At 71.6% G+C, this 54,653-nt stretch carries 55 protein-coding genes, 2 tRNA genes and 1 riboswitch (1 of these 58 running past the window's edge); of the genes, 24 read left to right on the top strand and 33 right to left on the bottom strand.

Annotated features, from left to right (window positions below):
• Positions 1-202, top strand: partial view of a cytochrome P450 family protein gene (locus tag IG94_RS0120740; protein WP_078892370.1) — the end only. Its footprint begins 1,094 nt before the window's first position; only the last 202 of its 1,296 coding nucleotides appear in the window; its start codon lies off the left edge, out of view; the stop codon is at positions 200-202.
• Here the strand turns inward: IG94_RS0120740 and IG94_RS0120735 are convergent.
• Together IG94_RS0120735 and IG94_RS0120730 are read right to left on the bottom strand one after the other, a co-directional pair.
• The gene (locus tag IG94_RS0120735) at positions 178-651 is read right to left on the bottom strand and encodes a carboxymuconolactone decarboxylase family protein (protein ID WP_031038904.1); all 474 of its coding nucleotides are present in this window, start codon (positions 649-651) and stop codon (positions 178-180) included. The genes IG94_RS0120740 and IG94_RS0120735 overlap by 25 nt on opposite strands.
• A gap of 115 nt (positions 652-766) precedes the next feature.
• Entirely contained in the window at positions 767-1,648 is an 882-nt protein-coding gene (locus tag IG94_RS0120730) for an alpha/beta fold hydrolase (RefSeq protein WP_031038902.1), read from the bottom strand.
• Between the two features lie 228 nt (positions 1,649-1,876).
• Here IG94_RS0120730 and IG94_RS0120725 point away from each other — a divergent pair, with 228 nt between their 5' ends.
• Positions 1,877-2,179, top strand: coding sequence for a hypothetical protein (locus IG94_RS0120725; protein WP_031038899.1), 303 nt, complete (start codon positions 1,877-1,879; stop codon positions 2,177-2,179).
• A gap of 124 nt (positions 2,180-2,303) precedes the next feature.
• Here the strand turns inward: IG94_RS0120725 and IG94_RS0120715 are convergent, their stop codons facing one another.
• From IG94_RS0120715 to IG94_RS0120705, 3 genes are all read right to left on the bottom strand, one after another.
• Positions 2,304-2,663 (bottom strand): VOC family protein, encoded by a 360-nt coding sequence (locus IG94_RS0120715; RefSeq protein WP_031038897.1) that lies wholly within the window; start codon positions 2,661-2,663, stop codon positions 2,304-2,306.
• Positions 2,664-2,705: 42 nt separating this feature from the next.
• The gene (locus tag IG94_RS0120710; RefSeq protein WP_031038894.1) at positions 2,706-4,217 is read right to left on the bottom strand and encodes an MFS transporter; all 1,512 of its coding nucleotides are present in this window, start codon (positions 4,215-4,217) and stop codon (positions 2,706-2,708) included.
• Positions 4,218-4,338: 121 nt separating this feature from the next.
• A complete protein-coding gene (locus IG94_RS0120705) occupies positions 4,339-5,778 on the bottom strand; it encodes a DUF445 domain-containing protein (protein ID WP_031038890.1) in 1,440 nt (479 codons plus the stop codon).
• Positions 5,779-5,974: 196 nt separating this feature from the next.
• On the opposite strand from IG94_RS0120705, the gene IG94_RS0120700 reads away from it, so the two are divergent.
• Positions 5,975-7,345 carry an SGNH/GDSL hydrolase family protein gene (locus IG94_RS0120700; RefSeq protein WP_031038888.1) on the top strand — a complete coding sequence of 457 codons (1,371 nt, stop codon included), beginning with the start codon at positions 5,975-5,977 and terminating at the stop codon, positions 7,343-7,345.
• A 19-nt stretch (positions 7,346-7,364) separates the two neighbouring features.
• Here the strand turns inward: IG94_RS0120700 and IG94_RS0120695 are convergent, their stop codons facing one another.
• Positions 7,365-8,552 carry an ROK family transcriptional regulator gene (locus tag IG94_RS0120695; RefSeq protein ID WP_031038886.1) on the bottom strand — a complete coding sequence of 396 codons (1,188 nt, stop codon included), beginning with the start codon at positions 8,550-8,552 and terminating at the stop codon, positions 7,365-7,367.
• A 201-nt stretch (positions 8,553-8,753) separates the two neighbouring features.
• Here IG94_RS0120695 and IG94_RS0120690 point away from each other — a divergent pair, with 201 nt between their 5' ends.
• Positions 8,754-10,049, top strand: coding sequence for a sulfatase-like hydrolase/transferase (locus tag IG94_RS0120690; protein ID WP_031038882.1), 1,296 nt, complete (start codon positions 8,754-8,756; stop codon positions 10,047-10,049).
• A gap of 112 nt (positions 10,050-10,161) precedes the next feature.
• Here IG94_RS0120690 and IG94_RS0120685 read toward each other — a convergent pair whose 3' ends face one another.
• The 4 genes from IG94_RS0120685 to IG94_RS0120670 form a co-directional block, all read right to left on the bottom strand.
• A complete protein-coding gene (locus IG94_RS0120685; protein ID WP_031038878.1) occupies positions 10,162-10,986 on the bottom strand; it encodes a DUF1707 SHOCT-like domain-containing protein in 825 nt (274 codons plus the stop codon).
• A 33-nt stretch (positions 10,987-11,019) separates the two neighbouring features.
• Complete coding sequence (locus IG94_RS0120680; RefSeq protein WP_031038875.1) at positions 11,020-12,048, bottom strand: ABC transporter ATP-binding protein; 1,029 nt, start codon at positions 12,046-12,048, stop codon at positions 11,020-11,022.
• Between the two features lie 5 nt (positions 12,049-12,053).
• Positions 12,054-12,854, bottom strand: coding sequence for an ABC transporter permease (locus IG94_RS0120675; RefSeq protein WP_224221002.1), 801 nt, complete (start codon positions 12,852-12,854; stop codon positions 12,054-12,056).
• Positions 12,855-12,933: 79 nt separating this feature from the next.
• Entirely contained in the window at positions 12,934-13,740 is an 807-nt protein-coding gene (locus IG94_RS0120670) for an ABC transporter permease (RefSeq protein ID WP_031038866.1), read from the bottom strand.
• 321 nt (positions 13,741-14,061) lie between these two features.
• Here IG94_RS0120670 and IG94_RS0120665 point away from each other — a divergent pair, with 321 nt between their 5' ends.
• Positions 14,062-16,500 carry a transglycosylase domain-containing protein gene (locus IG94_RS0120665; protein WP_078892377.1) on the top strand — a complete coding sequence of 813 codons (2,439 nt, stop codon included), beginning with the start codon at positions 14,062-14,064 and terminating at the stop codon, positions 16,498-16,500.
• On the opposite strand, the gene IG94_RS0120660 is transcribed toward IG94_RS0120665, so the two are convergent.
• The 3 genes from IG94_RS0120660 to IG94_RS0120650 form a co-directional block, all read right to left on the bottom strand.
• Positions 16,494-16,814 carry a DMT family transporter gene (locus tag IG94_RS0120660; protein WP_003975912.1) on the bottom strand — a complete coding sequence of 107 codons (321 nt, stop codon included), beginning with the start codon at positions 16,812-16,814 and terminating at the stop codon, positions 16,494-16,496. The two genes, IG94_RS0120665 and IG94_RS0120660, sit on opposite strands and share 7 nt — an antisense overlap.
• 31 nt (positions 16,815-16,845) lie before the next feature.
• Positions 16,846-16,909, bottom strand: a riboswitch (guanidine-III (ykkC-III) riboswitch).
• A gap of 69 nt (positions 16,910-16,978) precedes the next feature.
• Positions 16,979-17,281: a GroES family chaperonin gene (locus IG94_RS0120655; RefSeq protein ID WP_230092806.1), complete on the bottom strand. Its 303-nt coding sequence runs from the start codon at positions 17,279-17,281 to the stop codon at positions 16,979-16,981.
• 77 nt (positions 17,282-17,358) lie between these two features.
• The gene (locus IG94_RS0120650) at positions 17,359-17,691 is read right to left on the bottom strand and encodes a DUF3618 domain-containing protein (protein ID WP_031038857.1); all 333 of its coding nucleotides are present in this window, start codon (positions 17,689-17,691) and stop codon (positions 17,359-17,361) included.
• A gap of 92 nt (positions 17,692-17,783) precedes the next feature.
• Between IG94_RS0120650 and bcp the strand changes: the two genes are divergently transcribed.
• On the top strand, positions 17,784-18,251 hold the full coding sequence (gene bcp / locus IG94_RS0120645; protein WP_031038855.1) for a thioredoxin-dependent thiol peroxidase: 468 nt from the start codon (positions 17,784-17,786) through the stop codon (positions 18,249-18,251).
• Between the two features lie 42 nt (positions 18,252-18,293).
• Positions 18,294-18,380, top strand: a tRNA-Leu gene (locus tag IG94_RS0120640).
• Positions 18,381-18,396: 16 nt separating this feature from the next.
• Here the strand turns inward: IG94_RS0120640 and rdgB are convergent.
• From rdgB to rph, 3 genes are all read right to left on the bottom strand, one after another.
• Entirely contained in the window at positions 18,397-18,999 is a 603-nt protein-coding gene (gene rdgB, locus IG94_RS0120635) for an RdgB/HAM1 family non-canonical purine NTP pyrophosphatase (RefSeq protein WP_031038853.1), read from the bottom strand.
• 70 nt (positions 19,000-19,069) lie between these two features.
• On the bottom strand, positions 19,070-19,477 hold the full coding sequence (locus IG94_RS0120630; RefSeq protein ID WP_031038851.1) for a hypothetical protein: 408 nt from the start codon (positions 19,475-19,477) through the stop codon (positions 19,070-19,072).
• A 170-nt stretch (positions 19,478-19,647) separates the two neighbouring features.
• Complete coding sequence (rph, locus tag IG94_RS0120625) at positions 19,648-20,385, bottom strand: ribonuclease PH (protein ID WP_031038849.1); 738 nt, start codon at positions 20,383-20,385, stop codon at positions 19,648-19,650.
• Between the two features lie 242 nt (positions 20,386-20,627).
• Here rph and IG94_RS0120620 point away from each other — a divergent pair, with 242 nt between their 5' ends.
• Complete coding sequence (locus tag IG94_RS0120620; protein ID WP_031038847.1) at positions 20,628-21,527, top strand: YceI family protein; 900 nt, start codon at positions 20,628-20,630, stop codon at positions 21,525-21,527.
• A 66-nt stretch (positions 21,528-21,593) separates the two neighbouring features.
• On the opposite strand, the gene IG94_RS0120615 is transcribed toward IG94_RS0120620, so the two are convergent.
• Positions 21,594-21,827 carry a PTS sugar transporter subunit IIB gene (locus IG94_RS0120615; protein WP_030975226.1) on the bottom strand — a complete coding sequence of 78 codons (234 nt, stop codon included), beginning with the start codon at positions 21,825-21,827 and terminating at the stop codon, positions 21,594-21,596.
• Positions 21,828-22,022: 195 nt separating this feature from the next.
• On the opposite strand from IG94_RS0120615, the gene IG94_RS0120610 reads away from it, so the two are divergent.
• Together IG94_RS0120610 and IG94_RS0120605 are read left to right on the top strand one after the other, a co-directional pair.
• Complete coding sequence (locus IG94_RS0120610) at positions 22,023-23,318, top strand: PTS transporter subunit EIIC (RefSeq protein WP_031038845.1); 1,296 nt, start codon at positions 22,023-22,025, stop codon at positions 23,316-23,318.
• Positions 23,319-23,499: 181 nt separating this feature from the next.
• Positions 23,500-24,750 (top strand): PTS transporter subunit EIIC, encoded by a 1,251-nt coding sequence (locus IG94_RS0120605; protein WP_031038843.1) that lies wholly within the window; start codon positions 23,500-23,502, stop codon positions 24,748-24,750.
• Between the two features lie 102 nt (positions 24,751-24,852).
• Here the strand turns inward: IG94_RS0120605 and IG94_RS0120600 are convergent, their stop codons facing one another.
• The gene (locus tag IG94_RS0120600) at positions 24,853-25,605 is read right to left on the bottom strand and encodes an MBL fold metallo-hydrolase (RefSeq protein WP_031038839.1); all 753 of its coding nucleotides are present in this window, start codon (positions 25,603-25,605) and stop codon (positions 24,853-24,855) included.
• 203 nt (positions 25,606-25,808) lie between these two features.
• Here IG94_RS0120600 and IG94_RS0120595 point away from each other — a divergent pair, with 203 nt between their 5' ends.
• Positions 25,809-26,285, top strand: a complete 477-nt coding sequence (locus tag IG94_RS0120595) for a type II toxin-antitoxin system PemK/MazF family toxin (RefSeq protein WP_031038837.1) — start codon at positions 25,809-25,811, stop codon at positions 26,283-26,285.
• A gap of 22 nt (positions 26,286-26,307) precedes the next feature.
• Here the strand turns inward: IG94_RS0120595 and IG94_RS0120590 are convergent, their stop codons facing one another.
• The 7 genes from IG94_RS0120590 to clpS all read right to left on the bottom strand — a co-directional run bounded on the left by IG94_RS0120590 (position 26,308) and on the right by clpS (position 31,246).
• Positions 26,308-27,258 carry a PLP-dependent cysteine synthase family protein gene (locus IG94_RS0120590; protein WP_031038835.1) on the bottom strand — a complete coding sequence of 317 codons (951 nt, stop codon included), beginning with the start codon at positions 27,256-27,258 and terminating at the stop codon, positions 26,308-26,310.
• A gap of 6 nt (positions 27,259-27,264) precedes the next feature.
• On the bottom strand, positions 27,265-27,552 hold the full coding sequence (locus IG94_RS0120585; protein ID WP_031038831.1) for a MoaD/ThiS family protein: 288 nt from the start codon (positions 27,550-27,552) through the stop codon (positions 27,265-27,267).
• Positions 27,553-27,650: 98 nt separating this feature from the next.
• Positions 27,651-27,746 (bottom strand): putative leader peptide, encoded by a 96-nt coding sequence (locus tag IG94_RS44220; RefSeq protein ID WP_322784749.1) that lies wholly within the window; start codon positions 27,744-27,746, stop codon positions 27,651-27,653.
• A 79-nt stretch (positions 27,747-27,825) separates the two neighbouring features.
• Positions 27,826-28,248 (bottom strand): M67 family metallopeptidase, encoded by a 423-nt coding sequence (locus IG94_RS0120575; protein ID WP_031038828.1) that lies wholly within the window; start codon positions 28,246-28,248, stop codon positions 27,826-27,828.
• A gap of 170 nt (positions 28,249-28,418) precedes the next feature.
• Positions 28,419-29,846, bottom strand: a complete 1,428-nt coding sequence (locus tag IG94_RS0120570; protein WP_031038822.1) for an amino acid permease — start codon at positions 29,844-29,846, stop codon at positions 28,419-28,421.
• A 388-nt stretch (positions 29,847-30,234) separates the two neighbouring features.
• Positions 30,235-30,843 (bottom strand): DUF2017 domain-containing protein, encoded by a 609-nt coding sequence (locus IG94_RS0120565; protein ID WP_031038819.1) that lies wholly within the window; start codon positions 30,841-30,843, stop codon positions 30,235-30,237.
• Positions 30,844-30,928: 85 nt separating this feature from the next.
• Positions 30,929-31,246 carry an ATP-dependent Clp protease adapter ClpS gene (clpS, locus tag IG94_RS0120560; protein ID WP_031038816.1) on the bottom strand — a complete coding sequence of 106 codons (318 nt, stop codon included), beginning with the start codon at positions 31,244-31,246 and terminating at the stop codon, positions 30,929-30,931.
• 97 nt (positions 31,247-31,343) lie between these two features.
• On the opposite strand from clpS, the gene IG94_RS0120555 reads away from it, so the two are divergent.
• Together IG94_RS0120555 and IG94_RS0120550 are read left to right on the top strand one after the other, a co-directional pair.
• The gene (locus IG94_RS0120555) at positions 31,344-32,699 is read left to right on the top strand and encodes a nicotinate phosphoribosyltransferase (protein WP_031038813.1); all 1,356 of its coding nucleotides are present in this window, start codon (positions 31,344-31,346) and stop codon (positions 32,697-32,699) included.
• A 94-nt stretch (positions 32,700-32,793) separates the two neighbouring features.
• Positions 32,794-33,381, top strand: a complete 588-nt coding sequence (locus IG94_RS0120550; RefSeq protein WP_031038809.1) for a nicotinamidase — start codon at positions 32,794-32,796, stop codon at positions 33,379-33,381.
• 16 nt (positions 33,382-33,397) lie between these two features.
• Here the strand turns inward: IG94_RS0120550 and IG94_RS0120545 are convergent, their stop codons facing one another.
• Entirely contained in the window at positions 33,398-33,748 is a 351-nt protein-coding gene (locus IG94_RS0120545; protein WP_031038807.1) for a hypothetical protein, read from the bottom strand.
• Between the two features lie 145 nt (positions 33,749-33,893).
• Positions 33,894-36,239 (bottom strand): immune inhibitor A domain-containing protein, encoded by a 2,346-nt coding sequence (locus tag IG94_RS0120540; protein ID WP_031038803.1) that lies wholly within the window; start codon positions 36,237-36,239, stop codon positions 33,894-33,896.
• A 416-nt stretch (positions 36,240-36,655) separates the two neighbouring features.
• Here IG94_RS0120540 and IG94_RS0120535 point away from each other — a divergent pair, with 416 nt between their 5' ends.
• Complete coding sequence (locus IG94_RS0120535) at positions 36,656-36,940, top strand: hypothetical protein (protein WP_037768816.1); 285 nt, start codon at positions 36,656-36,658, stop codon at positions 36,938-36,940.
• A 60-nt stretch (positions 36,941-37,000) separates the two neighbouring features.
• Here IG94_RS0120535 and IG94_RS0120530 read toward each other — a convergent pair whose 3' ends face one another.
• Together IG94_RS0120530 and IG94_RS0120525 are read right to left on the bottom strand one after the other, a co-directional pair.
• Complete coding sequence (locus IG94_RS0120530) at positions 37,001-37,699, bottom strand: RDD family protein (protein ID WP_031038798.1); 699 nt, start codon at positions 37,697-37,699, stop codon at positions 37,001-37,003.
• A gap of 99 nt (positions 37,700-37,798) precedes the next feature.
• Positions 37,799-39,352: an RDD family protein gene (locus IG94_RS0120525; protein WP_078892368.1), complete on the bottom strand. Its 1,554-nt coding sequence runs from the start codon at positions 39,350-39,352 to the stop codon at positions 37,799-37,801.
• 256 nt (positions 39,353-39,608) lie between these two features.
• On the opposite strand from IG94_RS0120525, the gene IG94_RS0120520 reads away from it, so the two are divergent.
• Positions 39,609-40,022, top strand: a complete 414-nt coding sequence (locus tag IG94_RS0120520; RefSeq protein ID WP_031038792.1) for an SsgA family sporulation/cell division regulator — start codon at positions 39,609-39,611, stop codon at positions 40,020-40,022.
• 25 nt (positions 40,023-40,047) lie between these two features.
• Here the strand turns inward: IG94_RS0120520 and IG94_RS0120515 are convergent, their stop codons facing one another.
• Entirely contained in the window at positions 40,048-41,502 is a 1,455-nt protein-coding gene (locus IG94_RS0120515; RefSeq protein ID WP_107060622.1) for an FAD-binding oxidoreductase, read from the bottom strand.
• 92 nt (positions 41,503-41,594) lie between these two features.
• Between IG94_RS0120515 and IG94_RS0120510 the strand changes: the two genes are divergently transcribed.
• Entirely contained in the window at positions 41,595-43,034 is a 1,440-nt protein-coding gene (locus IG94_RS0120510; protein WP_043484167.1) for a tetratricopeptide repeat protein, read from the top strand.
• Between the two features lie 14 nt (positions 43,035-43,048).
• On the opposite strand, the gene hppD is transcribed toward IG94_RS0120510, so the two are convergent.
• Positions 43,049-44,194, bottom strand: coding sequence for a 4-hydroxyphenylpyruvate dioxygenase (gene hppD / locus IG94_RS0120505; protein WP_031038784.1), 1,146 nt, complete (start codon positions 44,192-44,194; stop codon positions 43,049-43,051).
• Between the two features lie 125 nt (positions 44,195-44,319).
• Between hppD and IG94_RS0120500 the strand changes: the two genes are divergently transcribed.
• The 5 genes from IG94_RS0120500 (at position 44,320) to IG94_RS0120480 (ending at position 48,694) form a co-directional block, all read left to right on the top strand.
• A complete protein-coding gene (locus IG94_RS0120500) occupies positions 44,320-44,811 on the top strand; it encodes an Lrp/AsnC family transcriptional regulator (protein ID WP_031038782.1) in 492 nt (163 codons plus the stop codon).
• Between the two features lie 29 nt (positions 44,812-44,840).
• A complete protein-coding gene (locus tag IG94_RS0120495) occupies positions 44,841-45,488 on the top strand; it encodes an ABC transporter permease (RefSeq protein WP_031038778.1) in 648 nt (215 codons plus the stop codon).
• A gap of 139 nt (positions 45,489-45,627) precedes the next feature.
• On the top strand, positions 45,628-46,839 hold the full coding sequence (locus IG94_RS0120490; protein WP_031038774.1) for a betaine/proline/choline family ABC transporter ATP-binding protein: 1,212 nt from the start codon (positions 45,628-45,630) through the stop codon (positions 46,837-46,839).
• Entirely contained in the window at positions 46,836-47,702 is an 867-nt protein-coding gene (locus IG94_RS0120485) for an ABC transporter permease (protein ID WP_031038771.1), read from the top strand. The genes IG94_RS0120490 and IG94_RS0120485 overlap by 4 nt, the downstream gene beginning before the upstream one ends.
• The gene (locus IG94_RS0120480) at positions 47,699-48,694 is read left to right on the top strand and encodes a glycine betaine ABC transporter substrate-binding protein (protein ID WP_052410781.1); all 996 of its coding nucleotides are present in this window, start codon (positions 47,699-47,701) and stop codon (positions 48,692-48,694) included. Before IG94_RS0120485 ends, IG94_RS0120480 begins: the two co-directional genes overlap by 4 nt.
• A 27-nt stretch (positions 48,695-48,721) precedes the next feature.
• On the opposite strand, the gene IG94_RS0120475 is transcribed toward IG94_RS0120480, so the two are convergent.
• Both IG94_RS0120475 and IG94_RS0120470 read right to left on the bottom strand, forming a co-directional pair.
• A complete protein-coding gene (locus tag IG94_RS0120475) occupies positions 48,722-49,501 on the bottom strand; it encodes a S16 family serine protease (RefSeq protein WP_031038763.1) in 780 nt (259 codons plus the stop codon).
• A 212-nt stretch (positions 49,502-49,713) separates the two neighbouring features.
• A tRNA-Cys gene (locus tag IG94_RS0120470) sits at positions 49,714-49,785 on the bottom strand.
• A gap of 206 nt (positions 49,786-49,991) precedes the next feature.
• On the opposite strand from IG94_RS0120470, the gene IG94_RS0120465 reads away from it, so the two are divergent.
• From IG94_RS0120465 to IG94_RS0120455, 3 genes are all read left to right on the top strand, one after another.
• The gene (locus IG94_RS0120465; protein WP_031038760.1) at positions 49,992-51,452 is read left to right on the top strand and encodes an MFS transporter; all 1,461 of its coding nucleotides are present in this window, start codon (positions 49,992-49,994) and stop codon (positions 51,450-51,452) included.
• Between the two features lie 145 nt (positions 51,453-51,597).
• On the top strand, positions 51,598-53,394 hold the full coding sequence (locus IG94_RS0120460; protein WP_031038756.1) for a DEAD/DEAH box helicase: 1,797 nt from the start codon (positions 51,598-51,600) through the stop codon (positions 53,392-53,394).
• 304 nt (positions 53,395-53,698) lie between these two features.
• Positions 53,699-54,364, top strand: coding sequence for an IclR family transcriptional regulator (locus IG94_RS0120455; protein ID WP_031038753.1), 666 nt, complete (start codon positions 53,699-53,701; stop codon positions 54,362-54,364).
• Positions 54,365-54,653: the final 289 nt, after the last annotated feature.

The raw sequence follows: 54,653 nt of genomic DNA, 5'->3' as shown, positions 1-54,653 counted from the left end.
CCTCGCGCTGCGGAGCCTCTTCGACCGCTTCCCGGACATCCGGCTCGCCGACCCGGAGCGGGACCTGCCGCCGGTGCCGTCGCTGATCAGCAACGGCCACCAGCGGCTCCCGGTCCTGCTGCACGCCGCAGGACGGCGCGACCGGCGGGCGGCGGACCCGGTGCCCGGCCAGCGGCGTCAGCCGAACATGCCGGGCTCGTAGTCGCCGGCGGGCTGCCGGGTGACCACGTTCAGGCGGTTGTAGGTGTTGATGACGGCGATCAGCCCCACCAGCGCGGTGAGCTGCTCCTCGTCGTAGTGCTCGGCGGCGTTCGCCCACGCCTCGTCGGTGACGCCGCCGGGCGCGTCGGCGATCCGGGTGCCCTGCTCGGTCAGTTCGAGGGCGGCGCGCTCGGCGTCGGTGAAGACGGTCGCCTCCCGCCAGGCCGCGACCAGGTTCAGGCGCAGCGCCGTCTCCCCGGCCTTCGTGGCGTCCTTGGTGTGCATGTCGAGGCAGAAGCCGCATCCGTTGATCTGGCTGGCGCGGATCTTGACCAGCTCCTGGGTCGCGGCGGGCAGCGTCGAGTCGGACACGGCCTTGCCGGCCGAGTTGATGTGCCGCAGGATCTTGCCCGCGAGCGGGTTGGTGAACAGGCTGAGTCGCGCTTCCATCGTGCTCTCCTCCGTCGGCGTTGTTCTGCGTGCGGTGTTTCCGCGTACACAGCTACGACGGATCACGCGCGGGGGATGTGACAGAGCACGGCGGGGCGTGGATGTGACCCGCGTCTCACCCGTTCGCGGGCGTCCGCTCCAGCAGTCGGAGCAGCGCCGCCGTCACCTCGGCGGGGCGTTCGTCCATGACCCAGTGGCCGGTGTCGTCCAGCATCGTCAGCTCGGCGCCGGGGACGGCGCCGGCCAGCTTGGTCGCGATCGCCGGGCTCAGGTACGGGTCCGCGCGGCCCCAGACGACCGCCGTCGGGCAGGAGACGCCGGGCAGGCCGCGGCGCAGCTCGGGGCGGGGCGGGGTGCGGTAGTCGCCGAAGTAGTGCAGCAGCCAGCGGCGGCCCTCGGGCTCGGCCATCCAGCCGACGTAGCCCTCAAGGACCCGCGCGTCGAGGCGGCCCGCGCGCACGAGCGGCGCGAAGGCCCGGCGGTGCAGGGCGGCGTACGGCAGCCGGGCCGCCGGGCGGCGGAGCAGGGCGCTGCGTCCCGCGGTGCCCATGAGGCTGAACAGGGCGTACCAGCGGGGGGTGAAGGTGCCCTGCGCGCGGCTGTTGAGGACGGCCAGCCGCCGCACCCGCCCGGGGTGCGTCTCGGCGAGGCCGAGGGCGAGGAAGCCGCCGTAGTCGTGACCGGCCAGGTTCACCGAGTCCAGGCCCAGCGCGTCCAGGAGCCGGGCGAGCCGGGCGACCTCGGTGTCGTAGTCGAAGGACAGGTGCAGGGGGCGGTCCGAGGCGCCCCAGCCGAGGAGGTCGGGGGCGACGACGCGGTGGCGGGCCGACAGGGCCGGGACCTGGTGGCGCCAGCACCGGTGGTCGGCCGGGTAGCCGTGCAGGAGGACGACGGGTTCGGCGCCGGGCGGGCCGGACTCCCAGCAGGCCACGCGGGCTCCGTCCACGACGACCTGCCGGGGTCGCGTCCGGTCGGTGCCGGGGCTGTCCGTGCTCATCGGTCTCCCGTTTCCTCGCGTACTGCCCGCCGTTCGGCGCCACTGGCCCCAACGGGACGGGTACCCCGAACTGTCACGGCCGGGACGCGGTGTTGGGCCGAACGGGTGGCGCCGGGCCGCCGGCGGAGCGTCCGGGGCGCTCACCCCGGCGCGTGCGCCGGGCGCGGTGAGGATTAGCCTCGGTACCGGCAATCGGTGCGCACCGGGTGTGCGCGGCAGGAGGCAGAGATGGCCAGGGTTCCCAGTGCGGCGATCGCCGCGGGTGGTCTCGTCGGCGGGTACGGCGTGGCCCGGTGGACGAAGCAGCGGCAGCTCGGCGGGGCCGTGCTCGCCGTGGCCGGGGCGGCCGCCGCGCGGCAGTGGCACCGGCAGGCAGGCGGCCGGGCCGCGGGCGCGCTGACCGCCGCGTACGTCGCCGGGTTCGCCGGGTCCCACCCGCTGGCCAGGAAGGTGGGCGCCTGGCCCGCGGTCCTCGGTGCCGCCGGCGCGGTCGCGCTGGCCTCGTGGGCGGTCGCCGACCGACGGGCCTGAACCGTCCCTCCCCCCGCACGTCACGGTCTCCGGTCACACGACGTCCGGGGGCATGACCACCGGGCCCACGGCGTCCGGGGGCATGGCCTCCGGGCCCACGACGTCCGGGGGCATGACCTCCGGTTCACGCCTTGTGCGTCAGTACGTTGATCACGCGGCCGTTCGGGTCCCGTACGAAGAAGCGCCGTACGCCCCAGTCCTCGTCCCTCGGCTCCCGCACGATCTCGGCGCCCGAGGCGAGAACCGCGGCGTAGACCCCGTCGACGTCCTCGACCTCCACGCTCAGGTCGGGGACGACGGGCGCGGTGCGCTCCTCGGTGAAGAGGCTGATCTGGGCGGTGGGGTTGGACGGGGAGGCCAGGGTCGTCACCCAGCCCATGTCCATGACCTCCTCGAAGCCGAGCAGGCCGTAGAAGTCGCGGCTCGTGTTCCACTGCTCCTCGGCCTCGACGTGGATGTTGGGGACGATCCTGCGGATGCTCACGGAAGGGCTCCTCGACGTCTGTGCCGGTCGGCGTGTGCGACGCTACGCGGTCTTCGCGCCGGAGCCGGCCGCTCCCGGTGCGTCGGGCGCCGCCGCCGACAGCGGCTCGGCGATGTCCTCCAGCGAGCGGCGTTCCGCCTTCACCGCGAGGAACGCCGCCACCAGCCCGGCCGCGCACATCAGCCCGGCGCCGATCCGGAAGGCCAGGACCGTGTCGCCGACCACGCCGGACTCGGTCAGGTCGGCGAAGAGCAGCGGGCCGCTGATACCGCCGGCGGCGGTGCCGAGGGCGTAGAAGAAGGCGATCGCCATGGCGCGGGTCTCCATGGGGAAGATCTCGGAGACGGTGAGGTACGCGCTGGAGGCGCCCGCCGAGGCGAAGAACAGCACCACGCACCAGCAGGCCGTCATGGTCGTCGCCGTGAGCGAGCCGCGGTCGAAGAGCCAGGCCGTGCCGAAGAGCAGGATGCCGGAGAGCAGGTAGGTGCCGGAGATCATGATCCGGCGGCCGACCGTGTCGAAGAGGTGGCCGAGGAGCAGCGGGCCGCAGAAGTTGCCCGCGGCGATGACGGCGAAGTAGTAGCCGGTGCTGCCGGTCGGCACGTCGAAGAACGTGATGAGGATGGTGCCGAAGCCGAAGGTGATGGCGTTGTAGAGGAACGCCTGGCCGATGAAGAGGGACAGGCCCAGGACCGCGCGGCGCGGGTAGCGGCCGAAGACGGTCTTGGCGATCAGGCCGAAGCCGATGCTCTTGCGCTGGTGGATGGTGATCTCACCGGCCGGCGGCGGCAGCTTCTCACCCTTCTCCTGTTCGATCTCCCGTTCGACGGAGGAGACGAGGGTGTCCGCCTTGTCCCCCTGGCCGTGGATGAACTGCCATCGCGGGCTCTCCGGGACATGCCTCCGCACCAGCAGCACCACCAGGCCCAGGAGGACGCCGAGGGCGAAGCTGAGCCGCCAGCCGAGGTCCTTGGCGAAGATGTCGGTGTCCAGCATCACGATGGACAGCAGGGCGCCGCCGATCGCGCCCAGCCAGTAGCTGCCGTTGATGATGAGGTCGACCCGGCCCCGGTAGTGGGACGGGATCAGCTCGTCGATCGCGGAGTTGATCGCCGCGTACTCGCCGCCGATGCCGAAGCCGGTGAGGAAGCGGAAGAGGAAGAACCACCAGGACTCGAAGGAGACCGCGGTCAGCGCCGTCGCCGCCAGATAGACCACCAGGGTGATCATGAAGAGCTTCCGGCGGCCGTGGCGGTCGGTCAGCCAGCCGAAGAACAGGGCACCGGAGCAGGCGCCGGCCACGTAGAGCGCGGCGGCGAGGCCGGTGATCTGGGCCGAACTGATGTCCAGGCCGCTGCCGTCCTCGGCGATCCGTCCGGCGACGTTGCCGACGATCGTGACTTCGAGACCGTCCAGGATCCAGACGGTGCCCAGGCCGATGACGATCATCCAGTGCCACCGCGACCAGGGCAGCCGGTCCAGGCGTGCGGGGACGGCCGTGGTGACGGTTCCGGTGGGGGCGGGCACCGGGGCCGGCGACTCTTCTCCTGGCATGGCTCCCTCTCCGTCGAGCGGACTCCGTCGAGCGAACGCCTCCCGTGTGCCCGGCACCGGAAGCGACACGCCCGCCGCGCCGGCAGGCCGAAGGCCCGCCGGCGAACGGAGCACGAAGGGCCTACGCCCCCAGCATGCGGGAGACCGTGTAGATCAGCAGCCCGGCCAGCGAGCCGACCACCGTGCCGTTGATCCGGATGAACTGGAGGTCGCGGCCGATGTTGGCCTCGATCTTCTTCGTGGTGTGCTCGGCGTCCCAGCCCGCCACCGTGTCGGTGATCAGCGAGGTGATCTCCTTGCGGTAGGTGGTCACCACGTACACCGCGGCGCCCTCCACCCAGCCGTCGACCTTGGCCCGCACCTTGGCGTCGGAGGCCATCCGGGCGCCCAGGGACAGCAGCGAGGCGCGGACCCTCAGCCGCAGCTCGCTGCGCTCGTCCTCAGCCGCGGACACGATCATGGACCGTACGGCCGTCCAGGCGGACGCGATCAGGTCCTGGACCTCGCCCCGGCCCAGCACCTCGGTCTTCAACCGCTCCACCCGCGCCCGGGTGTCCGTGTCGGACTGCAGGTCGGAGGCGAAGTCGGTGAGGAAACGGTCGAGGGCGCCGCGCGCCGGGTGGGCGGGCATGTCGCGCATCTCGGTGACGAAGCGCAGCAGCTCCTTGTAGACCCGCTCGCCGACCCGCTTGTCGACGAACCGGGGCGTCCATCCGGGTGCCCCGCCCTGCACGGCGTCCATCACGGAGTCGCCGTGCAGGATCAGCCAGTCGTGGGCGCGGGAGACGATCAGGTCGACGGCGCGCCGGTGGCCGCCGTCGGCGACGACCCGGTCCAGCATCTTGCCGATACCGGGGGCGATCTCCTGCGCGTCGGCCCGGCGGGTGATCGCCTCGCCGACCACCGCCTGCACGTCGGAGTCGCGCAGCACGGTGAGGGCGCCGCGCAGGGCGGCGGACAGCTCGGCCGTCACCCGGTCGGCGTGCTCGGGCACGGCGAGCCAGGCGCCGAGCCGACTGCCGATGCCGACGGAGCGCAGCCGGCGCCGTACGACGTCCTCGGAGAGGAAGTTCTCGCCGACGAACTCGCCCAGGGAGACGCCGAGCTGGTCCTTCTTCTTGGGGATGATCGCGGTGTGCGGGATGGGCAGGCCCAGCGGGTGCCGGAAGAGGGCGGTGACCGCGAACCAGTCGGCGAGCGCGCCCACCATGCCCGCCTCCGCGGCGGCCGACACATAGCCCGCCCAGGCGCCCGCGCCCCGGTGGGCGGCCCATTCGGCCAGCACGTAGACCAGGGCGACGAACAGCAGCAGGCCGGTCGCGGTGAGCTTCATGCGCCGCACGCCGCGGCGTTTGGCCTCGTCGGCGGGGCTGAAGGCGGTCATCGCGCGGTCGCGGACCGCCCCGCCCGCCGCGGGCCCGCCGGTGCCCGCGCCCGGCTCCGCACCCGTCCCGTCCGGCGCCGCATTCGCCGCACCGGGCTCCGCGCCCGCCCCGTCCGGCTCCGCGCCCGCCCGGGTTCTCCCGGAACCGTCGGGTAGTTCCGCCTTCGCCCGTTCCATCCGCTCCACCGTTCGCTGATACGTACCTCACACAGTGTCCCTTCCTGACCGACTCCCGGAACGGAACACAAGTTCCCGGCGTCTGTCCCGGAGGGGGGAACGCGCGGGGCTCCTGCGGCCTTTCCCCCGCCCATGCCTCATCATGGGTTCATCGGACCGGAGCCTCGGCTCCCCTCGCCCGAGGAGAACGACAAGCATGACCCCGGGTCGTGACAGGGGTGCGGGGGCACCTCACACCAAGCACCGTGCCCTGCTCGCGGCGATCGTCACCCTGATAGTGGCGATCTCCGCGGCCATCTACGCCGGCGTCTCCTCGGACGACGGCGCCAAGAACCGCGCCCCGCTCGCCGACGGCGGCGGCCGCGCCTCGCGGGGCGACGCCGCCCCCGCCTCCACGGGCGCCTGGGTGGGCTCCTGGTCCGCCTCGCCGGCCGCGGCCGAGCCGGGCACCGAGACCACCGGCATGGCGGGGCGCTCGGTGCGCAACGTCGTACACACCAGCGTCGGCGGCACCAGCGTGCGGATCACCCTGTCCAACCTGTACGGGCAGACGCCGCTGGCCGTGACGCACGCTTCCGTCGCGCGGGCCGCGGGACCGGAGACGGCCGCCGCGGTCGCCGGCACCATGCGCCGGCTCACCTTCCGCGGCAGCCCCCGGGTGATCATCCCGGCGGGCGGCCAGGTGATGAGCGACGCCGCCCGCCTCGCCGTCCCGTTCGGCTCGGACGTCCTGGTCACCACGTACTCCCCGACGCCGTCGGGACCGGTCACCTACCACCCGTACGCCCAGCAGACCAGCTACCTCGCCGACGGCGACCGCACGGCCGACGCCACGGCCGTCGCGTACACCGCCGAGACGCCGTACTGGCGGTACCTGACCGCCCTCGACGTGCTGAGCAACGAGGCGAAGGGCACCGTCGTCGCGTTCGGCGACTCGATCACCGACGGCTTCGGCTCCGAGCCGAACGCCAACCACCGCTGGCCCGACGTCCTCGCCCGGCGGCTGCACGAGGCGGCCGAGGCCGGACGCGGCACACCCCGCTACGGCGTCGTCAACCAGGGCATCAGCGGCAACCGCATCCTGACCGGCCGGACGGGTCGGCCCGCCGACAACCCGAGCGGGCTCAGCCGGTTCGAACGGGACGTCCTGGAGCGCACCAACGCCAAGGCCGTCGTCATCGTCCTCGGCGTCAACGACATCCTGCACAGCCCCGAGCTGGCGGACCGCGAGGCGATCCTCACCGGCCTGCGCACCCTGGTCGACCGGGCGCACGCCCGCGGTCTGAAGGCCGTCGGCGCGACGATCATGCCGTTCGGCGGCTACCGCGGGTACACGGACGCCCGCGAGGCGATGCGGCAGCAGGTCAACGAGGAGATCCGCGCGGGCCGGGTCTTCGACGCGGTCGTCGACTTCGACAAGGCCCTGCGCGACGCCTACGACCCGCGCCGGCTGCGCGCCGACTACGACAGCGGCGACCACCTGCACCCCAGCGACAAGGGGTACGCGCGGATGGGCGAGGTCCTCGACCTGGACCTGCTGAAGGGCGGGGCGCCCGTCGAGGCGTGAGCCGTGCGCCGGGGCCCGTTCAGCGCGGCAGCAGCAGGTGGTCGGAGCGGGCCGAGGCCACGGAGGACATGACGAGGCACGCCGCTCCGATGGCGCCGCCGTCCTCGCCGAGCGTGGTGCCGCGTACGCCGACGCCGTGCACCTCGCCGACGGTCAGCAGGGACGCGGTGATCGGCGGCACGATCCGCAGGTAGGTGGGGGCGAGGGCGGGCCAGTTGGGGCCGCCGAGCACGACGGTGTCGAGGTCCAGGATGTTGGCGAGGTTGCCCGCGACGCGGGCGATGGCACGGGCCGACCTGCCCACGATCTCCTCGGCGCGCTCGTCGCCCGCGTCGGCCAGGGCGCAGAGCCGGCCGAGCGCCCGCTCCACGCCCAGGAAGTCGTCGAGGTCGACGGGCGGCAGGGTCCCCGCGTCGACGGCGGCGGCGACGAGGTGGACGGGGGCCGAGGTGATCGCGACGCATCCCCGGCCCCCGCACGTGCACCGGGGGCCGTCGGCGTCGCCGCTGAGGTGCCCGATCTCGCCGAGGTTGTCGGAGGAGCCGCGCTTGACCTCGCCGTCCAGGACGATGCCCGCGCCGATGCCGGTCCCGAGGTAGATGAACGCGAAGTCGGAGAGAGCGCCGCCGCCCGCCCAGAGTTCACCGGTGGCGGCGGCGATCGTGTCCTTCTCCAGGACCACGGGCAGCCCCAGGCGCCGCTCCAGCTCCTCCCGCAGCCGCACGACCCCCCAGCCACGCAGGTTGGGCGGCCCCACGACCGCGTCGGCCTTCACCGGGCCGGGCGCCGACACACCGACCCCGGAGACCCGGGGCAGCGGGACGCCGACCCGGCGCACCAGGGCGCCGACCGCGTCGACGATCGCCTCCAGCGCGTCCTCGGGTCCGTCGGTGGTGGGGGTGGGGATCGAGGTGCGGTCCTCCACCTCGCCCGCGAGGTTCATCAGCACCAGGGTCGTGCGGGCGGGGTCGATGTGCAGGCCGACCGAGTACTGTCCGCCGGCCACCACCTGGAACACCGTCCGGCGGGCCCCCGTGTCGGCCTCCTTGCGGCCGGCCTCCTCGATCAGGCCCGCGTCGACCAGGCGGCGGCAGATGTTGGAGACGGTCTGCGCGGTCAGGCCGGTGCGCTGCGAGAGCTCCACGCGGCTGATGCCGGGGTCGCGCCGGACCAGGTCGAGCACGAGCAGCTGGTTGTAGTCGCCCACGCGCGGAAGGTTCGACCCCCGTCGCTCCATGCCGCTCCCCTGTCCCGTCCCCGTCGCAGGAGCCGATCCTAATGGACTTCTCGCGCCGTAAATCAATTTGATTGTGTTAGCGTGCGCGCCAGTTGCCCACCTTCGGGGAGCGGCGACATGACGGAGCGGACACAGCACCAGCACCGGCGAGGAGCAGAGGGTGAGCCAGGCATGACCGCGGACACCGGCCGACCGAACGTCGTCATCATCTACGCCGACGACCTGGGCTGGGGCGACCTGGGCTGCTTCGGCGCCGAGGACTTCGACACCCCGGCCCTCGACGGACTCGCCGCCTCCGGCGTCCGCCTGCCGCAGTGGTACTCCAACTCCCCGGTCTGCTCGCCCTCGCGGGCGTCGCTGCTCACCGGCCGGCACCCCGCGCACGCCGGTGTGGAGTCGATCCTCGGCGGCTCCCGGCACACCGCGGGGCTGCCCCTGCAGCCGACGCTCGCCGGCGCCCTGGGCGAACGGGGCTACGCCACCGGCATCTTCGGCAAGTGGCACCTCGGCGTCGACCCGGCCTACGGTCCGCTGAAGCGCGGGTTCGACGAGCACTTCGGCTTCCTCGCCGGCTGCGTCGACTACTACTCGCACATCTACTACTGGGGCGAGCAGCACAACCCGCTGCACGACCTGTGGGAGGGCGAGGACGAGGTCTGGCTCAACGGCGAGTACCTCACCACCGTCATCGCGCGCCGCGCCGCCGACTTCATCGAGCGCAACGCCGAGCGCCCGTTCTTCTGCTACGTGCCGTTCAACGCGCCGCACTACCCGATGCACGCCCCCGAGGAGTACGTCGCGCAGTTCGCGCACCTGCCCGAGGGGCGGCAGATGATGGCGGCGATGGTCAAGGCCATGGACGACGGCATCGCCCATGTCCTGGGCACGCTCGACTCGCTCGGCCTGCGGGAGAACACGATCGTCTTCTTCTCCTCCGACAACGGCCCCTCCGTCGAGGAGCGCAACTGGCTGAACGGCGAGGAGGTCTCCTACAACGGCGGCTCGGCCGGCGGCCTGCGCGGCCACAAGGGGTCACTGCTCGAAGGCGGCATCCGGGTCCCGACGATGATCTCGTGGCCGGCCCGGCTGCCCGCGGGGCGCTCCAGCGACCTCGTCGGCTTCATGGCGGACGTCGTGCCCACGGTCCTGGAGGCGGTCGACGGGGCGGCGCCGGCCGACGGGACGCTCGACGGCTCCTCCGTCCTGCCGCTGCTGGCCGCCGGCGAGGCGGGGGACGACCGGTGGCTGTTCTGGAAGCACGACGACCAACTGGCCGCACGGCACGGCCGCTGGAAGATCGTGCTGGACGCCTGCGACAGCCTGGAGCCCGAAGTCGTCGTGCCCGAGGGCCTCTACGACCTCCACGAGGACCCCGGCGAACGGCACAACCTGGCGGCGGCCCGGCCGGAGCGCTTCGGCCGGATGCGCGCGGAGCTGACCGGCTGGGCGGCCCGCCGGCCCGGCTGACCAGCCCGGCGGCCGGCGTCCGCAACAGGCGGTCACGTACCGCGCGTTCGGAACCCTGCTGCCGCGTGAGCGGCCGGCCGGTCACGCGGCTGCCGCGGGTACGGCGGGCCGGTCAGCGGCTGTCGTCGCGGCGCCTGCGCTCCCGCTCCAACTCGCGGTCACGGGCCCGGTCCTCGCCGAGCAGGTCGTGGAGGCCGGGACGGGCGGCCGGGGCGTCCAGCTCCTTGCGGACCGAGCCCTGCTCCGGCCGGTCCCGGTCCCGCCCCTTGCGGCGCTCCAGCTTCTCCTGCCGCCGCTCCTCCTTGATCCGGAGCTTCTCCGCCCGGGTCAGCTTGCGCTCCACGCCGACGCCGCCCCAGAAGGCGAAGCCGGTCACGACCACGCGCGGGGCGCCCGGGTCGCCGGGGACGCCCTCCTCGCGGTGGTCGAAGCCGCCCATGATGCCGATGCCGCGCACGACCACCTCGACGCCGGGTGGCACGACCACCTGCATCCCGCCCATGATCGCGACGCAGTTGATCACGACTTCGCCGGCCGCGAAGTCCGCCTCGCGCAGGTCGAACTCGCCGCCGCCCCAGAACGCGAAGGAATTGAACCGCTTCGGCACCGTCCAGCGCCCCTTGCGCTGGAAGCCGGACATCACGGCGACCGCCCAGGTCGACGACGGCTCGCCGCCGGTGATCCGGCCCGCCCAGTCCCCGGCCGCCGCCGGCCGCTTGGTCATCGACACCTCGGGCGCCGCGCCCGCCCCGCCGACCGGCAGGTCCCGGGTGATCGGCGCCAGTTCCCCGTAGGTCCGCGCGCTGTACGTGGCGTCCAGGCGCTCCTCGAACTCGGCCATGTCCAGGCGGCCCTCGGCGAGGGCGTCGCGCAGCACCTCGGCGACTCGTTCACGGTCGGCGTCGGAGGCGCGGAGTTCCGGGGCGTCGTCGGTCATGGACAGCAGCCTACGTAGTCACCGCGCCGGGCACTACGCACCGGCACGTTCCGCGTACATCTTGGCGATCACCGCTTCGATGTCCGGTTCCCGCACCGACAGGTCCACCAGCGGATACCGCTCCGCGACCCGCGCCACCAGCCCCGCGGCCGACGCCGAGGCCGGGAACGCCAGCCACTGCCGCGGCCCCTCCACCCGCACCACGCGCGCCGGCTCCGGAGCGTCGATCGGCGGCAACTCCCGCTCCAGGTCGACCACCAGCGTCCGCTCGCTCTCCCCCGCCTCGTGCAGCCCGTCCAGCGGACCGTCGTACATCAGCCGCCCGTGGTCGATGACCATCACGCGCGAGCACAGCTGCTCGATGTCCTGGAGGTCGTGCGTGGTCAGCAGCACCGTCGTCCCCCGCTCCGCGTTCAAGTCCCGCAGGAATCCCCGCACCTTGGCCTTGGAGACGACGTCGAGTCCGATCGTCGGCTCGTCCAGGTACAGCACGTCCGGGTCGTGCAGCAGCGCCGCAGCGATGTCGCCGCGCATCCGCTGGCCCAGCGACAGCTGCCGCACCGGGACGTCCAGCAGCTCGCCCAGCTGGAGGAGTTCGACGCAGCGGTCCAGGTTCTCGCGGTACCGGGCGTCCGGGATGCGGTACATGCGGTGCATCAGCCGGTAGGAGTCGATCAGCGGCAGGTCCCACCAGAGCGTCGTGCGCTGTCCGAAGACGACGCCTATGCGGTGTGCGAGGCGGGTCCGCTCCCGGGACGGGTCGATCCCGGCCACCCTCAGCCGGCCGCCGCTGGGCGTCAGGATGCCGGTGAGCATCTTGATCGTCGTCGACTTCCCGGCGCCGTTCGGGCCGATGTAGCCGACCATCTCGCCGCGCGACACGGTGAACGACAGGCCGTCCACGGCCCGCACCTGCCGCCGCTCCCGCTTCAGGAACCCGGTCTTCTTGCGCACGTCGAAGACCTTCTCGACGCCGTCCAGCTCGATGAAGGCCCCGGCGCCCGCCCCGGCCCCGGCCTCCGCCGCCGTCTCCGTCTCCGTCTCCGTCTCCAACTCAGCCATCTCCCTCAGCTCCCCGTACTCCGGTACGAACGAAGGCCCGCCCGCCAGGCGAGGCCCGCCAGCGCGCAGCAGGCCGCGGCCGCCAGCGGCGGGGTGAACGCCACCCATCCCGGCAGGTCCAGCGGATAGGGCCGGTCCAGCACGTAGCCCGCCGGCAGCCAGTTCACGAAGGCCAGCGGCACCACGAACGTCGCGCCGCGCACCAGGTCGAGTGCGAACACCGTCGGCGGGTACTGGAGCATCGTCGTACCGCCGTAGGTGAAGGCGTTCGCCACCTCGGAGGCGTCCTGCGCCGCGAACTGGAAGGCCCCCGCCGCCACGAACACCGCGCAGAAGATCCCCGCCCCGCTGAGCAGCGCCACCGGCAGCAGCAGCACCTTCGCCGGCGTCCAGTCGATGTCGACGACCACCAGCGCGTACCCGAGCACCATCAGCCCCTGCACCACCCGGCCGAGGCGGCGAAGCCCGAACCGGTCCCCCGCCACCTGCGCGAGCACCGGCGCCGGACGCACCAGCAGCGTGTCCAGCGTGCCGTCCCGCACCCGCTGCCCCAGCCGCTCCATCGAGCCGATCGCCAGGTCCGCGAGCCCGAAGGACACCCCGGACAGCCCGTACAGGAACGCCACCTCCGGCAGCGACCAGCCGCCCAGCGCGTCGACCCGGGAGAACATCAGCAGGATCGCCACGAAGTCCAGCGCGGTCATCGCGAAGTTCCCGAACGCCGTCAGCACGAAGGACGTCCGGTACGCCATCGTCGACCTGATCCACATTCCGGCGACCAGCCCGTACGTCCGCAGCCCTGCCATGACGCGCCCGCGCCGCGGCTCCCACACCACCGGGTCGAACGTCCCGGCCCTCCCGGCCGCCTCCGTCACGTCAGTCCCCTCAGCCACCCTGGACCACCACCCGTCGCGTCGCCACCGACTGCACCAGCCGCCCCACCGCGAGCAGCGCCACCGCCCACGCCGCCTGGAAGGCGAAGACGCCCAGCGGGTCCGCCTCCCCCAGCAGCACGTCGGCCGGCCCCTGCAGCAGCGACGACCACGGCAGCACCCGTACGACCTCGCCGAACGCACCCGGGAACACGTTCAGCGGCAGCAGCATCCCCGAACAGAACAGCCCCGCGATCCACGCCATCTGCGACACCCCCGTGCCGTCGAGCAGCCAGAACGCCGACAGCGCCACCAGATAGCGCAGCGCGAAGCCCACCAGCATCGCCAGCGCCACGGCCAGCAGGAACGCCGCCCACACGGACACCTCCCGCGGCAGCGCCACCGGGAAGAACAGCGACCCGAAGACGAACGGCAGCAGGCCGCGCCCCAGCAGCTGGAAGAGCGCCCGCCCCACGTCCTCCGCCAGCCACCGCAGCTGGAGGTCGGCCGGCCGGTACAGATCGACGGCGATGTCACCCGTCCGGATGCGCTCCATCAGCTCGTTCTCCATACCGCCGCCGCCGATCGCCAGCGCGGCGAGCAGCGCCTGCCCCAGCCACACGTACGTCGTGGCCTGCGCCTGGTCGTACCCTCCGAGCTGCGGCTTCTCGTCCCACAGGGCCAGATAGGTGTAGACGAGGATCAGTCCGAAGACGGTGTTCGTGAACACCCCGGCGGCGGTGGCCACCCGATACGTCGCGTACCGTCGGAAACCGCCCGCCGCGACGGCGACGTACAACCGCCACGAACCCGCTCCCACAGCCTCCACCCTCCGACCGGCACCAAAGCGCAGGAGCCTACTGCGGGCCGGGCCACCCGTGCCACGGAATTTCCCTGGTGTGCCGTCGAGCGGGAACGGAACAGCCGGTGCGAGAGTCTTCTCAAGAGGCCGGAGAAGCTACAGAGGCCCCGGAAGCGTGAGAAGCCCTCAGAGGGCTACCAAGACGCACAAGGCCGTACGAGACCAGAAGGCCGTACGAGACCGCACCGTACGCCGCGAAAACCGTACGATGCGAAAAGCGTACGCAGTGCCCATACGCAGTGAAAACCATACGCAGTGAAACAGGAGCCCGTGCACGAGATGAGTGACGAGCCGCAGCCGCAGCAGCCGCACCAGGGCTGGGCGCCGAGACAGCCCCCGGCGGCCGGCGCGGGGCAGCCCGGAGAACCCGGGAAGCAGGGGAAGCCGAAGCGGCCCAGGCGCACCGGATGGCGCCGGCTGATCCCCACCTGGCGCATCGCGCTCGGCACCTGCGTCATCGGCCTCCTGCTGCTGGTCGGCGGCTTCTTCCTCGGCTACCACCTGGTGCAGATCCCGGCCGCCAACGCGCTCGCCACCAAGCAGAGCAACGTCTACCTCTACGCCGACGGCAGCGTCCTCGCCCGCGACGGCGAGGTCAACCGCGAGAGCGTCGCCCTCGCCCGCATCTCCAAGGACGCCCAGCACGCCGTCCTCGCCGCCGAGGACCGCGACTTCTACACCGAGTCCGCCATCGACCCCGCGGCCATGGTCCGGGCCGGCTGGAAGACCGCCACCGGCAAGGGCAAGCAGTCCGGCTCCACCATCACCCAGCAGTACGTCAAGAACTACTACCTGGCCCAGGAGCAGACGGTCACCCGCAAGGTGAAGGAGTTCTTCATCTCGATCAAGCTCGACCGCGAGAAGAGCAAGAGCGAGATCCTGGAGGGCTACCTCAACACCAGCTTCTTCGGCCGCGGCGCCTACGGCATCCAGGCCGCCGCCCAGGCCTACTTCGGCGTCGACGCCAAGGACCTCACCGCCGCCCAGGGCGCCTACCTCGCCTCCCTGCTCAACGCCCCCAGCCAGTACGACGTCGTCGCCCACCCCGAGAACCGGGCCGCCGCCGAGTCCCGCTGGGGCTACGTCATGGACGGCATGGCCGACAAGGGCTGGATCAGCCGCGCCGACCGGGCCGCCGCCGAATTCCCCAAGCCGAAGCAGTCCACCGTCTCCACCGGCATGTCCGGCCAGCGCGGCTACCTCGTCGACATCGTCAAGAGGTACCTGACCGACCACGAGATCGTCGACGAGGAGGAGCTCGACCGCGGCGGCTACCGCATCACCACCACCCTCCAGAAGGACAAGCAGGACGCCTTCGTCAAGGCCGTCGACGACAAGCTGATGTCCCAGCTGGACCAGAAGGAACGCAAGGTCGACACCTACGTCCGCGCCGGCGGCGCCTCCGTCGACCCGAAGACCGGCAAGATCGTCGCGATGTACAACGGCATCGACTACGTCAAGCAGTACACGCCCGGCGCCACCCGCCGCGACTACCAGGTCGGCTCCACCTTCAAGCCCTTCGTCTTCACCTCGGCCGTCGAGAACCACTCCGAGACGCAGGACGGCCGCACGATCAACCCCAACACCCGCTACGACGGCACCAGCGAACGCCCCGTCCAGGGCTGGACCGGCGACCGCTACGCCCCCGAGAACGAGGACCACCGCGACTACGGCGACGTCACCGTCCGCGAGGCCACCGACAAGTCCATCAACGCCGTCTACGCCCAGATGGCCGTCGACGTCGGCTCGGACAAGGTCAAACAGACCGCGATCGACCTCGGCCTCTCCTCCGACACCCCCGAGCTGACCCCCACCCCCTCCATCGCCCTCGGCGTCGCCACCGCCAGCCCCCTCGACATGGCGGAGGCCTACGCGACCATCGCCAACCACGGCCGGCACGGCACGTACACCCCGGTCGAGAAGGTCCTGAAGGACGGCAAGCACGAGGTCGACCTCCCCGAGCGCCGCGAGCGCCAGGCCGTCAGCCGCGAGTCCGCCGACACCACCACCTCCATCCTGCGCAGCGTCGTCGAGCAGGGCACCGCAACCGCCGCCCAGACCGCCGGCCGCCCCGCCGCCGGCAAGACCGGCACCGCCGAGGAGGACACCGCCGCCTGGTTCGCCGGCTACACCCCCGAGCTGTCCACCGTCGTCGCCGTCATGGGCCAGGACCCCAAGACCGCCGCCCACAAGTCCCTGTACGGCGTGATGGGCCTCGACCGCATCAACGGCGGCGGCGCACCCGCCGAGATCTGGGGCCAGTACACCCGCAAGGCCCTGGAGGGCGAACCCGTCTCCGACTTCGACCTCAACCTCCAGTCCGGCGCCGACGTCACCGCACCCCCGTCCGGCGACTCCTCCGACACACCGGGCGACGGCGACGAGAGCGGCAGCGGCGACCCGGACGGCGACTCCACCGGCTCCACCGGCGACGAGGACGGCACCGGCTCCGAGACCCCGGGCGACACCGGCGACAGCAGCAGCCCGCCCGGCGACGGCTCCACCGAGACCGGCCCCCCGTCGACCGGCGGCGGCACCCCCACCAACGGCGGCCCCAGCACCGACCCCGGCGGCGACGGAGGCGCGGGCGGAGGCGAGGACGACTCGTCCAACGGCGGCGGCACCGAGGGCGGCGACGGGGACCCGGGCGGCGGCGACACCGACACCACCGCGGGCACCGCCGCCGGCCTGCCCGGCGTACCGCCCCGGCGTCAGTGACCCGAGGTCGCCTTCAGCCCCACGACGGCGACCAGCAGCAGACAGATGAAGAAGATCCGGGCGGCGGTCGCCGGCTCACCCAGCACCACCATGCCGAGCACCGCCGCCCCCGCCGCGCCGATCCCCACCCACACGCCGTAGGCGGTGCCGATGGGCAGCGTCCGCGCCGCGTACGACAGCAGCATCATGCTCGCGACGATCCCGGCACCGGTGAACACGCTCGGCCACAGCCGCGTGAAACCGTCGGTGTACTTCATCCCGATCGACCAGCCCACCTCGAGCAGACCGGCGACGAACAGCAGAACCCACGCCATGACAGGCACCTCCGTGAACGAACTGAACGGTGGTGCGTCGTCTTTTCTTCACCCGGTACGGCGCGTCTCGTCGGGGTCCCCAAGCTAGCAAAACAAGGCCGTCCGACGGGCGGAGGGGCTGGTGACAACGGTCACCAGCCCCTCCCAGCTCAATCGCTGCCCGCCTACAGATACAACCCGGTGGAGTCCTCCGACCCCTCGAACCGGTCCGCGGCCACCGCGTGCAGATCACGCTCGCGCATGAGCACGTAGCCCACGCCCCGCACCTCGACCTCCGCGCGGTCCTCCGGGTCGTACAGCACCCGGTCGCCCGGCTCCACGGACCGCACGTTCTGCCCGACGGCGACGACCTCCGCCCAGTCCAGCCGCTTGCCGACCGCCGCCGTGGCGGGGATCAGGATGCCGCCCCCGGAACGCCGCTCGCCCTCACCGGTGTCCTGCCGCACGAGTACGCGGTCGTGCAGCATCCGGATGGGCAGCTTGTCGTCCGCCGCGCCGTGCTCGTTCTTCCTGTCGCTCACGCCCCGAACCTACCTGGCCCCGGTCAGCGCCTGCGCCGCCGGGTCCCGCCGAGCGCGATCAGCCCCACGACGCCGACGACGACGAGCGCGACGGGCACGACCCGCTCGAGGCGGGGCGCGCCCTCCTCGTCCACGAACTGCGACTTCACATCGCTGACCACCCGATTGGCCTGGACGTACGCCCGCCCGAGGGTGTGGTCGACGCTGGAGGCGACCTTGGCCTTCGCGTCGCCCACGATCGTCTTCGGGTGCACCCGCACCCCGATCTCGTCGAGCGTCTCGGCCAGCACCTCGCGACGGCGCTTGATGTCCGCCTCGATCTGCGCCGGGGTTCTGATGTCCGACGTGTCCGCCACCGTACGCCTCCGAAGTCTTCGGTCACTGTCCTGGACAGTCTGTCAGCTACTGGCTTCTCCGCACTGTCAGGACCCCCCGTTACGCTGTCCCGATGAGCGAGCGACTCCAGCCCGGGAACCCGGCCCCCGCCTTCACCCTCCCGGACGCCGACGGCAACGAGGTGTCCTTGTCCGACCACAAGGGCCGCAAGGTCATCGTCTACTTCTACCCTGCCGCCCTTACCCCCGGCTGCACGAAGCAGGCCTGCGACTTCACGGACAACCTCGACCTGCTCGCGGGCGCGGGGTACGACGTGATCGGCATCTCCCCCGACCAGCCGGAGAAGCTCGCCAAGTTCCGCGAGACCGAGTCCCTCCGGGTCACCCTCCTCGCCGACCCGGACAAGAAGGCCCTCGACGCGTACGGCGCCTACGGCGAGAAGAAGAACTACGGCCGCACCTACATGGGCGTCATCCGCTCCACGATCGTGGTCGACGAGCAGGGCAAGGTAGAACGAGCCCTCTACAACGTCCGCGCCACGGGCCACGTGGCCAAGATCATCAAGGATTTGGGGATCTGACGGCGCTGCCCTGCCAGTAGCATGGCCGGGCAGCAGCGCCGGGCGGCCGTGGTGGAATTGGCAGTCACGCTGGGTTTAGGTCCCAGTGGGGTAACTCCCGTGAGGGTTCGAGTCCCTCCGGCCGCACCAGTACGTTCTCCGGCCCTCAGCCCAGCAGCTCCCGTACCGCCGGTACCAGTGCGCGGAACGCCTTGCCGCGGTGGCTGATGGCGTTCTTCTCGTCCGCTGTCAGTTCCGCGCACGTGCGGGTGTCGTTCTCCGGCTGGAGGATCGGGTCGTAGCCGAAGCCGTTCGTGCCGGCGGGGGCGTGGCGGAGGGTGCCCCTCAGTTGTCCCTCGACCACGCGCTGCGTGCCGTCGGGGAGGGCCAGGGCCGCGGCGCAGGCGAAGTGGGCGGCCCGGTGTTCGGCGGCGATGTCGGAGAGCTGGGCGAGGAGGAGGTCGAGGTTGGCCCGGTCGTCGCCGTGGCGGCCGGACCAGCGGGCCGAGAAGATGCCCGGCGCGCCGTTCAGGACGTCGACGCAGAGGCCGGAGTCGTCGGCGACGGCGGGCAGGCCGGTGGCCCGGGCGAGGGCGTGGGCCTTGAGGAGGGCGTTCTCGGCGAAGGTGACGCCGGTCTCCTTGACGTCGGGGATCTCCGGGTAGGCCTCCGCGCCGACGAGGTCGTGGGGCAGGCCCGCGTCGGCGAGGATGGCCTTCAGTTCGGTGATCTTGCCGGCGTTGCGGGTGGCGAGGATGAGGCGGGTCATGGGGGCAAGTATTCCGGACCCCCCGGACCCTTCCCTTCTGCGGTCCTACTGCCGTCCTTCTGCCGTCCTACTACGGTGTGCAGACCTTGGTCAGTTCGCCCGCCGCGTCGGTGACCGGGCTCAGGTCGGGGGTGTTGTCGCCGTCCTGCACGGAGGTGCGGACGTTGTCGACGGCCTTGCCGAGGGCGTCGACCGCATCGTTGACGTCGGTGTTGTCGGTCTTGTCGCCGATCTCGCCGAGGTTCTTGTCTATGGAGTCGAGGGACTTCTCCAGCTGGGTCGGGTCGTCGGAGGCGCTCTCGACGGCCTGCTGGAGTTCGGTGACGCTGTCGGCGATGGCGTCGGCCGTGCGGACGCAGTCGAGTGCCTTGTCGACGGCGTCGCAGCCGGTGGTGAGGCCGACCGTCAGGACGACGGCCGCCAGTGTGGCGACTGCGGTGGCGGTGCGGCGATGGCTGCGGTGGCGGCTCACGGCCATGGGTCTCGGTCCTCCCCTGGGACAGGGCCGGGCGGCCCGTGTGCGGTGCGGCGTCGGGCGTACGGCGGGTGCCGTACGCCCGTGGTGTCGCTGTACTGCTAGGGACGCGGTCCCGGGCCCGCGAGTTGCGCCGGTGGGGCCCTTTCCTTGAAGCGCCCTTGGCGTGCCCTTTACCTTTCGAGGGCCGTGTCGAGCGCCGCGCGCTGGAGGCCGGCCAGTTCGGTGCAGCCGGCGGCGGCGAGGTCGAGGAGGGTGTTGAGCTCGTCGCGGGCGAAGGGCTCGGCCTCGGCGGTGCCCTGGACCTCGACGAAGCGGCCGTCTCCGGTGCAGACGACGTTCATGTCGGTGTCGGCGCGCACGTCTTCCTCGTAGCGGAGGTCGAGGAGCGGGTCGCCGCCGACGATGCCGACGGAGACGGCGGAGACGGTGCCGGTCAGCGGCTTGCGGCTGGCCCTGATGAGCTTCTTGGTCTGGGCCCAGGCGATCGCGTCGGCGAGGGCGACGTAGGCGCCGGTGATGGCGGCGGTGCGGGTGCCGCCGTCGGCCTGGAGGACGTCGCAGTCGAGGACGACGGTGTTCTCGCCGAGTTCCTTGTAGTCGATGACGGCGCGCAGGGAGCGGCCGATGAGGCGGCTGATCTCGTGGGTCCGGCCGCCGATGCGGCCCTTGACGGACTCGCGGTCGCCCCGGGTGTTGGTGGCGCGGGGCAGCATGGCGTATTCGGCGGTGACCCAGCCTTCGCCGCTGCCCTTGCGCCAGCGGGGGACGCCTTCGGTGACGGAGGCGTTGCAGAGGACCTTGGTGTCGCCGAAGGAGACGAGGACGGAGCCTTCGGCGTGCTTGCTCCAGCCGCGTTCGATGGTGACGGGGCGGAGCTGTTGGGGGGTGCGGCCGTCGATTCGTGACATACGGGTGAGCCTATCGGCGGGCCCCGAGATGACCGTCATCGGTCGGCTGAGACCGTAAGTTCCAATTTCACAGAAGGAGTTGACACCCTTCACACGACACCTGGTTCACAGTTGAACCAGGCCCCGGATCTGCCTGTACGGTTACTTCATACGGAGCAGGAATCGAAAGTTCGTCCGTTTCGGGCCGGCGGTCGACTCCGTACCGCGGCTCGCGGAGCGCCACCGTATAGGGGTAACGCACCATGATCAGCCGCCTCATCGACCGGCGTAAGCCCTCTCGTCGAAGAGGGAGTTCCGCCGGGTTCGCCGTGCCGTCCGGCGCGGGTCTGCTCACGTGCCGGGTCGTCGACCCGGTGGGCGAGCCACTGGGCCAGGCCGACTTCACGGTGACCGACAGCCGCGGCCAGAAGGTGGTGAGCGGTCAGGCCGACCCGTACGGACGGGTCGTGGCGACAGTCCCGCTCGGCGACTACCGGCTGCACGTGTCAGCCGACGGGTTCGACCCGTACCGGGGCACCGTCCCGGTCACCGCCGACCGGGGTGTGGCCGGTCCGGGCGACATCACACTCCAGACGTCGCAGTCGTTCTCCCTGCCCGAGTCCGGCGACTGGGAGATCGAACAGGCCCACACCCGGATCGGGTTCTCCGCCCGCCACATCGGTCTCGCCAAGGTGTACGGCCGCTTCAACCGGTTCGCCGGCGCGATCCGGATCGGCCGCACCATCGAGGAGTCGGCGATGCACGTCGTCATCGACGCCGCCTCGATCGACACCAACGTGAAGATGCGCGACGACCACCTGCGGTCGGGCGACTTCCTCGACGTGGAGCGCTATCCGACCCTGGAGTTCTACAGCGAGCGCTTCGTGCACCGCGGCGGCAACGCCTGGACGATCACGGGCGGACTCACGCTGCACGGGGTCACCCGCACGGTGTCCCTCGACGCGAACTACGGCGGTATCCGCGTCGGCATGGAGGACGAGACCCGCCTGGCCGTGAAGGCCACCACCGAGCTGCACCGCGAGGACTACACCATCGACTGGCAGACGATGCTGGCCCGCGGCATCGCGGTGGTCGGCTCCACCGTCCAGATCGATCTGGACATCCAGGTCGTACCCAAGGGCACCGAGCTGAAGTTCAAGTAGCCGCACCGGCACGAGGGCCCCGGACACCGGCGACGCCGGCGTCCGGGGCCCTCGTGCGCGCACGGCTCACATCATGTCTTCGATCTCCGCGGCGATCGGGTCGGCGTCGGTGCCGATGACGACCTGGATGGCGGTGCCCATCTTGACGACGCCGTGGGCGCCGGCGGCCTTGAGGGCGGCTTCGTTGACCAGCTCGGGGTCGTTGACCTCGGTGCGGAGGCGGGTGATGCAGCCTTCGATCTCGTCGATGTTGTCGATGCCGCCGAGGCCGGCGACGATCTTCTCAGCCTTGCTGGCCATGTCGTCTCTCCCTGATCCGAACCGCTTTGTCGCAGTAACCCACAGTTGGCCCAGCTTCGCGAGCGGTCACGCGGCGGGTACCGAATGATGGCGTCACGACGGCGGAGCCGTGCGTCGACTGGTGGTCTACACCAGTGTACCGGCGCCCGGATGACGCCCGGTGGACGACCGGAGGGAGACCGGGGTGGAGCGCGGATGAGCGCGGACAGTGCGGCCGGGGCCGCCCGGGTCCGCTGGAACAAGGCGTTCCAGGGGCTGCAGAAGATGGGCCGGAGTCTTCAGCTGCCCATCGCGGTCCTGCCCGCCGCCGGCATCCTCAACCGGCTGGGGCAGCCGGACGTGTTCGGGGACGACGGTCTGGGCTGGTCGAACGTCTCGAAGGTGATGACCGGTGCGGGCGGCGCGCTGCTGGACGGTTCGCTGGGGCTGCCGCTGCTGTTCTGCGTGGGTGTGGCCATCGGGATGGCGCGGAAGGCGGACGGTTCGACGGCGCTGGCGGCGGTGGCGGGGTTCCTCGTCTACTACAACGTGCTGCGGCAGTTCCCGGAGGACTGCCCGGAGGGGTCGACGGCGGTGCCCCAGGTCGGGTGCCAACCGTCCGGCGGCGACGGCGAGGTCACGGCGTTCGTCTTCCAGAACCCGGGGGTCTTCGGCGGCATCGTGATGGGGCTGCTGACGGCGTACTTCTGGCAGCGGTTCCACCGGACGAGGCTGGTGGACTGGCTGGGCTTCTTCAACGGGCGCCGCCTGGTGCCGATCATCATGGCGTTCACGGCGATCGTGTTCGCGGCGCTGTGCCTGTGGGTGTGGCCGCCGGTCGGTGACGCGCTGGAGAGTTTCAGCGACTGGCTGACGGGGATCGGCGCGTGGGGCGCGGGGGTGTACGGGCTGGCGAACCGGGCCCTGCTGGTGATCGGCCTGCATCAGTTCCTGAACGTGCCGATGTGGTTCCAGTTCGGTTCGTACACGAAGCCGGACGGCACGGTGGTGCACGGCGACATCAACATGTTCCTGGCGGGCGATCCGGACGCGGGCCAGTTCACGACGGGCTTCTTCCCGATCATGATGTTCGCGCTGCCGGCGGCGGCGCTGGCGATCACGCACTGCGCGAAGCCGCACCGCCGCAAGGAGGTCGGCGGTCTGATGCTGTCGGTGGCGCTGACGTCGTTCGTGACGGGGATCACGGAGCCGCTGGAGTACTCGTTCCTTTTCGTCGCGCCGCTGCTGTACGCGGTGCACGTGGTGCTGACGGGCGTGTCGATGGCGGTGACGTGGGCGCTGGGGGTGAAGGACGGGTTCAGCTTCTCGGCGGGGCTGATCGACTACGTCATCAACTGGAACCTGGCGACGAAACCGTGGCTGATCGTTCCGATCGGGCTGTGCTTCGCGGCGCTGTACTACGCGGTCTTCCGGTTCGCGATCACGAGGTTCGACCTGAAGACTCCGGGGCGGGAGCCCGAGGACGAGGTGGAGGACGTCACCAAGGGATAGACCTCACGTACTCTTGGAGGCGTGGTCTCGCGAAGGCCCTCGGACACCGGTCCGGGGGCCTTCGACGCGCGCACGGCGCGTAGCCCGGCGGTAGCGGAATCACGGGTTCCTTACGCCGCCTTCATCGTGCTAAAACAGGTCTACACCACTGAGTGGTGTAGACCACCACGATGGAGGAAGTATGAGCACCGCCACCGACAAGGCGGCCCCCGCAAAGAAGCGGGGATCCGGTCTTTTCCAGGGGCTGCAGAAGGTCGGCCGCAGCCTGCAGCTCCCGATCGCCGTGCTGCCGGCGGCGGGCATCATGGTCCGGCTCGGCCAGGACGACATCTTCGGCAAGGACGGCCTGGGCTGGGACAAGGTCGCAGCCGTCTTCAACAACGCGGGTGGTGCGCTCACCGGTTCGCTGCCGATCCTGTTCTGCATAGGCGTGGCGATCGGCTTCGCCAAGAAGGCCGACGGCTCGACCGCCCTGGCCGCGGTGGTCGGCTTCCTCGTCTACAGCAAGGTCCTGGAGGCCTTCCCGGTCACCGAGGCGGTGGTCAAGCAGGGCGAGGACGTCGCCGCGACGTACAACGACCCGGGTGTGCTCGGCGGCATCATCATGGGTCTGCTCTCCGCCGTGCTGTGGCAGCGGTTCCACCGCACCAAGCTGGTGGACTGGCTCGGCTTCTTCAACGGCCGCCGCCTGGTGCCGATCATCATGGCGTTCGTCGGCATCGTGGTGGGTGTCTTCTTCGGTCTGGTCTGGGAGCCCATCGGCGACGGCATCTCCAACTTCGGTGAGTGGATGACCGGCCTCGGCTCCGGCGGCGCCGCCCTCTTCGGCGGTGTGAACCGCGCGCTGATCCCGGTCGGCATGCACCAGTTCGTGAACACGGTGGCCTGGTTCCAGCTCGGCGACTTCACCAACTCCGCCGGTGAGGTCGTGCACGGTGACATCACCCGCTTCCTGGCCGGTGACCCGTCGGCCGGCATCTTCCAGTCGGGCTTCTTCCCGATCATGATGTTCGGCCTGCCGGCCGCCGCGCTGGCGATGGCGCACACCGCCCGCCCGGAACGCCGCAAGGCCGTCCTCGGCATGATGGTCTCGCTCGCCCTCACCTCGTTCGTCACCGGTGTGACCGAGCCGATCGAGTTCTCGTTCATGTTCATCGCGCCCGTCCTGTACGTGCTGCACGCGGTGCTGACCGCCGTCTCGATGGCCGTCACGTGGGGCCTGGGTGTGCACGCCGGCTTCAACTTCTCGGCCGGTGCCATCGACTACGCCCTCAACTGGCACCTGGCGACCAAGCCCTGGCTGATCATCCCGATCGGTCTCGTCTTCGCGGCGATCTACTACGTGACGTTCCGTTTCGCGATCGTCAAGTTCAACCTCAAGACCCCGGGCCGCGAGCCCGAGGAGGAGGTCGAGGACCTCACGAAGGCGTGAGCGTCCGCCGTACGGCATGACGAGGGCCCCGGAACCGGTGAAGGTTCCGGGGCCCTCGCGCATGTCCTGCCGCCGGCCGCGTCCGTGTGCGGCCGCCTCGCCTCAGATCTCGTACACCGCACCCGCCGTCGCTGCCTCCACCGCGCCGGCGTAGGCCTCGCGCGCGTCGGTCAGGTTGGTCTCGGGGTCGGTCCACGGGGGGATGTGGGTGAGGACCAGGCGGCGGGCGGCGGCGCGGGCGGCGGTCTCGCCCGCCTCGCGGCCGTTGAGGTGGAGGTCGGGGATGCTCTCCTTGCCGTGCGTGAAGGCGGCCTCGCACAGGAACAGGTCGGTGTCGCGGGCGAGTTCGTCCAGCACGGGGGTGACTCCCGTGTCGCCGGAGTACGTCAGCGAGCGGCCGCCGTGCTCGACGCGGATGGCGTAGGCCTCCACGGGGTGGGCGACGCGCTCGGTGTGCACGGTGAACGGGCCGACCTCGAACGTGGACGGCTTGACCGTGTGGAAGTCGAACACCTCGCTCATCGAGGAGGCGGAGGGGGTGTCGGCGTAGGCGGTGGTCAGCCGGTGCTCGGTGCCCTCGGGTCCGTAGACCGGGAGCGGGGGGCAGCGGCCGCCGTCGTGCCGGTAGTAGCGCGCCACGAAATAGGCGCACATGTCGATGCAGTGGTCGGCGTGCAGGTGGCTGAGGAAGATCGCGTCGAGGTCGTAGAGACCGCAGTGGCGCTGCAGCTCGCCCAGGGCGCCGTTGCCCATGTCGAGAAGCAGCCGGAAGCCGTCGGCCTCGACGAGGTAGCTCGAGCAGGCCGATTCCGCGGACGGGAACGACCCCGAGCAGCCGACGACGGTGAGCTTCATGAAGCAGAAACCTCCGCTGGCGCGTGTGGAGAGACGGGGGTCGTGCGGTTCGTCGAGCGTAAGGCGCAAAACCTTCGGTCGCTCCTCCGCCGTGGGCCGTTGTGGGCGAACTCACCTGCGGTGTCACCGGTTCGGCTGGATGTGGGGCGCGCGGGGCCGTGGAAGGGGCTCGCGGGGAGAGTGCGCGCCGGTACCGTCTGGGTATGGACGCGTCCTGGTGGCTCGCCTTCGCGGCGGTGGTTCTGCTCGCGCTCGTCGCCACGGTCGTCGACGGCTGGGGGCGGGGGCGGCGGCCGCCGTCCCGGCCGGGTGGCAGCCGGCGCCCGCCGGGACGTCCGGCCGGGCCCGCGGGGCAGCGGGGACGGGCGCCGCGGCCGCGGCCCGCGGAGATCTGGTGGGCGAACGTGCCGTACGAGGACTCCGACGGCGCGAAGGACCGGCCGTGCCTGGTGATCTCGGTGCGCGGGCGGCGGGCGCTGGTCGCGAAGATCACCAGCCGGCGGCGGGAGGGGCGGGCCGGGGTGATCGCGCTGCCGCCGGGCGCGGTCGGGGACGCGCGGGGGCGGACGAGCTATCTGGAGACCGACGAGCTGCGGCGGGTGCCGGTGGGCGACTTCCGGCGCCGGGTGGGGGTGGTGGACCCGGTCCTGTGGGACCAGGTCCGTCACCTCGCGCGGTAGCCGCCCGCCGGTCCGGTCCCGGTCAGGCCCAGAGCTGGCCGTGCAGGGTCTCGATGGCCGCCTCGGTGGTGGCCGCCGTGTAGACCCCGGTGGAAAGGTACTTCCAGCCGCCGTCGGCGACGACGAACACGATGTCGGCGCTCTCCCCGGCCTTCACCGCCTTCTTCCCGACGCCGATCGCGGCGTGCAGGGCGGCGCCGGTGGAGACGCCCGCGAAGATGCCCTCCTGCTGGAGCAGCTCCCGGGTGCGGGTGACCGCGTCGGCCGAGCCCACCGAGAAGCGGGTGGTGAGCACGGAGGCGTCGTACAGCTCGGGCACGAAGCCCTCGTCGAGGTTGCGCAGGCCGTACACCAGGTCGTCGTAGCGCGGCTCGGCGGCGACGATCTTCACGTCGGGCTTGTGCTCGCGCAGGAAGCGGCCGACGCCCATCAGGGTGCCGGTGGTGCCGAGTCCGGCCACGAAGTGGGTGACGGAGGGCAGGTCTGCGAGGATCTCGGGGCCGGTGCCGGCGTAGTGGGCGCCCGCGTTGTCCGGGTTGCCGTACTGGTAGAGCATCACCCAGTCCGGGTGCTCGGCGGAGAGTTCCTTGGCGACCCGTACGGCGGTGTTGGAGCCGCCCGCGGCCGGGGAGGAGATGATCTCCGCGCCCCACATGGCGAGCAGGTCCCGGCGTTCCCGGGAGGTGTTCTCGGGCATCACGCAGACGATCCGGTAGCCCTTGAGCCTGGCGGCCATGGCCAGTGAGATGCCGGTGTTGCCGCTGGTCGGCTCCAGGATCGTGCAGCCCTGGGTGAGGCGGCCGTCCTTCTCCGCCTGCTCGATCATGTGGAGCGCGGGGCGGTCCTTGATGGAGCCGGTCGGATTGCGGTCCTCCAGCTTGGCCCAGATCCGGACGTCGTCGGACGGCGACAGCCGCGGCAGGCACACCAGAGGGGTGTTGCCCACCGCGGCCAGCGGAGAGTCGTAACGCATCGGCGATCAGGCCGCGCCGCCGGCGACCGCCGGCAGGATCGTGATGCTGTCGCCGTCGCTCAGCTTGGTCTCGACGCCGTCCAGGAAGCGGACGTCCTCGTCGTTCAGGTAGACGTTGACGAAGCGGCGCAGCTGGTCGCCGTTGTCCGCGTCGACGAGTCGGGCCCGGATGCCCGTGTGCCGGGTCTCCAGGTCGGCGAAGAGGTTGGCGAGGGTGTCCCCGGAGCCCTCCACCGCCTTCTGACCGTCGGTGTACTGGCGGAGGATGGTCGGGATGCGGACCTCGATGGCCATGGCTGAGGGCTCCTGTCGGGAGTTCGGAGTGGGTTCTGTGGCGCGCGGCGGCACACGGCGGCCCGCCGCGGCTCACGGCCGACGGCGGCGGCGGATGATCAACAGATGGCGCTTTTCAGCCTGCACAGGTCGACGTGCAGCCGCGCCACGAGCAGCGTGCCCGGCGCTTTCTCGCTCACGTCGTGAAGAACCATGGGTTCATCGTATCGATTCCCGGTCCGGCTCCCGGAGTGTGATCTCACCTGATGGACCCATTTCGTCCGCTGTTCGAGATCAGTACGCCTCGACGACCTTGACCTCCTCCTCCGTGACCTCTCCCTCCACGATCCGGTACGAGCGGAACTGGAAGTCGCCGGCGCCGTCGGCGTCCGCGGTGGAGACCAGGACGTAGTGGGCGCCGGGCTCGTTGGCGTAGGTGATGTCGGTGCGGGAGGGGTAGGCCTCGGTCGCGGTGTGCGAGTGGTAGACGACCGCCGGCTCCTCGTCGCGGTCGTCCATCTCGCGGTAGAGCTTGAGCAGGTCCTGCGAGTCGAACTCGTAGAACGTGGGCGAGCGGGCGGCGTTCAGCATCGGGATGAACCGCTCGGGGCGCCCCTCGCCCACGGGACCGGCCACCACGCCGCACGCCTCGTCGGGGTGGTCCTCGCGCGCGTGGGCGACGATCTGGTCGTACAGGGCCTGGGTGATGGTCAGCATGCGGCCAGGATAAGCAGACGGGCCGGCCCGTACCGAGGGATGGTACGGACCGGCCCGTATGCCGGACGTCCTGAGCGGCGGCCGCCGGGGACGCCACGAACGCCCCCGGCGACCGGACGTCCTGGGCGCGCGATGAACGCGCTGGTCAGGCGATCCTGTCAGTCGGTCTGTCAGCCGATCTGCTCGAACTCCGCGTCGCCGCGCCGCTCGGTGACCGCCGGGTTGCGGCTCTTGAGCACCGCCCAGCCGATGCCGAGGGCGACGGCCCAGCCCGCCATCACGTACAGGCAGACGCGGGCCTCGGAGTCGTAGGCGACGAGGCAGGTGACGAAGAGCAGGAAGGCGATGGCGATGTAGGAGCACACCGATCCGCCGGGCGCCGGGAAGGACGAGGCGGGCAGGCGGCCCGCGACGACCTTGCGCCGGTAGCGCACGTGGCTGATGAGGATCATCAGCCACGTCCAGATGCCGGCCGCGGTGGCCAGCGAGGTGACGTAGCCGAAGGCCTTCTCCGGGACGACGTAGTTCAGTACCACGCCGATGCCCATGAAGACGGCGGAGACGGCGATGCCGAAGGCGGGGGTCCGGGTCGAGGAGAGGCGGTTGAAGATCCTCGGGGCCTCGCCGTTGTCCGCGAGGGTGCGCAGCATGCGGCCCGTGGAGTACATGCCGGAGTTGCAGGACGACAGGGCGGCGGTGAGCACCACGAAGTTGACGATGCCGGCGCCCGCCGGGATGCCGATGACCGCGAAGGCCTCCACGAAGGGGCTGACGCCCTCGCCGAACTCGGTCCACTTGACCACGGCGAGGATCACGGTGAGCGCGCCGACGTAGAAGAGGGCGATGCGCCAGGGCAGCGTGTTGATCGCCTTGGGGAGGGTCTTCTCCGGGTTCTCGGACTCGCCTGCGGTGACGCCGACCAGCTCGACGGCGAGGTAGGCGAACATGACGCCCTGGAGGGTCATCAGGGACGAGCCGATGCCCTTGGGGAAGAAGCCGTCGAACTCCCACAGGTTGGAGACGGCGGCGGTGTCGCCGGCCTGGCTGAAGCCGAGGGTGAGCACGCCGATGCCGATCACGATCATGCCGATGATGGCGGTGACCTTGACCATCGAGAACCAGAACTCGATCTCGCCGAAGAGCTTCACCGAGATCAGGTTGGCCACGAACAGCAGGACGAGGAAGACCAGGGCCGACACCCACTGCGGGATGTCCGGGAACCAGTAGTGGATGTAGATGGCGGCGGCGGTCAGCTCCGCCATGCCGGTGACCACCCACATCAGCCAGTACGTCCAGCCGGTGAAGTAGCCGAAGAAGGGGCCGAGGAACTCGCGCGAGTACTCGGCGAACGAGCCGGAGACGGGACGGTAGAGGAGCAGCTCGCCGAGGGCCCGCATGATGAAGAAGATGATCACGCCCGCGAGGGCGTACATGAGGATGATGCTGGGACCGGCCTTGGCGATGTTGGCCCCGGCGCCGAGGAAGAGGCCGACGCCGATGGCGCCGCCGATCGCGATCATCTGGACCTGGCGGCTGTTGAGACCGCGCTCGTAGCCCTCTTCGGGGGCTTTGTCCGTGTCGACCTGCGCAGAGGTCATGTGTGGTGCGCCTTTCTCCATGCCGATCCGGACCTTCTCTCGGCCGCGGATCGGGTCTCGATCCCCCCGGATGATGGAGCTGAGCGGGCCTCACATCCCGCTCGTTGCCTGGCCGGCGGTCCGCCGGCTCGGTGGCGCACCCGGCCGAACATTCGGGTGGTGTTCGCCGGGCGGTCGTGAAGATTTACCACGCCGGCGACGACGATCACAGGGGCCGACTGTGACGTGCCCCACAGGGAGAAGGGGACAAACGGCGCCCCCGGGGTGCAAAAAAGGGCACGGGTTTGACGGGATCGTTATCCGGATTTGAGGCTCCGCTGAGCGGACACGGAGGGTGACCGGGTGGGGCGGTGGAGGGGCGCACCCGGAGACGGCCGGAGCGGCGCGCTCAGGGCAGCAGGGTCGCCACGAGCGACTCCTGGAGGCCGCCCAGCCACAGGTACGCCATCACCATCGGCTTGCGCGGGTCGTCGTCCGGGAGCCGGTAGAGCAGGTCGGTGTCGTCCTCGTCGGCGATGTCGAGGCGGGAGCCGATGGCGAGGCGCAGGTCGTTCAGGGTGCCCAGCCACTGCCGGGATTCGTCCGCCGACAGCTTCAGCACCGCCCCGCCCCCGCCGGCGGAGGCGGACGCGACGCCGTCCAGCGCGCGGATCACGGCGAGGGCGCCCTCGCGCTTGCCGGCCCGCAGGTCGTTCTCGGTGTAGCGGCGGAACTCCGCGGAGTACTCCCGCTGCTCCTCGGCCTCCCGGGCCTGCGGGGTGCCCTGCGGATCGCCGTAGGCGTCCGGGAACAGGCGGCGCAGCACCGGGTCGGAGGGCGGCTCGCTCGGGCCCTCGGCGAACAGCTCGGCGAGCGGGTCGTCGGAGGCGTCCTCGGCGGGGCCCGGGCCGATCAGCTCCAGGAGCTGCACGGCCAGCGAGCGGATGATCGAGATCTCGACGTCGTCGAGAGCGACGGCCGCGCCGCCGCCGGGGAGCGGTTCGAACTGTCCTGACATGGGGGCGATTCAGCTACTTCCGTCTACTTCCGTCCCGCGGACGGGCGTGGGCGGGTGCGGGCGGGCGGGCACGGGCGGGCGCGGGTCATTTCCGGTCGTGCTGGAGGGTGGCCCACAGGCCGTAGCCGTGCATGGCCTGGACGTCCCGCTCCATCTCCTCGCGCGAGCCGCTGGAGACGACGGCCCGGCCCTTGTGGTGGACGTCCATCATCAGCTTGGTGGCCTTGTCCTTGGAGTAGCCGAAGTACGACTGGAAGACGTATGTCACGTAGCTCATGAGGTTGACCGGGTCGTTGTGCACGATCGTCACCCAGGGCACGTCGGGCTCGGGTACGGAGAAGACCTCCTCCGCCGGCTCGGTCTTCTCGATCTCCATGGGTGCGGCTGCCGTCACATGGCCCATGCTGCCACCACAGAGGGGCACCCGCACAAACGGGCCTGTGGGCCATGCCACGCACCTACAAATCGTCAGAGTGACGAAATGGGGGTACGATCCAGCCATGCACACAGCGGACCTAGGGCTGCCGGTCGACGTTCCCTCCACGGCGCTCTTCACGGATCAGTACGAGCTGACCATGCTCCAGGCGGCGCTCAGGGCGGGCACGGCCGGGCGGCGCAGCGTCTTCGAGGTCTTCACGCGCCGGCTGCCCGACGGGCGCCGCTACGGCGTCCTGGCGGGCACCGGGCGGGTCCTGGACGCGGTGGAGAACTTCCGCTTCGACCCCGACGTCCTGCGCTTCCTGCGCGAGCGGCACATCGTGGACGCCGAGACCCTGGACTGGCTGGCGCAGTACCGTTTCAGCGGCGACATCTGGGGCTACCCCGAGGGGGAGGTGTACTTCCCGGGCTCGCCGGTCCTGCGGGTCGAGGGGACCTTCGGGGAGTGCGTGCTCCTCGAGACGGTGATCCTCTCCATCCTCAACCACGACTCGGCGATCGCCGCCGCGGCCTCCCGGATGTCCTCGGCCGCCGGGGACCGCCCGCTGATCGAGATGGGGGCCCGCCGCACCCACGAGCTGGCCGCCGTCGCCGCCGCCCGCTCCGCCTACGTCGGCGGCTTCGCCACCACCTCCGACCTGGCCGCCGGCTTCCGCTACAACATCCCCACCGTCGGCACCTCCGCCCACGCCTTCACCCTGCTGCACGACAACGAGCGCGAGGCATTCCGGGCCCAGGTCGACTCCCTCGGCGCGGACACCACGCTGCTGGTGGACACCTACGACGTCGCCGAGGCCGTCCGCACGGCAGTGGAGGTCGCCGGGCCCGGTCTCGGCGCCGTGCGCATCGACTCCGGCGACCTGCTGCTGGTCGCCCACCGGGTGCGCCAGCAGCTCGACGAGCTGGGCGCCAACGGCACGCGGATCGTCGTGACGTCGGACCTGGACGAGTACGCCATCGCCTCGCTGGCGGCGGCGCCCGTGGACGCGTACGGCGTCGGCACGCAGCTGGTGACCGGGTCCGGGCATCCGACGGCCTCGATGGTCTACAAGCTGGTAGCCCGCGCGGAGTCGGGTGCGGCCGGCGACGACGCCGCGCCGCTGGTGCCGGTGGCCAAGAAGTCCAGCGGCGGCAAGACGTCCGTCGGCGGGCGCAAGTGGGCCGCCCGTCGCCTGGACTCCGAGGGGCACGCCGAGGCGGAGGTGCTCGGCACCGGACCGGTGCCCGCCTCCCTCGCCGACCGGCAGCTCCTGGTCCAGCTGGTCAAGGGCGGCGAGGTGGTCGCCCGCGAGCCGCTGGACGCCGCCCGCGACCGGCACACGGCCGCCCGCGCCAACCTCCCGCTCTCCGCCACCCAGCTCTCCCGAGGGGAACCCGTCATTCCGACGGAGTACTGGCACGAGGGGTCGGGTAGCTAAAGCAGGTGCGGCCCCGCAAGGCCCGATTCAGCCCCGTCCGTCCAGCCACTGCCCGCTCCCGCCCCACAGCCGCCCCAGCCGAAGGACACCGACCATGCGCCGCGCCCTGATCGTCGTAGACGTGCAGAACGACTTCTGCGAGGGAGGCAGCCTCGCGGTGTCCGGCGGCGCCGACGTGGCCGCCGCCATCACCGAGCTGATCGGGCAGGCGCCCGCCGGCTACCGCCACGTCGTGGCCACCCGCGACCACCACGTGGCGCCGGGCGGCCACTTCGCCGACAACCCGGACTACGTCCACTCCTGGCCGGCGCACTGCGTCGCCGGTACCGAGGGCGTCGGCTTCCACCCGAACTTCGCCCCCGCCGTCGCTTCCGGCGCCATAGACGCCGTCTTCGACAAGGGGGCGTACTCGGCGGCCTACAGCGGCTTCGAGGGCGCCGACGAGAACGGCACACCGCTCGCCGAGTGGCTGCGGTCCCGGGAGATCGACGAGGTCGACGTCGTCGGCATCGCCACGGACCACTGCGTGCGGGCCACCGCCCTGGACGCCGCCCGCGAGGGCTTCCGCACCCAGGTGCTGCTGGACCTGACCGCCGGGGTCGCCCCCGAGACCACCGAGCGGGCCCTGGAGCAGCTGCGGGAGGCGGGGGTGGAGCTGTCCGGGAAGCCGGTCGTGCAGTAGCGGGCTCCTGGCGCCCTCACCCGCTGGGTCTGGGGGCCGGGCGTCTGAGCAGCGCCCGGATCGGATGCCACAGCTCCTGGACCCGCTCCGGGCCGGCCACCGCTCCGGAGACCGGCGCCGTGCGCCATATCAGGCCGTCCGGATGGTGCAGGACCGCGGTGATCTCGTCCGGGGTCGGCGGGGCCGCGTTGCCCCGCAGGTAGACCGGGCGCAACCCCAGGTTGCGCAGCCTGGTCAGGGCGCGCGACCGGTTGCGGGCGTGGACGAGGAAGCGCACGCCTCCGGTGTCCGGGCCGATGGGGCTGGGCAGGTTCAGTGCCACCACCACCGTGCCGTTCGGCAGCTTGCAGAAGCCTCCTGCGGCCATGCGTCATACCCCCGAGTCAGCCTGGGTCGGTCCGGGTGTCGGGCCCGGTGTCAATAAGAGAACCACAGGACGCACCTAAACACGGATCGGCGGTGACCCGCCAGGGGGTCACCGCCGATCATGCTCTGAACTGGGGAAATGCTATTTACCTGCCCGCGGGGCCGACTTCCAGCTCGATCGTCGAGCCGTTCTTGGCCTCCTTGAGGATCTTGATCTTCGTGTTGGTGTCAGTGATCTTGACGCCGCCGGTCGGGTTCGCCGGGTCGTAGTAGTCGTTCTTGCGGTCGTTGAAGACCGAGACGCCCTTCGAGCCCGGGACGTACTTCGCGACGTCCGCCTTGTGCAGCGTCATGCCGTCCGTGCGGTAGAGGCTGAACGGCGAGTCGTAGGCCTGGAAGCGGTTGCGCATCAGCGTGCCGTCCTTCCACTTCAGCGCGGTCGGGTGCGAGTCGACCGGCAGGACCAGACCGGTGCCGGGGTGCTGGCTGGTGTTGTTGTCCGCCTGGGAGGTGTCCCACTTCCAGATCAACAGGCCGTTCTGGTACGCGTAGTGCTCGACCCAGTTCGGCCGCTCGGAGAAACCGAAGTTGTACGGGCCGGTCTTCAGCGTCTTGTCGTACGACGCGTACTGCCGGTTCTCGGCGATGTAGTACTGCGCGTAGTCCTTGGTGAAGGACGCGCCCTTGCGGGTGAAGCCGTCCGCCGTCCACGCGGCGTCCTCGGTCTCCGCGTTGTCGGAGAAGAGCGTCTCGCCGTCGGCGGTCACCGCGATCCGGTCGGCGGCGAAGCCCTTCATCGCGAGGCCGCCGTCGGTCTGGTAGCGGAAGCGCAGGTCGATCTTCTGGCCGGCGTAGGCGTCCAGCGGGTAGACCAGCTTGCCGTAGGCGTCGACGGTGGCGCTCAGGGCGGGCTTGTCGCTGCCGTCGCGCTGGATGGGCTGTCCGTCGAACGTGCCGTCCACGGCGGTCCAGTTGGCGCCGCCGTCGGTGGAGACCTCGGTGTAGAGGAAGTCGTAGTCGGCCTCGATGTCGTACCAGCCGTCCAGGGTGAGGGAGGCGGAGGACTTGCCGGTGAGGTCGACGCTGCGGGTCAGCGTGTTCTTGAGGTCGTTGCCGCTGCCGCTCCACCACTGGCTCTCGCCCTCGGCGGGGGCGACGATCTCGGTGGTGACCGCCTTCTTCGGCAGTTCGACGACCAGGCCCTGCTTGTGCTTGGTGTTGTACTCGGCCAGGCCCAGCTTGTGCCAGGAGTCGACGCCCGCCTTGGCGGTGTCGTAGTTCAGCCAGCCCAGCTGCAGCTTGTCCCAGGCGTTCATGTCGCCGGGCAGGTCGCCGATCTCGTTGCGACCGGTGCCGAGCCAGGAACCGGACGACATCAGCGTCCAGAAGCCGGTGGAGTTGTCGCCGCCCGCGGTGTCGTAGTGGTCCGGCAGGCCGAGGTCGTGGCCGTACTCGTGGGCGTAGACGCCGAGTCCGCCGTTCTCCGGCTGGATGGTGTAGTCGCCGACCCAGATGCCGGTGTCGCCGATCTGGGTGCCGCCGAGCTTGTTGTCGCCGGGGCCGGTGTTGCCCGCGTCGGTGCCGAAGGCGTACCAGCGGTGGGCCCAGATGGCGTCCTCGCCCTGCGCGCCGCCGCCGGCGGACTCGTCCTCGCCGGCGTGCACGATCTGGAAGTGGTCGATGTAGCCGTCCGGCTCGTTGAAGTCGCCGTCGCCGTCGTAGTCGTAGCGGTCCCACTGGTCGTACTGGGCGAGCTGGGACTTGATCTGGGCGTCGGTCCGGCCGGCCGCCTTCTGGTCCTCGACCCAGGCGGTGACGCCGTCCTGCACCGCGTACCAGGCGCAGTTGTCCGGGTCGCACTTGTTGGAGCCGTAGCGGGCCTCGTTGTAGGGGACCTTGACCCAGTCGGAGACCTCGCCGTCGACGGAGTAGCGGCCGGAGGACTGCTTCTCGTAGTACGTCTTGACCGAGTTGACGCCCTCGCCGGAACCGAAGTACAGGTCCTGGAAGTGCTCCTGGTCGTAGTCCTCCTTCCAGGCCGTCGAGTTGTCGGACTTGCGGTCCGGCTCGGCTATCTCGTTGTGCAGCGGGCCGGCGTCGCCGCCGTAGCGGCTGTCGGTCTTGTCGCCGAACTCGACCAGGATGGTGAAGATCTTGTCGGTCTTCTCCCGGCCCAGTTCTACGTACTTGGCGTCGCCCTTCTTGCTCTTGAGCTGGACGACGTTGGAGCCGTCCTTCTTCTTCACCGAGGCGTCGCCGGATATGACCTGCTTCAGCGCCTCCTCGCGCTGGGCGGCCTGCGTGTCGCTCAGCGGGCCCTTGAGGTCGTGGGAGCGCGTGGTGCCGTCCGGGCTCGGGTCGTGGCGGTTCACGGCCTCCGGCCGGGACGGCGAGTCCGCCTGCGCCACTCCGGCCGCGGAGAGCGTGGCGGTGGCCGCGGCGAGTGCGACGGTGGTCGCCGCCGTTCTGAACGTCCAGGATCTACTGGTCACTTGAGTTCCTCCCCCGCGTTCACGCGCGCGGATGGGGGGACAGGGACAGTGCGAAGTCCGCGCACACGTGCTCAACGCGTGTAGTCAAGTGACGACATTTGACTACTGGTTCACCGGAAAAGACAGACCTTGACTTGAGCAGAACAATTGCACTATGCGGAGCCCCCGTCCGATTTGCGGACACCGGACCACGGCCTCCGGGCGGGCCGACGGCGCGCGGTACCGTCCACCGGCCGGACGCCATGAATCCGTGCGCCCCCCGTGCATCGGCCATGTCGGTTAGGTGGTGCTTACTACTGGTTCCACTCGGGCACACAGCGGGTTAGAGTCGCTTGGCGGAACGCCCGGAAGCCGGCGGAAAGCCAGGCCGACAGCCCGTCTACCCCCAAGATTTGTCTTCCGAGGACACGATGGACATGCCCCGTCCGACTGCCGCACAGTTCGCCTACGGTTCGTGCACCGTGATCTTCTCGACACTCGCCATGTTGCTGCTGTCACAGACGAGTTCGGGTCCCGGAATCGCCCTCGTCGCCGTCGCGGCGCTCGCCCTCGGGCTGCTGGTCGCCATGACCGTCCCACAGCCCGGAAGGCGGACGCTGACCGCCGTGCCGTCCCACCGGCCCGCCGCGGACCGGGAGCCGGTGCAGGCTTCCCGGGTCGCCGCGGGAGCGGGCGAGACGGCCCGCGGCCGGGCGGCGTAGACCCCGGCCAGGTCCGGGGGCCGCGCGGTTCCCGGACCGGCCCGCCACCGTCGGTCGTCGTCAGCGGGTGTTGACGACGACCGTCTTGGCCGCCTTGTCGTGCAGGCCCTGCTTGTAGGGCCGGTCGAAGAAGCTCCAGCCGCCCGCGATGATCGTCCACACGCAGGCGCAGCAGAACGCGAACGGGATCCACAGCACCAGGGCCCTGATGAGCGACGTCTGCACCGAGGGCGTCGCCCCGTTGTCCAGGTTTGCCACACGCATCCCGAGCCACTTCTTGCCGAGGGTCTGGCCCGTCCTCGTGGTCATGTAGGTGTCGTAGCCGATGTAGAGCAGGGCGGCGATCACGGACTGCCCGAAGGACTTGCCGACGGAGATGTCGTCGCCGTTCACCTGGTACTCCTGGACGTTGAACGCCCAGCTGAGCAGCCAGACCACGATGCCTACGAGGATCATGTCGATGATCCTCGCGAGCGTGCGCCGGCCGCTGTCGGCGAGCGGGGGCATCCCGGCCAGCGGATCGGTGGGATACGAGCCGCCGCCGTAGGGGTCACCCCCGTACGGGCCCGAGCCGCCGGGGGGCGGGGCACCGTAGGGACCTCCGCCGCCGGGGGGCGGGGCACCGCCGTGGGGCCCTCCTGCACCGGGGGACCCTCCTCCGCCGGGGGGCGGGGACGGGTCGTCGTAGGGGTTCTTCCTCAGCGGGTCGTCGTCCGGCGGCTGCTGCCCGCCGGCACCGGGGGGCGGTTCGCTGCTCATGTCCCGAGTCGACCCCGGACTCCGCCCACCCGCATCCGGCGAGCGGCCGTCCGGAGTAGCCGCACTCCGGTACGGCTCCCCTTCCCCCGCCCCGCCCAGCTAGCCCGCGACGAACGTGCCGGCCGCCTTGTCGTGCCAGCACTGGCGCCACGGCCGGTCGAACACGCACCACACGACACCGACCACGCCGACGACCAGCAGGCCGGGAACGCTGTAGACCAGCCACCGGCGCAGCGCAGCGGCGAAGGCCGGGGCGTCGTGGGCCTCGATGTCCCGGACCTCCAGACCGAGCAGCCGCTTGCCCAGGGTCCGGCCCCACTTGGCGGTGGGCAGCGCCTCGTAGACGACGCCGAAGAGCAGCAGGACGGCGAGGACGATGCCGAGGTACACCGAGGTCGTGCCGTCGAGGAGCCAGACCGTGACCGTCTCGCCGGAGAGCTTCGCCTCGTCGATCTTGTCGTTGACGTGGTCGAGGGCCTTGGTGCCGAGCGGCACGGCGGCCGCGGCGGTGACGCCGGCGAGGACGACGGTGTCGATCAGCCGCGCCGCCAGCCGCTTGCCGAGCCCGGCGGGACGGGCCTCCGCCTGGCGCCGGGCGGCGGCCTGGAACACGTCTTCGACCGGCGGCTTCCAGGGCGCGACGGGCTGCTGCTCGGCCGCGCCCGCCCCGGCCAGCCGGTGCACCTGCTGCGCCCAGGAGGACTGCCCGCCACCGGGACCGGCCGCGAGCGGCGCGGCCCCCTGCTGGGGCACGGGCGGGGCGGTCGGAACGCCGGACTGCTGCGCAGGGGCGGGGGCCGCGGGTGACGCGGGGGCGCCGGGGGCGGAGGAGGCCGCGGGCGGCGGCGCGGCTGCGGCCCGGGCGGCGGCCGCCTTCCCGGCGCCGAAGCCGGGGCCGGATCCCGGACCGCCCCGGGACCCGGCGCCGCCGGGCTGCCCGCCGGTGCGCGGGGTGACCGCGCGGAAGGTCATGGTGCCCTCGTCGTCGGCCGGCGGTGCGGAGGCGCCGGCGCCCCGCGGAGGCTCCCCCACGGGCCGGCGGAAGACGAAGGTGTTGCCGGCCTGCCCTTCGGCACCGGCCTCGTCGGGCGCCGCGCCCCCCGGCGCTTCCGCCCGCGCGGCACCGGCGGAAGCGCCCGGCCCCGCACCGCCACCCGCACGGCCGCCCGCTCCTGCTCCGGCTCCGGCGGAACCGGCAGAAGCCGCGCCCGAACCCGTACCCGCCCCGGACGCCCCGCCCGCGCGAGGGTCGCCCGCCTCGGCCGGTCCCGTCGGCCGGGCGTGCGGAATCCTCGGGTCCGTGTGCTGCGCCGGGCCCGGCCAGGCGACGCGCTGCTCCGGAGCCTCGGCGCGGCCGGGCCGGTCGGCGCCCCAGGCCGTCGCGGGCTCCGGGCGGCTGCCGTGCTGGGCCGCCGACGCGGGCGGCGCCCCGTCGACCGGGTCCTCGTCGAAGAAGTGCGGGCCGGTCTCCTCGACCAGGCCCGGCGCGCCGGGCGGCGGCGCGAGCGACTCGCCGTCCTTGGGCGCGGGCCTGCTGGTGCCCGACACCCAGGAGGCGCCGTTCCAGTACCGGACATATCCAGGAATGGACGGGTCCGGGTAAAACCCTTCGCGGGGCCTGTCGTCGCCGGGGGCCGGGGTTGGGGCACTCATGTCCGTCGTCCCGTATCTGCTCGGGGGTTGATAAGGGGGGCTCAACATCTATCAGACGGGCGCAATGCGCACCGCCGGTCCCGCAGGACCCGACCCTTTCCGGGCAACCTCGTGCATGGACCTTCACGCCTGGGACAGAGGTGGTGGGAAAAAAGTTTCGCGAACCCGCGTAACGCTCGCGGCTCCGGCCGCTCTCACTCGTGCGGGCCCGTTACGGGCGGCCCGTGCGGATCCGTACGAGAGAGGAAACCCCGCCATGCACCCGACCGTCGTGGAACGCGAGCTGGAACTGAGGCTCGTCCTGTCCCCCGAGACCAGCATCCCGGTGCCCGCCCTGCTCGGCTACCACAGCGACGACCCCTATGCCGTCCACATCACCTTCCACATCGACTCCGGGCAGCCGGTGCACTGGACCTTCGCCCGCGACCTGCTGGTGGAGGGCGTCTTCCGGCCGTCCGGGCACGGTGACGTACGGGTGTGGCCGTCGAAGACGGAGGGCCGCAGCGTGGTCCTGATGGCGCTGAGCAGCCCCGACGGCGACGCCCTGCTCGAGGCCCCCACCCCGCAGGTGTCGGCCTGGCTGGAGCGGACCCTGCGGGCGGTGCCGCCGGGGAGCGAGGGCGGCCGGCTCGGCCTCGACGACGGGCTGGCCGAGCTGCTCGCCCGGTGAGCGACGGGCAGCTCGGCTTACCGGATCAGAACAGCTTGCCGGGATTGAGGATGCCCAGCGGGTCGAAGACCTGTTTGACGGCCCGCTGCATCTCCAGGCCCACCGGCCCCAGTTCCCGCGCCAGCCACTCCTTCTTCAGCACGCCCACGCCGTGCTCACCGGTGATGGTGCCGCCGAGTTCCAGGCCGAGCGCCATGATCTCGTCGAAGGACTCGCGGGCCCGCCGGGACTCGTCGGGGTCCTGCGCGTCGAAGCACACCGTGGGGTGGGTGTTGCCGTCGCCCGCGTGGGCGCAGACCCCGATGGTGAGGTCGTACTTCGCGGCGACGCGCTCGATGCCCGCCAGCATGTCCCCGAGCCGGGAGCGCGGCACGCACACGTCGTCGATCATCGTGGTGCCCTTGACCGCCTCCAGCGCCGTGAGGGACAGGCGCCGCGCCTGGAGGAGCAGCTCCGACTCGGCCGCGTCCTCGGCGGGGACCACCTGCGTGGCACCGGCGGCCTCGCACAGCGCGCCGACGGCGGCGAGGTCGGCGGCCGGGTCGGTGGTGTCGAAGGCGGCGAGCAGGAGGGCCTCGGTGCTCTCCGGCAGCCCCATCCGGGCGAAGTCGTTGACCGCCTTGACCGTCGTACGGTCCATCAGTTCGAGGAGGGACGGCACGTGCCCGCCCTCCGTGATCCGGCAGACCGCGTCGCACGCGGCGGCCGCGGAGGCGAACTCGGCGGCCAGCACCAGCTGCTCGGGCGGCTTGGGGCGCAGCCCGAGGACGGCCCGTACGACGATGCCGAGGGACCCCTCGGAGCCGACGAAGAGGCGGGTCAGGTCGTACCCGGCGACGCCCTTGGCGGTGCGGCGGCCGGTGGACATCAGGCGGCCGTCGGCGAGGACGACGTCCAGGCCGAGGACGTACTCGGCCGTCACCCCGTACTTGACGCAGCACAGGCCGCCGGAGGCGGTGCCGATGTTGCCGCCGATGGTGCACATCTCCCAGCTGGAGGGGTCCGGCGGGTAGTAGAGGCCGTGCTCGTTCACCGCGCGGGAGAGCGCGGCGTTGACGACGCCCGGTTCGACGACGGCGACCCGGTCGACCGGGTTGATCTCCAGGATGCGGTCCATCTTCGTCAGGGAGAGGACCACGCAGCCGTCGGTGGCGTTGGCCGCGCCGGACAGGCCGGTGCGGGCGCCCTGGGGGACGACCGGGACGCGCAGTCCGGTGGCGGTGCGCATGACGTGCTGGACGTCCTCCACCGTGCGCGGCAGGACGACGACCGCGGGCGCGCCGGCCGGGCAGAAGCTCGCCATGTCGTTGGCGTAGGAGGCCGTGACGTCCGGGTCGGTGAGAACGGACTCGGCGGGCAGTCCGGCGAGCAGCCGGTCGACGAGAGTACTGACGAGGGTGCTGCTGACCGCCGCGGCCGCGCCGGACCCGCGGGCTGCGTCGTCCTCGTCGCGAGGCGCTTCGATACGGCTCATGATCACAGGTTGGCATCCGAGGGCCATCGGTGTGAACCCCGTCGACGGCACCCGCTGCCTGCCCGGTGCTCTCATCGTATTGACGCACAGTGAGCGCCATGGTGGTCATGGAGAGGCAGACCGAGCGGGAACGGGGACGGCTGCCGGAACCCGGGCGGCGGCGGTCGCGGCGCGGGCGCCGGGTGCTGATCGGTGCAGTCGCCGGGTGCGCCGTACTCGGCGGAGTCCTGGTGCTGCTGCCCTGGGACGGGGGCGACGCTCCCCCGCCCGCGCCGGGGCCCGCGGCGGTGGCGCGCGGCGCGGTCACCACGGGCGTGCCCGCCGCGCTGCCGGACCTGGCCGCGCTGATCGGCGACCGGGTCTCGCACCTGCGGGCGCATCCGCTGGACGGCGCGTCGTGGGCGGTCCTCGGCGCGGCCTACGTCGAGCAGGGCAGCCGGACGGCCGACGCCGCCAACTGGCCGAAGGCCGAGAAGGCGCTGCGGACCTCGTTGAAAACCGGCGCGAAGCGCAATCCGCAGGCCCTGGAGGGGCTCGCGGCGCTGGCGGTGGCGCGCCGGGACTTCCCGGCGGCGAAGAAGTGGGGCGAGAGCGCGGTGAAGACGGCGCCGAAGCGGTGGACGGCGCACGCGGTGCTGGTCGACGCGTACACCGGGCTCGGCGACCAGGAGGCGGTGGGCCGGGCCCTGGACAAGGTGCTTGAGCTGCACCCCGGCACGCCGGCCACGGGCGCGCTGGCCGCGGCCGTCTACCGCGACCGGGGCTGGCGGGAGGACGCGGCGGCCCGGATCTCGGACGCGGCGGCGGGGGCGGAGGCGCCGGCCGAGCGGGCGGCGTACCTGGAACAGGCCGGGCGGCTGGCGTTCGAGCGGGGGGACCGGGAGGAGGCGCTGCGGTTCTTCCAGGAGGCGCTGCGCACCGACCCCGACCAGCGGGCCGCGCAGGCCGGGCAGGGCCGGGCGCTGGCGGCACTGGGCCGCACGACGGACGCGCTGTCGGCGTACCAGGCGGCGTCGGCCAAGCGGCCGGGACCCGAGTACCCGCTCGAACTGGGCGAGCTGTACGAGTCGCTGGGCCTCGGGCAGGCGGCGCGGGTCGAGTACGACCTGCTGCGGGACCGGGTGCGCGGTGCCGAGGCTGCCGGGGCCGACGGGCAACTGCTGCTGGGGCGCCTGGAGGCGGACCACGGGGACCCGGCCGAGGCGGTGCGCGTGCTGCGCGCGGAGTGGGGGCGGCAGCCCGGGACCGCGGTCGCCGACGCCCTGGGCTGGGCGCTGCACCGCACCGGCGCGGACGAGGAGGCGCTGGAGTTCGCGGCGATCGCGACCGACGGCGACAAGGGCGGCGGAGTGCGCAGCGCGCTGCACGTCTTCCACCGGGGCATGATCGAGCGGAGCCTCGATCGGTACGGGCCCGCGCGGCGGCATCTGCGGGAGGCGCTGACGATCAACCCGTACTTCTCACCGCTGCGGGTGCCGGAGGCGAAGCGGGCCCTGACGGAGCTGGGCGAGCCCCCGGTGGAGGGCCCGCCCACATAGCCTGCGGCGCGGGCTCAGAGGTTGCCGCGCCTCTCCTGCTCGCGCTCGATCGCCTCGAACAGGGCCTTGAAGTTGCCCTTGCCGAAGCCCATCGAGCCGTGGCGCTCGATCATCTCGAAGAAGACGGTCGGCCGGTCCTGGACCGGCTTGGTGAAGATCTGCAGCAGGTAGCCGTCCTCGTCCCGGTCGACGAGGATCTTCAGCTCGCGCAGGATGTCGACGGGCACCCGGGTCTCGCCCGCCCACTCGCCGAGCGTGTCGTAGTACGAGTCGGGGGTGTTCAGGAACTCGACGCCGGCGGCCTTCATCGCGCGGACGGTCTGCACGATGTCGTTGGTGTTCAGCGCGATGTGCTGGACGCCCGCGCCGCCGTAGAACTCCAGGTACTCGTCGATCTGGGACTTCTTCTTGGCGACGGCGGGCTCGTTGATCGGGAACTTGACCTTGAGGGTGCCGTCGGCCACCACCTTGGACATCAGCGCGCTGTACTCGGTGGCGATGTCGTCGCCCACGAACTCCTTCATGTTCGTGAAGCCCATGACCTTGTTGTAGAAGCCGACCCACTCGTTCATCCGGCCGAGTTCGACGTTGCCGACGCAGTGGTCCACGGCCTGGAAGACGCGCTGCCCGGGCGGCGCGACCATCGGCTCGGCGGCGGCGTAGCCCGGCAGGTAGGGGCCGTCGTAGCCGGTGCGCTCGACGAGGGTGTGCCGGGTCTCGCCGTACGTGGCGATCGCGGCGAGGACGACGGTGCCGTGCTCGTCCTCGACCTCGTGCGGCTCGGCGAGCGAGCGGGCGCCGTGCTCGACGGCGTAGGCGTGGGCGGCGCGCGCGTCCGGGACCTCGATGGCGAGGTCGACGACGCCGTCGCCGTGCTCGGCGACGTGCTGGGCGAGGAAGGTCCCCCAGTCGGTCGAGGGCTTGATCACCGAGGTGAACACGAAGCGGGCGGAGCCGCTCTCCAGGACGTAGCTCGCGGTCTCCCGGCTGCCGTTCTCCGGTCCGGAGTAGGCGACCAGCTTCATGCCGAAGGCGGTGGAGTAGTAGTGCGCGGCCTGCTTGGCGTTGCCCACGGCGAAGACGACCGCGTCCATTCCCTTGACCGGGAAGGGATCGGCCTGCCGGGCGGTGTCGGGAGTGTGGTGTGTGGTCTGCGTCATAGCGGCAGGTTCTCCCCTGGCTGCAAGGTGCGCAATAGTTCGGGTTTTCAGTGGGCAGCCTGACCAGTGAAAGGGCGGTGGAGGCAGGCGATCTGTACAGGATGACCAGCCGGGAGGGTGGAGATATGGCGGGCAGGGGGATCGACCGGCTGGACGGGCGGATCATCGGTCTGCTGGCGCGGGAGCCGCGGATCGGGGTCCTGGAGATGTCCCGGCGGCTGGGGGTGGCGCGCGGCACCGCGCAGGCGCGGCTCGACCGGCTTCAGTCGAACGGAGTCATCCGCGGTTTCGGCCCGGAGGTGGACCCGGCGGCCCTCGGCTACCCGGTCACCGCGTTCGCCACGCTGGAGATCCGGCAGGGTCAAGGGGCCGACGTACGGGCGCACTTGGCGACCGTTCCGGAGGTCCTGGAGCTGCACACCACGACCGGCACCGGGGACATGCTGTGCCGCCTCGTGGCCCGCTCGAACGCCGATCTCCAACGGGTGATCGACCGGGTTGTCGGTTTTGATGGCATCGTCCGGGCCGCCACGGCGATCGTGATGGAGAACCCCGTTCCGCTGCGGATCATCCCGCTGGTGGAGCAGGCGGCCGAGGACAGCACCGGACACGACTGAGACCGGACCGATCCCGGAGGTGAGCGGACGTGAACTTCTGGGACTTCCTGGGCAGCCGCCACCAGCAGCTGCTCGCCGACGCCTTCCAGCACGCCAGCGCCGTCTTCCAGTGCATGGTCGTCGCGACGCTGCTCGGCGTGCTGATCGGCGTCGTCACCTACCGCAGCGAGTGGGCGGGCAACCTGGCGACGCTGTCGACGTCGACCATCCTCACCATCCCGGCGCTGGCCATGATCGGTCTGCTCATCCCGATCGTGGGCCTGGGCGTACCGCCGACGGTGACCGCGCTGACCCTGTACGGGCTGCTGCCGATCGTGCGCAACGCCATCGTCGGCCTGCGCGGGGTCGACCCGGCGCTGGTGGACGCCGCCAAGGGCATCGGCATGTCGCGTCCGGCGCGGCTGCTGCGGGTGGAGCTGCCGCTGGCCTGGCCGCCGATCCTGACCGGCATCCGGGTCTCGACGCAGATGCTGATGGGCATCGCGGCCATCGCCGCCTACGCCTCCGGGCCGGGCCTCGGCAACGAGATCTTCCGCGGGATCGCCTCGCTGGGCAGCAAGAACGCGCTCAACCAGGTGCTCGCGGGCACGCTCGGCATCATCGTCCTGGCCCTGCTGTTCGACGCGGCGTACGTGCTGCTCGGGCGGCTGACCATTCCTAGGGGGATCCGTGCCTGAAGCCGGTCACGACAGCACTGCCGGGGCCACCGGGGCCACCGAAGCGAGGGGGGCCACCGAAGCAAGGGGGACCACCGGGCCCACCGGGACCACCGGGACCACCGGGACCACCGGGACCACCGGGACCACCGGAGCCACGATCGAGCTGGAGTCCCTCACCAAGCTCTACCCGGGCACCCCGCAGCCCGCCGTCGAGAACGTGTCGATGGAGATCAAGGCGGGCGAGACGGTCATCTTCGTCGGCCCCTCGGGCTGCGGGAAGTCCACCACCCTCAAGATGATCAACCGGCTGATCGAGCCGAGCGGCGGCCGCATCCGCATCAACGGCGAGGACGTCACCGACATCGACCCGGTGAAGCTGCGCCGCCAGGTCGGCTACGCGATCCAGTCCTCCGGCCTCTTCCCGCACATGACCGTCGCCCAGAACATCGCCCTCGTACCGAAGATGATCGGCTGGTCAAAGGCCCGCATCCGCTCGCGGGTGGAGGAGATGCTGGACCTCGTCGGACTCGACGCCGGGGAGTTCCACGGCCGCTATCCGCGCCAGCTCTCCGGCGGCCAGCAGCAGCGGGTGGGCGTGGCGCGGGCCCTGGCCGCCGATCCGCCCGTGCTGCTGATGGACGAGCCGTTCGGCGCGGTCGACCCGATCACACGCGACCACCTCCAGGACGAGCTGATCCGCCTCCAGCACGAGCTGCACAAGACGATCGTCTTCGTCACCCACGACTTCGACGAGGCGATCAAGCTGGGCGACCGGATCGCCGTCCTGCGCGAGCGCTCCCACATCGCGCAGTTCGACACCCCCGAGGCCATCCTCACCAACCCGGCGGACGACTTCGTCTCCGGCTTCGTGGGCGCGGGCGCGGCGCTGAAGCGGCTCAACCTGACGCGGGTCCGGGACGTGGCGATCACCGACTACCCGACGGTGACCGTGGAGGACCCGCTCCAGCACATCTTCGACCGGCTGCGGGAATCGGGCACCAACGAGATCCTGCTCCTCGACCGGCGCGGCCGGCCCTACAAGTGGCTGCGGCGCGGCGACCTGATGCGGGCCAGGGGCTCGCTGGCCCGGGCGGGCACGCTCGTCCACGACACGGTGACCCGGGACGCGACGCTGCGGGACGCGCTGGAGGCGGTGCTGACCGACAACGCGGGGCGGGTCGCGGTCACCGGGCGGCGCGGCGCGTACGAGGGCGTCGTCGACATGGAGACGCTGATGAACTCCGTGCAGGAACTGCTGGAGGCCGACCGCCTCGACGCGCTGGAGCACCAGCACGACCTGGAGGAGTCCCAGGCCCCGCGGACGCACACCGAGCAGGAGGGCTTCGGCGAGGTCGGAGGCCGCGCGTGAGCGGCACCGCCCGGCCCTCCCCCGGCCGCCGCCCCGAGGGGGAGCACGACGTCAAAGGGCTGGCCTTCCGGGACGAGGGCGAGAGCGCGGAGCAGGCGCCCCCGCGTCCCCGGACGGCGGGCGCCTCCCGGGTCGGCTGGCGGAAGCTGACCTTCCTGCCCGTGGTCCTGATCGCCGTACTGCTGGCGACGTGGCTGTGGTTCCGGCAGGCCGACCTGGACGCGCTCAGCCGCAACGCCCTCGGCAACGGCCAGGTCACCAAGGCCCTGTGGCAGCACGTCGAGCTGACGGTGATCTCCACCTTCTTCGTGCTGATCATCGCGATCCCGCTGGGCATCCTGCTCACGCGCGGGGCGTTCCGGAAGGCCACGCCGTTCGCGATGGCCTTCGCCAACATGGGCCAGGCGACCCCGGCGATCGGCCTTCTCGCCCTGCTGGTGATCTGGCTGGGCATCGGCCGCCGGGCCGCCCTGATCGGCATCATCATCTACGCCGTCCTGCCCGTGCTGTCCAACACCATCGCGGGCCTGAAGGCGAACGACCCGACGCTCCTGGAGGCGGCCCGCGGCATCGGCATGTCCCCGCTCGGCGTCCTCACCCGGGTGGAGCTCCCCCTGGCCGTCCCCCTCATCCTGGCCGGCGTGCGCACCGCGCTCGTCCTGAACGTCGGTACGGCGACGCTGGCGACCTTCGGCGGGGGCGGCGGTCTGGGCGTACTGATCACCACGGGCATCACCAGCCAGCGGATGCCGGTCCTGGTGCTGGGCTCGATCCTCACCGTGGCGCTCGCGCTGCTGGTGGACTGGCTGGCGTCGCTGGCGGAACTGCTGCTGCGCCCGCGGGGCCTGGAGGTGGGCACATGAGACGACAGGGACCCCTGGGCCGGACGAACCGGCGTACGTACTCGCTGCTGGCCGCCTCGCTCCTGACGGCCTCCGCCGCGTGCGGCCTGACCAGCGGCTCCCCGATGGTCGACGACGTGGAGCCCGGCACGATCGGCAAGGGGCGGCCCCTGGAGGGCGCGGACCTCACCGTCACGTCCAAGGAGTTCACCGAGCAGCTGGTCCTCGGCGCGATCATGGGCATCGCCTTCGAGGCGGCCGGCGCGGAGGTGCTCGACCGCACGGGCATCCAGGGCTCCGTCGGCACCCGCGCGGCGGTGGAGAACGGCGACGCCGACGCCACGTACGAGTACACGGGCACGGCCTGGATCACGTACCTGGGCAACAGCAGGCCGATCCCCGACCCGGAGCAGCAGTGGCAGGCGGTGAAGGAGGCGGACGCGAAGAAGGGGATGACGTGGCTGCCGCCGGCCCGCCTGAACAACACGTACGCGCTGGCGATGAACCAGTCGAACTACAAGAAGTACCGGACGAAGACCCTCTCGGAGGTCACCGAGCTGTCGAAGTCGGACCCGGGTGCGGTGACGCTGTGCGTGGAGGGCGAGTTCGCCAACCGGGCGGACGGCCTGCCGGGACTGGAGAAGGCGTACGGCATGTCGCTGCCCGCCGGGAACATCACGCAGATGGACACCGGCATCATCTACACCCAGACCGCGAAGGGCGCCTGCACCTACGGCGAGGTGTACACCACCGACGGGCGGATCAAGTCCATGAACCTGGCGGTGATGGAGGACGACAAGAAGTTCTTCCCGAACTACAACGCCGCGCCCATGGTCCGCACGGCCACCCTGAAGAAGTGGCCGGCGATCGCGTCGGTCCTCGACCCGGTCACCAAGGCGCTGGACAACGACGTCGCCCAGACCCTCAACGCCAAGGTCGACGTGGACGGCGAGGACCCGCACCAGGTGGCCCTGGACTGGATGAAGGAGAAGGGCTTCGTGAAGGAGGGCTAAGGAGGGGTAGGAGCGTCGCGCTGCCGCTCAGCAGGCGGGCACGTTCCCCTTCCCGCTCCCCAGCGCCTTCAACGAGTCGACCGCGCCCTTGAGCGTCGTCACCGGGACCAGCCGCAGCCCCTTCGGCAGCTCGGCCTGCGCGTCCGAGCACTCCGCCTCCGGCACCAGGAACACGGTCGCCCCGTCCCGCCGCGCGGCCTGCGTCTTGAGCGGCACGCCGCCCACGGGCCCGACCTCGCCGCCGCCGGTGATGGTGCCGGTCCCGGCGACGACCCTGCCGCCGGTGAGGTCGTCGGCGCCGAGCTTGTCGACGATGCCCAGCGAGAACAGCAGCCCGGCGCTGGGCCCGCCGACGTCCTCCAGCCGCAGCTCGACGTCGACGTCGTCCTTGTCCAGCCGCAGATACCGGAGCGCGGCCGTGGTGGCGGTGTCCTGCGACTCCTTCATCTGCTCCTGGTTGTACTCCTCGATCTCGCCGACGTCGTCGCCGTTCGGGTAGACGGCGTCCCGGGGCATGACGGCCCGGTCGGTGTCGAACCAGCTGCTGAGCACGTCCCCGAGGCGGATACTCGCGTCCGGCCCGGTCGCCTCGATCGTCGTCATCCGCAGCTGCCCGCTGGTGTCGTGCGCCGGCGCACCGCTGACGGTGATCACCTCTTTCCCCTGGTTCTCACCCAGCACGTCGGCCGTCAGCCCCGGCTGCGCCACGGAGAACGGCAGCGGCGCGAACACGACGGTGGCGAGCAGCGCCACGACGGGCAGCCCGCATACGGCGAGGACCTGGGGACGCGTGAGACGAGAGAGCACGGAGTCAATCTAACGCGGGCCCGCCCCCGCGCCGGCTGCGGGCAGCGGACCGCCGGGGCGCCTGAGCACATGGGCACCTGGGCGCCGCATCTGTCGCATCACCGGTCTCACCGGCGGAGGACGGCACGGCGGATTCGGTCAGGGGCAGAAGAGAGGGCGCGTCCGGCGCAGGTACGCGCAGGCACCCGGAAACACCGCTGTCAGGCGGGTAGAGGCCGTGGCGGGATTCGAACCCACGTAACTCGCTTTGCAGGCGAGCCCCTGAACCACTCGGGCACACGGCCGTGTCGAACTCGGTGATCACGACGGTAGGCCGGGGCATGGGCGGTACTCAAGGATTCCGGGCAGGCCGCAACACGACTGCCACACGGCGTTCATGAACGGGCGCGGGCAAGCCGTCCGCGGATACGTGGTCGTACGACCAAGGTCCCGGTCCGGTACCGCCTCCCGACAGGGGTGAAGGCGTGCTGCGGCCCTTACTCTGGCGACCATGACCGTCCCTGAGCCCCGCGACACCGAGGTCGCCGTATCCGCCGAGGCCTCTCTCCGTACCGCCGCTCCCGCCGAGACCGTGCTGAGCCGCGCCTACCGGGCGCTGAGCGTCGGCATCGTCTCCGTCGTCGTGCTGATCGCCTTCGAGGCGACGGCGGTCGGCACGGCGATGCCGGTGGCGGCGCGGGAGCTGGACGGGGTGTCGCTGTACGCGTTCGCGTTCTCGGGGTACTTCACGACCAGCCTCTTCGGGATGGTGCTCTCCGGCCAGTGGTCGGACCGGCGGGGCCCGCTGGCACCGCTGACCTGCGGCATCGCCTCCTTCGCGCTGGGCCTCGTGCTGTCCGGGACGGCCGGTGCGATGTGGCTGTTCATCCTCGGGCGGGCCGTGCAGGGGCTCGGCGGCGGGCTGGTGGTCGTCGCGCTGTACGTCGTCGTCGGGCGGGCCTACCCGGAGCGGCTGCGGCCCGCGATCATGGCGGCGTTCGCGGCGGGCTGGGTCGTTCCCTCGGTCGTCGGCCCGCTGGCCTCGGGGGCGGTGACCGAGCACCTCGGCTGGCGCTGGGTGTTCGTCGGCATCCCGGTCCTGGTCGTCGTCCCGCTGGCCCTCGCGCTGCCGCAGATACGCAGCCGGGCGGCGGGCCGGGTGGGCGGAGCGGACGCGCCGGCCTCCTTCGACGGGCGCCGCATCCGCCTCGCTCTCGCCGTCTCGCTGGGCGCGGGACTGCTCCAGTACGCCGCCCAGGACCTGCGGTGGGTGTCGCTGCTGCCGGGGGCGGTGGGCGTGGCGCTGCTCGTCCCGGCCGTCCTCGGCCTGCTGCCGCGCGGCACCTACCGGGCGGCGCGTGGGCTGCCCTCCGTCGTCCTGCTGCGCGGCGTGGCCGCCGGGTCCTTCGTCGCGGCCGAGTCCTTCGTCCCGCTGATGCTGGTCACCCAGCGCGGGCTCAGTCCCACGCTCGCCGGTCTGTCGCTGGCGGCGGGCGGCGCCACCTGGGCCGGGGGCTCGTGGCTGCAGTCCCGGACGCGCCTGGAGCCGTACCGGGAACGTCTGATGGCCCTCGGCATGGTCCTGGTCGCGGCGGCCGTCGCCACGGCACCCAGCGTGCTGATCGACGCCGTACCCGCCTGGACGGTGGCCGTCGCCTGGGGCTTCGGCTGCTTCGGCATGGGCCTGGTGATCTCCTCCACCAGCGTGCTGCTGCTGAAGCTCTCCGCCCCCAGGGAGGCCGGGTCCAACTCCGCCGCTCTGCAGATCTCGGACGGCCTGTCCAACGTCGTCCTGCTGTCGGCCGGCGGCGCGGCCTTCGCGGCCCTCGGCGGCGGCACGGTCACCCACGCCGCCACGGGCGCGGACGGGGCGGCCGGCTCCCACCCGGCCGCGTTCACCGCCGTGTTCCTGCCGATGGCGGCGGTGGCGCTGGTGGGCGCGTGGGTGGCGACGCGGCTGCGCGAGAAGTAGCCGCGGAGGGCCGGCGGGGCGGTTGTGACGTCCGTCCCACCCGGGGGTGACCCGCCCCCGGGCGCGCGTCGACCGGGCCGGCCCGCCGGTAGGGTGGCCCGTTGTCATACGTGGCCGAGCCGTCGTTCTACCCCCTTCGGAGACCGTGACTACCACCGCCAGCTCCAGCACGTCGCACCACCTGTCCCCGGCCTTCCCGGGCCGTGCCCCGTGGGGCACCGCCGGCAAGCTGCGGGCCTGGCAGGAGGGGGCGATGGAGAAGTACCTCCAGGACCAGCCCCGGGACTTCCTGGCGGTCGCCACGCCCGGCGCCGGAAAGACGACCTTCGCGCTGACGCTGGCGTCCTGGCTGCTGCACCACCACGTCGTGCAGCAGGTGACCGTCGTCGCGCCGACCGAGCACCTGAAGAAGCAGTGGGCGGAGGCCGCGGCCCGGATAGGGATCAGGCTGGACCCCGAGTACAGCGCGGGCCCGCTCAGCCGCGAGTACCAGGGCATCGCCATCACGTACGCGGGCGTCGGCGTGCGCCCCATGCTGCACCGCAACCGCGTCGAGCAGCGCAAGACCCTCGTCATCCTCGACGAGATCCACCACGCCGGCGACTCGAAGTCCTGGGGCGAGGCCTGCCTGGAGGCGTTCGAGCCGGCCACCCGGCGCCTCGCGCTCACCGGCACGCCCTTCCGCTCCGACACGAACCCGATCCCCTTCGTGGCGTACGAGGAGGGCAACGACGGCATCCGCCGCTCGGCCGCCGACTACACGTACGGCTACGGCTCCGCGCTCGCCGACGGCGTCGTGCGCCCCGTCATCTTCATGAGCTACAGCGGCAACATGCGCTGGCGCACCAAGGCGGGCGACGAGATCGCGGCCCGGCTCGGCGAGCCCATGACGAAGGACGCCGTCAGCCAGGCCTGGCGCACCGCGCTCGACCCGCGCGGCGAGTGGATGCCCGCCGTGCTGCGCGCCGCCGACCAGCGGCTCACCGAGGTCAGGAAGGCCATCCCGGACGCCGGCGCGCTCGTCATCGCCGCCGACCAGGACGCGGCCCGCTCCTACGCCAAGCTGATCCGCGAGATCACGGGCGACAAGGCCACCGTCGTCCTGTCCGACGACACCGGCGCCTCCAAGAACATCGACGACTTCAGCGGCAGCACCGCCCGCTGGATGGTCGCCGTCCGCATGGTGTCCGAGGGCGTCGACGTCCCCCGCCTCGCGGTGGGCGTCTACGCGACGACCATCTCCACCCCTCTCTTCTTCGCCCAGGCGGTCGGCCGTTTCGTCCGGTCCCGCCGGCGCGGCGAGACCGCGTCCGTCTTCCTCCCCACCGTTCCCGACCTGCTCACCTTCGCCAACGAGATGGAGCGCGAGCGGGACCACGTCCTCGACAAGCCCAAGAAGGAGGGCGAGGAGGACCCCTACGCCGAGTCCGAGAAGGAGATGGACGAGGCGAACCGGGAGCAGGACGAGGACACCGGCGAGCAGGAGCAGTTCGCCTTCGAGGCGCTGGAGTCCGAGGCCACCTTCGACCGGGTCATGTACAACGGCGCCGAGTTCGGCATGCAGGCCCACCCGGGGAGCGAGGAGGAACAGGACTACCTCGGCATCCCCGGGCTCCTCGAACCCGACCAGGTCCAGCTGCTGCTCCAGAAGCGGCAGTCCCGGCAGATCGCGCACAGCCGCAAGAAGCCCGACGACGAGGCCGACCTGCTCGAACTGCCCGCCGACCGGCGCCCGGTGGTCTCCCACAAGGAGCTGATGGAGCTGCGCAAGCAGCTCAACACCATGGTCGGCGCCTACGTCCACCAGAGCGGCAAGCCGCACGGTGTCGTCCACACCGAACTGCGCCGCGTCTGCGGCGGTCCGCCCAGCGCCGAGGCGACCGGCGGGCAACTGCGCCAGCGCATCGCCAAGGTGCAGGAGTGGGCGACGCGGATGAAGTGACGCCGCCGACGCGTGCGCGTACGGACCGGGTACGAGACGTATGAGGACAAAACCCGTCAGTCGATAACGGTTGGCGCCCGGATTCTGGACGGAGCCTTCCGCTGAGCGGACCGGGTGGTTACTGTCCGGCTACGCACACGCCCCGTGGCAGCGCCGCCGCGGAGCGCAGCCGTGAAGCGAGACTGGGCCCGGGCACCACCGGGTCGTCAGCCGATCGGCGGCCTCTGAAGCGCGTCGTCGACGGGACTCGACGACGCATCCGACGCGAGAGGGCCGCCGACCTCACCACGAAGGAGTGGGCGTCGTGACCGCGGAGACCTCTCAGACGCTCGACCGGGGCCTTCGGGTCCTCAAGCTGCTGGCCGACACGGACCACGGGCTGACCGTCACGGAGCTGTCCCACAAGCTGGGCGTGAACCGGACGGTCGTGTACCGGTTGCTGGCCACGCTGGAGCAACACGCCCTCGTACGCCGCGACCTGGGCGGCCGCGCCCGGGTCGGCCTCGGCGTGCTGGGCCTGGGCCGGCAGGTCCACCCCCTGGTCCGCGAGGCGGCGATGCCCGCCCTGCGCTCACTCGCCGAGGACATCGGGGCGACGGCGCACCTGACCCTGGTGGACGGCGCGGAGGCCCTGGCCGTGGCCGTCGTGGAGCCGACCTGGACCGACTACCACGTCGCCTACCGGGCGGGCTTCCGCCATCCCCTGGAGCGTGGCGCGGCGGGCAAGGCGATACTCGCGGCTCGCCGGCCGGCGGCACAACCGGCGGGCGAGCCGACGGACGACGACCCCGGCTACACCCTGACCCACGGCGACCTGGAAGCCGGCGCGTGCGGCGCGGCGGCCCCCCTGATCGGCGTCACCGGCGTCGAGGGCAGCGTGGGCGTGGTCATGCTCTCGGAGGTGGTCCCGGAACGCGTCGGCGAACGCGTACGCCACGCAGCCCAAGAGGTAGCAGAGGCCCTGCGGTAGGGCCACCGACCCCCGCCCCGGAATCACCCCGGTCCGGCGTACGCGCCGAAGCCATGCCGCGAGCCGTACGAGTCCCTGACAGTGAACCGCTCTGCTGGTCGCCGCTGTGGGCCCACGAATCGGCTTCCGCTCGGATACTCACGCATTGTAAGTTCGCATCTGTTACGGGTTGTTGCTGATGCGCACGGGCTGACGGGGGTTGCGTGATGGTGGGCCACAGGCCGAGTGACTGGCATGTCCTGGACCTGGACAAGGACCCGACGCCGGGTGATCCGCAGCGGGTGCGCAC

The sequence above is a fragment of the Streptomyces olivaceus genome (assembly GCF_000721235.1).
Lineage (GTDB): Bacteria > Actinomycetota > Actinomycetes > Streptomycetales > Streptomycetaceae > Streptomyces > Streptomyces olivaceus.
Note: the sequence above shows the minus strand (reverse complement) of the source record. Positions and strands in the feature narration are given on the sequence as shown.

Excerpts from the sequence above, each read along its gene's own strand:
- IG94_RS0120735 (WP_031038904.1), bottom strand. The coding sequence starts at position 651 with ATGGAAGCGCGACTCAGCCTGTTCACCAACCCGCTCGCGGGCAAGATC.
- IG94_RS0120730 (WP_031038902.1), bottom strand. The coding sequence starts at position 1,648 with ATGAGCACGGACAGCCCCGGCACCGACCGGACGCGACCCCGGCAGGTC.
- IG94_RS0120725 (WP_031038899.1), top strand. The coding sequence starts at position 1,877 with ATGGCCAGGGTTCCCAGTGCGGCGATCGCCGCGGGTGGTCTCGTCGGC.
- IG94_RS0120710 (WP_031038894.1), bottom strand. The coding sequence starts at position 4,217 with ATGCCAGGAGAAGAGTCGCCGGCCCCGGTGCCCGCCCCCACCGGAACC.
- IG94_RS0120705 (WP_031038890.1), bottom strand. The coding sequence starts at position 5,778 with ATGGAACGGGCGAAGGCGGAACTACCCGACGGTTCCGGGAGAACCCGG.
- IG94_RS0120700 (WP_031038888.1), top strand. The coding sequence starts at position 5,975 with ATGACCCCGGGTCGTGACAGGGGTGCGGGGGCACCTCACACCAAGCAC.
- IG94_RS0120690 (WP_031038882.1), top strand. The coding sequence starts at position 8,754 with ATGACCGCGGACACCGGCCGACCGAACGTCGTCATCATCTACGCCGAC.
- IG94_RS0120685 (WP_031038878.1), bottom strand. The coding sequence starts at position 10,986 with ATGACCGACGACGCCCCGGAACTCCGCGCCTCCGACGCCGACCGTGAA.
- IG94_RS0120680 (WP_031038875.1), bottom strand. The coding sequence starts at position 12,048 with ATGGCTGAGTTGGAGACGGAGACGGAGACGGAGACGGCGGCGGAGGCC.
- IG94_RS0120675 (WP_224221002.1), bottom strand. The coding sequence starts at position 12,854 with ATGGCAGGGCTGCGGACGTACGGGCTGGTCGCCGGAATGTGGATCAGG.
- IG94_RS0120665 (WP_078892377.1), top strand. The coding sequence starts at position 14,062 with ATGAGTGACGAGCCGCAGCCGCAGCAGCCGCACCAGGGCTGGGCGCCG.
- IG94_RS0120660 (WP_003975912.1), bottom strand. The coding sequence starts at position 16,814 with ATGGCGTGGGTTCTGCTGTTCGTCGCCGGTCTGCTCGAGGTGGGCTGG.
- IG94_RS0120655 (WP_230092806.1), bottom strand. The coding sequence starts at position 17,281 with ATGCTGCACGACCGCGTACTCGTGCGGCAGGACACCGGTGAGGGCGAG.
- bcp (WP_031038855.1), top strand. The coding sequence starts at position 17,784 with ATGAGCGAGCGACTCCAGCCCGGGAACCCGGCCCCCGCCTTCACCCTC.
- rdgB (WP_031038853.1), bottom strand. The coding sequence starts at position 18,999 with ATGACCCGCCTCATCCTCGCCACCCGCAACGCCGGCAAGATCACCGAA.
- IG94_RS0120630 (WP_031038851.1), bottom strand. The coding sequence starts at position 19,477 with ATGGCCGTGAGCCGCCACCGCAGCCATCGCCGCACCGCCACCGCAGTC.
- rph (WP_031038849.1), bottom strand. The coding sequence starts at position 20,385 with ATGTCACGAATCGACGGCCGCACCCCCCAACAGCTCCGCCCCGTCACC.
- IG94_RS0120620 (WP_031038847.1), top strand. The coding sequence starts at position 20,628 with ATGATCAGCCGCCTCATCGACCGGCGTAAGCCCTCTCGTCGAAGAGGG.
- IG94_RS0120615 (WP_030975226.1), bottom strand. The coding sequence starts at position 21,827 with ATGGCCAGCAAGGCTGAGAAGATCGTCGCCGGCCTCGGCGGCATCGAC.
- IG94_RS0120610 (WP_031038845.1), top strand. The coding sequence starts at position 22,023 with ATGAGCGCGGACAGTGCGGCCGGGGCCGCCCGGGTCCGCTGGAACAAG.
- IG94_RS0120605 (WP_031038843.1), top strand. The coding sequence starts at position 23,500 with ATGAGCACCGCCACCGACAAGGCGGCCCCCGCAAAGAAGCGGGGATCC.
- IG94_RS0120600 (WP_031038839.1), bottom strand. The coding sequence starts at position 25,605 with ATGAAGCTCACCGTCGTCGGCTGCTCGGGGTCGTTCCCGTCCGCGGAA.
- IG94_RS0120595 (WP_031038837.1), top strand. The coding sequence starts at position 25,809 with ATGGACGCGTCCTGGTGGCTCGCCTTCGCGGCGGTGGTTCTGCTCGCG.
- IG94_RS0120590 (WP_031038835.1), bottom strand. The coding sequence starts at position 27,258 with ATGCGTTACGACTCTCCGCTGGCCGCGGTGGGCAACACCCCTCTGGTG.
- IG94_RS0120585 (WP_031038831.1), bottom strand. The coding sequence starts at position 27,552 with ATGGCCATCGAGGTCCGCATCCCGACCATCCTCCGCCAGTACACCGAC.
- IG94_RS44220 (WP_322784749.1), bottom strand. The coding sequence starts at position 27,746 with ATGGTTCTTCACGACGTGAGCGAGAAAGCGCCGGGCACGCTGCTCGTG.
- IG94_RS0120575 (WP_031038828.1), bottom strand. The coding sequence starts at position 28,248 with ATGCTGACCATCACCCAGGCCCTGTACGACCAGATCGTCGCCCACGCG.
- IG94_RS0120570 (WP_031038822.1), bottom strand. The coding sequence starts at position 29,846 with ATGACCTCTGCGCAGGTCGACACGGACAAAGCCCCCGAAGAGGGCTAC.
- IG94_RS0120565 (WP_031038819.1), bottom strand. The coding sequence starts at position 30,843 with ATGTCAGGACAGTTCGAACCGCTCCCCGGCGGCGGCGCGGCCGTCGCT.
- clpS (WP_031038816.1), bottom strand. The coding sequence starts at position 31,246 with ATGGGCCATGTGACGGCAGCCGCACCCATGGAGATCGAGAAGACCGAG.
- IG94_RS0120555 (WP_031038813.1), top strand. The coding sequence starts at position 31,344 with ATGCACACAGCGGACCTAGGGCTGCCGGTCGACGTTCCCTCCACGGCG.
- IG94_RS0120550 (WP_031038809.1), top strand. The coding sequence starts at position 32,794 with ATGCGCCGCGCCCTGATCGTCGTAGACGTGCAGAACGACTTCTGCGAG.
- IG94_RS0120545 (WP_031038807.1), bottom strand. The coding sequence starts at position 33,748 with ATGGCCGCAGGAGGCTTCTGCAAGCTGCCGAACGGCACGGTGGTGGTG.
- IG94_RS0120535 (WP_037768816.1), top strand. The coding sequence starts at position 36,656 with ATGCCCCGTCCGACTGCCGCACAGTTCGCCTACGGTTCGTGCACCGTG.
- IG94_RS0120530 (WP_031038798.1), bottom strand. The coding sequence starts at position 37,699 with ATGAGCAGCGAACCGCCCCCCGGTGCCGGCGGGCAGCAGCCGCCGGAC.
- IG94_RS0120525 (WP_078892368.1), bottom strand. The coding sequence starts at position 39,352 with ATGAGTGCCCCAACCCCGGCCCCCGGCGACGACAGGCCCCGCGAAGGG.
- IG94_RS0120520 (WP_031038792.1), top strand. The coding sequence starts at position 39,609 with ATGCACCCGACCGTCGTGGAACGCGAGCTGGAACTGAGGCTCGTCCTG.
- IG94_RS0120510 (WP_043484167.1), top strand. The coding sequence starts at position 41,595 with ATGGTGGTCATGGAGAGGCAGACCGAGCGGGAACGGGGACGGCTGCCG.
- hppD (WP_031038784.1), bottom strand. The coding sequence starts at position 44,194 with ATGACGCAGACCACACACCACACTCCCGACACCGCCCGGCAGGCCGAT.
- IG94_RS0120500 (WP_031038782.1), top strand. The coding sequence starts at position 44,320 with ATGGCGGGCAGGGGGATCGACCGGCTGGACGGGCGGATCATCGGTCTG.
- IG94_RS0120480 (WP_052410781.1), top strand. The coding sequence starts at position 47,699 with ATGAGACGACAGGGACCCCTGGGCCGGACGAACCGGCGTACGTACTCG.
- IG94_RS0120465 (WP_031038760.1), top strand. The coding sequence starts at position 49,992 with ATGACCGTCCCTGAGCCCCGCGACACCGAGGTCGCCGTATCCGCCGAG.